This is a genomic window from Acinetobacter sp. 1124_18A (assembly GCF_052824995.1).
Genome location: NZ_VTDF01000008.1, coordinates 57,672 through 115,342, shown reverse-complemented (window position 1 = coordinate 115,342; position 57,671 = coordinate 57,672). Strand labels below are relative to the sequence as shown.

Here is a 57,671-nt window from a genome sequence, read left to right as displayed (position 1 = left end):
AGCCCGCTAACGCCAATAAAACCAACAACTGTACTAATCATAAGCGGTGTTAATGCTTTTTCATTTAAACCGTAAGCTTGCCCAAAAATTCCGAAAGCAATAGGCATTGGTAAAGCAGCAATTAATGTTCCTGCGTAAAGCATTTCACGACTTACATCAGGAGTTATCAAAAAGAGAGCAAAAATAACAGATGGCATGAGAATAACTTTAAATATCGCCAACAAAATACTTTCTGTATTTACTGTTGTGATTCCAATACCGACTAAACTCCCCCCAATGGCAAACAAAGCCAAAGGCGAAGCTGTGCGTCCAAGTAACTCTAGAGACTGATCAAGAGTCGTAGGAAGATTAACATCGAGAAGAATACATCCCATCCCAACCAAAATCGCAATAATGACAGGATTCTTGAGTAAGTTTAAAAAAGTCTGTTTTAAAAGCGGTAATAGTTTCTGCTGTTGATGTAACCCAGCTTCGGCCAGAATGAGCATCAGCGCCACAATCAATAAATTCTCAATGATGAGTGTCAAAGAAATATAAATCGCAGCATGATTACCTATCAGCATGGTTAAAATAGCTGTTCCCATAAATCCAGTATTGGACATAGATGCGCCCATCGAAATCACGGCGCTATGAGTTAAACTATTTTTAAAATATTTTCGATAAAGAATAAAAGCCAAGAAAAATAAAATTAAAGACCCACCACCATAAGCAAGAAAATAAGCGGGGTGCCAAATGTCTTGTAAGTTTTTATTTGCCAAAGAATGAATTAAAAAAGCTGGTAAGGAAATTTTAATTACGAATGCGCTAAGAGCCCTGATCTGTTCAGGTGTTACCAATTTGATGAGGACACAAACATAGCCCATCAATAGCAATATCAAGATAGGTAAAATAACCTGAAAAACCACTGACCTTCCTCACTTAGCGAAAGAAAAATGGGCAAAGATGACTTTGCCCAATACAATTAAAACGAGTTAAAAAGCTGTTTCAATCCATGGGGCTGACAACGCAAATACTGAGGCGCAATTTTAACTTCTGCACCTAAAGCCGCTGCTGCATGCCAAGGCCATCTTGGGTCATATAACATCGCACGAGCAAGACCAATAGCATCAGCTTGCTGGTTTTCCAAAATTTGTTCGGCGTGTTCTGGCTCAGTAATTAACCCTACAGCAATGACTGGAATGGACACATGCTTTTTGACTTGTTCAGCAAATGGAACTTGGTAACCTGCTCCAATCGTAATAGATTGATGCTCGTGTAAGCCACCACTAGACACATGCACATAGGCTGCGCCCAACTGCTCTAAAGCTTTTGATAAACCCACTGTAGATTCAACATCCCAATGCTCGATACTCTCTAACCAATCAGTCGCAGACAGTCTAACGCCAACTGGATAACCTTCAGGTACAGCCAATTTAATTGCCTGAAGAACCTCAAGAGTCATACGCATACGGTTTTCTAAAGAACCGCCATATTCATCAGTACGCTGATTGGCAATTGGTGATAAGAATTGATGTAGTAGGTAACCATGTGCAGCATGAACTTCAATCAACTCAAACCCAGCTTCTACAGCACGTTTTGCAGCTGCTGCAAAATCTTGTTGAACTTGTTTAATCTCAGCAATGGTCAAAGCATGTGGCGCTGCATCATGAACAGAAAAAGTACTTTCACTTGGTGCAACCGTTTGCCAACCATGAGGCTGATCTTTTGCAATTTGACCTTTGCCTAACCATGGCTTTTCAGTAGACGCTTTACGCCCTGCATGTGCTAACTGAATTCCAAATGGCATCGGTGAAAGTGTGTGAACCTTAGCTAACAACGCTTTGATTTGGTCACGTTGCTGATCATTCCAGAGCCCAAGGTCAGCATAACTAATACGCCCTTCGGCTTGTACAGTAGTTGCTTCTACAATACAAAGTCCTGCACCAGACAACGCATAATTTGCCCATTGCTGTTCATGCCAATAGGTAATTTCACCCTCATCTGTTGCCGAATATTGGCACATTGGAGCAATTACAATTCTATTGACCAGTTGTAGTGAACCAAAGTTAACCGTTTCAAATAATTTTGCCATTTTTAATTCCTAGAATTGCTTAATTACACGTAAACCTGCACTCCAGTTACGTCCATCCGCTGGTTCAAAGTAGCGTCCATTACCATCATTTACGATCACTGAACCTGCATAGTTCTTATCAAATAGGTTATCAACGCGGGCAAAGCTATTCACTTTCCAGTCGCCCATTACCCATGCATAACCCACATTAGCTGAGGTTACACTGTAGCTTGGCGCTGCGTCACTGTTGGTATCATTCACGTATACTTTATCCATATACTGTACATCTACACCGCCATATAGACCGTGCGATGGCTGCCAAGCTAAAGAGGCATAAGCTTGGTTTTTAGCAATTCCAGGAATGGCATTACCTTCTGGGATCTCAGAAATTTTCCCAGCAGCGGGTACGGTAGAATCAAAGGTTGCATCTAAATATGTATAGCTAGCAGTCGCAGTTAAATCTCGCCACAACTTTTTATTCCATGCAAACTCTACGCCTTCACGTAAAGTTTTATCTGCATTACGGAAGGTCGCTCTTCCCCCTACGGTTTCGGCTGCTACAATGTCATCTTTGGTTTTTGTTTGAAAAACTGCCAAAGTAAAATTACCTAAACGGTTTTGTGACTTTAAGCCTGTTTCATAGGTATCACTTGTAGATGGTTTTAAATCAAAGTTAAAACCTGACTTTAATATATCTGTTTGATAAGCCATTTCAGTAAAGGTTGGTGTTTCAAAACCTTTGGCATAACTCACATAGGCCATCAGTTCAGGTAAAATTTGCCAGCTTAAAGCAGCAGAAGGTAAAACTTTATTGTAGTCAGTCTTACCACTATCGTCGCCATTACTTAAATAGTTATCTTTAGATTTGTAATGGACATTGCTATAGCGTACGCCCGTATCTAAACGCCACGTTGGTAAGAACTGCCATGAAGCTTGTAAATAGGGGTCGATATTCCACAAAGTATTGTCTTCATCACGGCGTAAATTACCTTTAACACCATAAGATTCTTTACCATTTACCATTACAAAATTATTATAGCCTTGACGATCTTCATCCATATTGTCTAAAGCAATACCTACACTAAATGTAGTATTCGGTAATAATTCTTTACCTGTCCAACGGAAATCAGCACCATAATAGTTACGCTCGAAATCAATCACAGCACCGGCATGAGTAGGTAGCTTCTGAGAGGTAACTCCATTAGGAATTGCCTGATATTGAGTGACTTTGCGGTTGCCTAAATATGCCATGGCATAAAGCTCATGGTGATCATTGATTGGTTTAAACCAAGTCACACCTGTTTGAGTTTGTTCAATATCTTTGCGCGCGTTAAATCCCATATTTTTTACATAAGGAGCGATTTGTTTTGGGTTTGCTTGCCAATCCTCACGCTCTAACCCCATTGGATCATCTGCATGAATTTTGACATAGTTGGTTATCCAGTTGATTTTGCTACCATCGTCAAGGTTCCAACTGAGCTTTGCATTATTTAATACTTTTTCTGCACCGCTATGCTCTCGGTAACCATCAGTGTCGAAGTATGATGAGCTGATAACATAACTTGGTTCAGTCGCACCTTTTGCCCCACCTTGTAACACTAACCCGGCTCGGCTTTTATCGTGGCTGCCTCCCGAATAGCTCAGCTCGATTGAGTCTTTCCCTTGACCTTCTTTAGTAGACGTTAAAATTGTACCGCCCGATGAGTTTCCATATAGCGATGAAAAAGGTCCGGTTAGAACTTCAACATGGTCCAGACTACTTAAATCAATATTAGATGTTTGACCTTGTCCATCTGGCATTGTTGCAGGAATACCATCTACATATAGACGAATGCCTCGAACACCAAAAGTAGAGCGTGCACCAAAACCACGCATGGAAAGCTGTAAATCTTGAGCATAATTTTCACGATTACGAATCTGTAAACTCGGTATACCTTTCACAACCTCGGTTAAATTTACTTGTGAAGAAGTATCAACTTGAGGTGCATCTATTCGAAAAACAGAAGCTGGTGTTTGCAAGTAGGTTGTATCGGTACGGGTTGCTTCCACATGTAATGTTGGCAATACCGCAATGTTTTGAGCTGAGTCATCTGCCCAAACAAATGGACTAGAAATGCAGCCCATACTCATTAAAATACAGTAGTGAAGTCGGTCTAAGCGTAATAAGGACATGCTTATTTCCTTTATTTATATTGTAGTTATGATAACAAAAAGCGGTGTCTTGTCTGGATATTGAATTCGATCTGCATTGTTGTAAATCTAGAACACTATTCATCGATATCTAAAAATTGATTTCCAGATTAGAATTATCGACTCAAAGATGGATGGTCTTTCCAGCAATATCGTTCAGGCCAATCTTTTGCTTCTTCGGCATAATCAATTCCAATTCGTGGCGTCAACACTACTTCAGGCTGAGTTGATGCCGCTTCAATCCACAGTCCCGTTTCTTCCCCTAAAGTCTGGCCTTTTAAAGTTCGATCAATACCCAAATAGCGTGTTAATTTGCCTGGTCCAGCTAGAAGCTTATATTCTTTTTTGGTTGAAGCACCATTTAAAAATGCAGAACGAATCATTACCCCTTCAGGGATGCCTTCTGTCTGAGTAATGAGATTGAGCATTTCATACATGCCATAAATTAAGTAGACATAAATCGTACCGCCAGAGCCATACATTACATCTGTTCGAGCAGTACGTTTATCATTGTAGCTATGGCAAGCTTTATCTCGAATACCCAAATAAGCTTCAGTTTCGGTAATCGTACAACGAATGACTTGTCCATCAGGTTGTCGCTTACACAACACACATCCAATTAAATCATAAGCCACTTCTGAGGTTTCACGTTGAAACCAGCTTAATGGTAAAATATCTGACATAGTAATCTCTGAAATATTACATACCACACGTTATACTTGATTAATCCAGTATATCTGTTAATTCTGCGAGTTGGCGATGCCTGAGTTACCCGAAGTCGAAACAACCAAAACCAGTTTATTTCCTCTATTAAATCAAAAAGTTCTAAGTGTTGAAGTACGTAACCCAAGCTTACGCTGGGCAATACCCGATGATGTTCAAAAACTTGTTGGGCAACGTCTTATTGGGTTAAACCGTCGTTCTAAATATATCTTGGCAGAGTTTGAACAAGATCAAATGCTCTGGCATTTAGGCATGTCAGGAAGCTTCCGCTTGTGTCAACCAAATGATGAGCTGAGAAAACATGACCACTTCATCATTCGCTTTGAAGAACATGAGTTACGCTATCATGACCCGCGTCGCTTTGGCTGCATTCTCTGGTTAAATTCTGAAACACAAGGAAAATTAATTGATACTTTAGGGCCGGAGCCTTTAAGTAACGACTTTAATGCAGAATATTTAGCTTCAAAACTTAAAAATAAATCTGTCGGCACAAAAATTGCAATTATGGATAATCATGTTGTGGTGGGTGTTGGCAATATCTATGCAACTGAAAGTTTGTTTAATGTCGGAGTTCATCCTGCTCAGCCAGCTGGAGACTTAAGTTTTCAGCAGATCGAGAAACTGGTTATCGAGATTAAACGAATTTTAAAATCGGCGATTGATTTAGGTGGTTCGACTTTACGAGACTACAGCAATGCCATGGGAGAAAATGGTTATTTTCAGCAGACACTTCTCGCTTATGGTCGTGCTGGAGAAATGTGCGTTAACTGTGAAACCCCTTTAGAAAATTTAAAACTTGGTCAACGTGCTAGTGTATTTTGCCCAGAATGCCAACCCCTCAAAAAGCCCAATAAGCTCTAGTTTTCAGAGGAAGTTACAATGCAAACAGCTATCGTTCGACATATTCTAGTCAAAGATAAAGACTTGGCAGAACAGTTAAAAAAGAAGCTACAAAGTGGCGCAGACTTTGCCAAAATTGCCAAGCAATATTCAACTTGTAATTCAGCAAAACGCGGTGGAGAACTAGGCGAAGTCAAAAAAGGGCAACTGGTTCCAGTGATTGATAAAGTGGTATTTACCGCTGCTGAACGTGTGTTACAAGGTCCAATCAAAAGCCAGTTTGGCTATCATCTTTTAGAAGTTAAATTCAGAATGGACAGTTTACGTTGATTCTATTATTTTAATGATGGTTTTCAGAAGCTTGAGCCTGCACATTCAGTTGATATGTCCAAGCCTTAACCATTTCTCCTGACTCAAGCTTCACATCTGCGATGACACGCTGGTATTGAAAACCTTCAAAATCATCAAGCATCTGCCAGTTTTCAGCCAGCTTTTCTGTGCTAAACAGATAACCCTCTATCCAATCTGCTTGCAAATCTAGCTCTAGTGCTTTTAGGCCTTTGTCTGGCCCCCAATCTAAAATGTGAATCACGCCTCGCACACTGGCTTTTGTCCATTGACCGCCAATCTGCTCTAAAATATGAGCATTTGCTTTATTTGGACATAAAGTTCCATATACAAAAAGCTGATTCATTTATTTATACCCCTTTTACAATATGCATAGCTGAGCTTATCGATAGCTTTCTAATTTTATCAATATCTTTAGCCCAACATAAAAATGCTTAGTCATAAAAAACGGCACCTTGAGTACCGTTTTTTATTAATTCAGAATATTGTTAAGCTTGCTTTTTCAACTCATCACGAATTTCACGCAATAATTGAACATCTTCAGGAGTTGCAGCCGGAGCTTCTGGCTCATTCTTATCACGGCGAAGTCTATTTAATAATTTCACCATTAAGAAAACGACCCAAGCCAAAATCAGGAAGTTAATTAAAATGGTGAGGAAATTACCATAAGTTAAAACATTGATACCTGCTTTTTGCAAAGCATCTAAAGATTGCAGGTTGGCAGGATTTGATCCTAGAACAATGAATTTCTGTGAAAAATCAACACCACCACCAGTAATCACACTGATAATTGGCATGATAATATCTTTTACCAAAGAGTCTACGATTTTGCCAAAAGCACCACCAATAATCACACCAATGGCTAAATCCATCATATTGCCTTTAATGGCAAATTCTTTAAATTCTTGAATAATACTCATCTAAACATCTCCAGATGTCGGGGGTCGAAACACGTCATATTTTTCTTTTTCATTGGCGTCATATCGATTTAGATAGTACTCGCCATGATATTGATAATTTAATATTTTTATCAAAAAAAAGAAAACTATCTCACACTTTAACAACATATTCTCTGATAAGAAAAATATGATTTTAAGCTTAGTTTAATTTTAAATATAACGATTAAAAAAACCGCTAAATGAATTTAGCGGTTTTTTCTTTTTCAGTTAAGAAAAATTATTTATCACGGTTACGTTTACGTTCGTTTTCAGTCAAGTAACGCTTACGGATACGAATTGATTTAGGTGTTACTTCAACTAATTCGTCATCTTCAATGAACTCAAGTGCTTGTTCAAGCGTGTATTCAACAGCTGGTGTCAACGTTAACGCTTCATCTGTACCAGATGCACGTACGTTTGTTAACTGTTTCGCTTTAGTTGGGTTAACAACCATATCATCTGAACGAGAGTTAATACCAATGATCATACCTTCGTAAACTTCTAACTGAGGTTTAGCGAATAGACGACCACGGTCTTGCAATGTGAATAATGCATAGCCCAAACAAACGCCTTGAACCATAGAAATCAACACACCGTTTTGACGTTTCGCAACAGTACCTTGTTTCATTGGACCGTAATGCGAGAAGCTTGATGTCATGATCCCTGTACCAGAAGTCATGGTCAAGAATTCAGAACGGAAACCAATTAAGCCACGTGAAGGAACAGTTGCTTCAATACGGATACGGCCTTTACCGTCAACTTCCATATTGGTCATTTCACCTTTACGGTAACCCATTTGTTCCATTACCGAACCTTGGTGCTGTTCTTCAACATCAAATGTTACGTTTTCGTATGGTTCTTGCTTTTCGCCGTCAACTTCTTTCAAAATTACTTGTGGACGTGATACGCCCATTTCGAAGCCTTCACGACGCATGTTTTCAATAAGAACTGAAAGGTGAAGTTCACCACGACCAGACACTTTGAAACGGTCTGGACTGTCAGTATCTTCAACACGTAATGCTACGTTGTGAATCAATTCACGATCAAGACGTTCACGAATGTTACGTGAAGTAACAAATTTACCTTCTTTACCCGCAAACGGTGAGTTGTTTACTTGGAAAGTCATCGTAACAGTAGGTTCATCTACAGATAACGGCGGTAAAGCTTCAACATTTTTCGGATCACAAATCGTGTCAGAAATATGAAGTGCATCGATACCTGTTACACAAACGATATCACCAGCATTTGCCTCTTCAACGTCAACGCGATCTAGACCATGGTAACCCATGATTTTTAAGATACGACCGTTACGTGTTTTACCTTCTTTGTCGATAACAGTTACAGGTGTGTTCAATTTAACTGAACCACGCTGAATACGACCAACACCGATAACACCTACGAAGCTGTTATAGTCAAGTGAAGAGATTTGCATTTGGAATGGACCATCAACATCAACTGCTGGTGGTTCAACGATATCTACAATTGTTTGGAACAATGGAGTCATGTCGTCAGCAAGTTCTTCTGGAGAAGGACCAGCAACACCACGAAGACCTGAAGCATAAACAACTGGGAAGTCTAACTGTTCGTCAGTACCACCTAAGTTATCAAACAAATCAAATACTTGGTCAATTACCCAATCAGGACGCGCACTTGGCTTATCTACTTTGTTGATAATCACGATTGGCTTCAAACCGCTCGCAAAGGCTTTCGATGTCACAAAACGAGTTTGTGGCATTGGACCTTCTTGAGAATCGACAAGAAGAAGTACGCAGTCAACCATCGACATTACACGTTCAACTTCACCACCGAAGTCAGCATGTCCTGGGGTGTCCACGATGTTAATGCGGTATTCTGTATTTGTACGCGCATCAGTCCATTTAATTGCAGTGTTTTTTGCAAGAATGGTAATACCACGTTCACTTTCAATTGCACCTGAATCCATCACACGCTCGATTTCACCCGCGCGATCACCTAATGCACCTGATTGTTGTAAAAGTTTGTCGACTAAAGTCGTTTTACCATGATCGACGTGCGCAATGATGGCAATGTTACGGAGTGTTTTAATATCTGACATGTAAATTCGATACGCCTAAAGTTTGAGGGCAAATTATACAGAAAAACACTACTCTTGAGTAGTGACAGTTTATTGACATTGACAAAAAAATTTCTAATAGCCTGTATTTCGTTTTGTAAAGATAGTTATCTCGATTAGAATAGCGCCAATTTGCAAAATTGCGGCGGACCTACACCCATGTCCAATCAACACTCTCAAGACCATTTAGACCTTGTTTATGGTTTAAATGATCGACCAAAACCTTTGATCGCTTTTTTAGCAGCTTTCCAGCATTTGCTTGCGATTATTGTACCAATTGTTACACCTGGCCTTTTAATTTGCTTAGCTTTAGGCGTTTCACGCACCGAAACTAACATGATTTTATCGATGTCTTTGGTGATTTCGGGTATTGCTACATTTCTACAATGTAAAAAAGTTGGTCCGTTTGGTGCAGGTCTTCTTATTGTTCAAGGCACAAGCTTTAACTTTATTGGCCCGATTATTGGTATTGGTAGTGCAATGGTTGCCGCAGGAACACCAGTAAACCAAGTTATGGCTGCAATATTTGGTGTAGTCATTGCTGGCTCCTTCATTGAAATGGGTGTTTCACAAATTCTTCCATGGGTGAAAAGACTCATTACTCCTTTGGTGACAGGTATTGTTGTTCTATTAATTGGCTTAACGCTTATTAAAGAAGGCTTGATTAGTATGGGTGGTGGCTATCAAGCCATGCAAGATCACACGTTTGCAAGTGCAGACAACCTTATTATGTCATGTACGGTACTTGCTATTATTATTGTGCTCAATCGTATTCGAGTGGTTTGGATTAAAAGCTCAGCTATTTTAATCGCCTTAGTGAGTGGTTACATTCTTGCTGGATTTATGGGTCATCTAGATTTCTCTGGTATTAAAGACGCGCCACTCGTACAAATTCCAACACCCATGCACTTTGGTTTGAGTTTCTCTTGGGGATTATTCATTCCAATGGCATTCATTTATTTGGTGACTTCTTTAGAAGCAATTGGTGATGTGACAGCAACCAGTAAGCTTTCCAACCAACCTGTTAATGGTCCTGAATGGATGAAACGCATTAAAGGTGGTGTATTAGTGAATGGTGCAAACTCTTTGCTAGCTGGTCTTTTTAACACTTTCCCTAGTTCTGTTTTCGCTCAAAACAATGGTGTAATTCAACTCACTGGGGTTGCTAGCCGCTATGTAGGGATCTGGATTGCTGGATTACTCATTTTATTAGGTCTATTCCCTGCAGTAGCTGGTGTTATACAAGCAGTTCCTCAAGCCGTATTAGGTGGCGCTGTTATGGTCATGTTCGGCGCAGTAGCTGCATCAGGCATTAATATTCTTTCTTCAGTTCACCTTGACCGCCGAGCATTATTAATTATTGCCATCTCACTTGCATTAGGTTTAGGTGTTGCTCAAGTGCCTCAAATTTTAGAGCACCTTCCAGAATTATTTAAAAATATTTTTAGTTCTGGTGTGGCAACAGGTGGTATCGCAGCATTAATTTTAAATGTTGTGCTTCCTGAAACGCATAAATAACTAACTTTTAATTTTGATTACTGCCCAGCTCCCACTGGGCATTCTTCTTCATGAGAGATGTACATGGATCCTAGAAGTGAAGTGGTATTAAGACAGCAAGACTATTTGAAAGGTAGAATCTTGTTAATTAATGCACCGAATGATGCCTTAGTTAGTCAATTACCCGCTGGGACTGATGCGTCAGTCTGGACATGGAACCATGCTGACTATAAGGGTTTTATCAATAGCGGAACAAAAGTGCACTTTTCAGTTGAGTTTCCATCACAAGAATTCGACCAAGCAATCATTTTTGTTCCAAAATCTAAAGAGCTCTTAAATTACATTTTGCATGTACTGATGAGTCATCTTAAAACCAATCAATCTGTTTTTTTAGTCGGTGAAAAAAAAGGTGGTGTAGAAAGAGCCGCTAAACAATTACAAAGCTTCGGCAAAGTACTAAAACTTGATAGTGCTCGCCACTGTCAGTTATGGCACTTAAAGATTGAGAAAACAGAACAAATTAAACCTCTAGAAAAATGGCTTAAAACTTATACTGTTCAGGTTAATGAACAAGAGCTTACGATTTGTGCCCTTCCCGGTGTTTTTAGTCAAAATCATCTAGATGTCGGAACTGCTGTTTTACTCCCTTATCTTAATCAGGTGAAATCAGGTAGAATTGCCGACTTCGGGTGTGGTGCTGGAATTATCAGTTGCTATTTGGCAAAAATAAATTCAAGTAATATTATTCATGCCCTAGATATTGATGCTTTCGCTTTACGGTCAACGGAAATGACTTTTAGTCGAAATGGAATAAGTTCAGACCAGTTGAGATTGCAGCCTGTAATAGGTATTGCAGACGCTCCAACAGAACTCGATGCCATTGTCAGTAATCCCCCTTTTCATCAAGGTATTCATACCGACTATGATGCAAGTGAAGGACTCTGCCAGAACGCTAAAAAACATTTAAAGGCATCAGGCGAGCTATGGATTGTAGCAAACCGTTTTTTAAACTATCCGATCTTAATTGAGAAGCACTTTGGTCAGTGCCAGATTAAAACTGATCTTCAAGGCTTTAAGGTGTTATATGCCTGTGCATAACAAACTATGTAAGGAATCTCCATGAGCGAAACACATGCTCCTGAAAAACTCCAGCGTAAGCTTGGGGCTCGTCATCTGAATATGATCGCCATTGGTGGTTCCATTGGTACAGGCCTCTTCCTTGCTTCTGGCTCAACCATTGCAAATGCTGGCCCAGGTGGAGCACTACTCGCCTACTCTCTCATTGGCATTATGATTTACTTCTTAATGACCAGTTTAGGTGAGCTTGCAACCCACAATCCGACTTCTGGGGCTTTTTTTACATATGGCAGTCGTTATGTCGAAGAAGGCTTTGGCTTCGCTTTAGGCTGGAACTATTGGTATAACTGGGCAATTACGGTTGCCTTCGAACTTGTTGCAGTTCAGTTTATTATGAAGTTCTGGTTCCCTGATATTCCAGGCTTCTACTGGAGTGCCCTGTTCCTTATCGTAATTTTTGCAATCAATGCCATGACAGTAAAAGGATTCGGCGAAAGCGAATTCTGGTTCTCAATGGTAAAAGTCATCGCCATCGTTGCTTTTATTATTATTGGCTTAGCCATGATCATTAAGATTATGCTAACTCCAGGTGTGGCAGCTTTTGGAAACTGGACCTATAAAGAAGCACCTTTTGTGGGTGGTTTACAGGCCATGATCGGTGTAGCAATGATTGCTGGATTCTCTTTCCAAGGAACAGAAATGGTTGGAGTTGCTGCTGGTGAATCGAAAGATCCAAAGAAAACGATTCCACTAGCAATCAAACAGATTTTCTGGCGAATCTTATTATTTTATATCTTATGTATTTTCATTATCGGCACTCTCATTGCCTATGATGACCCAAATTTACTGCAAGCGGCTACCACTGAAAATATTGCGCTTTCTCCATTTACATTGCTCTATGAAAGAGTTGGCTTTGCTTTCGCTGCTGGTTTAATGAATGCTGTGATTCTAACTGCTATTTTGTCAGCAGGTAACTCTGGCATGTACTCTTCAACTCGTATGTTGTTTAAAATGGCTCAGGAAGACCGTGCGCCAAAGTGGTTTGGAAAGCTTGATAGTCGTGGCGTTCCAATGAATGCATTATATGCCACAACATTTATCGCTGCTTTTTGTTTCTTAACAACTTTTATTGGTGAAAAACAAGTATTTAACTGGCTACTTAATATGTCAGGTATGTGCGGTTTTATTGTTTGGCTGGGCATTGCGATTTCGCACTATCGTTTCCGCAAAGGTTATATTGCTCAAGGATATAAATTAGAAGATTTAGCTTATCGCGCCAAATTTTTCCCATTTGCCCCTTGGTTTGCATTTATCCTCTGTTCAATCATTATTTTAGGACAAAATTATCAAGCCATTTTAGGCGGGAAAATTGACTGGTTAGGTCTACTTTCAACCTATATTAGCTTGCCATTATTCTTAATTATTTGGTTAGGCTACAAGTGGAAATACAAAACTAAACTGATCCCTTACGACCAAATGAATGTGAAGCCAGAGCAAGACTAAAAATTGGTAATTCAAATAAATCAAAGATCAAAAACTTGATCTTTGATTTAAAAGGCGTAAAATGCCGTTCAGATTTTCAACGGCGCTTTTAAATAAGGAGGACATCATGCCAACACTACAAGGTAAAACAGATTAAATAATTTGGCACGATGTCAGCTCACGGACAAGTGTACAAATTCACTTCACTTGTCCGAATGCTCAAATTTAAGACCTAGCATTCGCTAGGTTTTTTTATGCCTGCTCGGACAAAAATAAGAGAAAAATTATGGGCATACAAAAAATATTAAACGAGGAAGCACTTTACGGTGTTCCCGTTAAAATTTTCACTCAAGATATAGATAGTGAAAGTATCGAACAACTCAAAAAAATGGCTCAACTCCAATTTATCTATTCACATATTGCAGTAATGCCAGATGTTCACGTAGGAAAAGGCGCAACTGTAGGTAGTGTTATTCCAACTAAACACGCCATTATTCCTGCTGCAGTCGGTGTAGATATTGGCTGTGGAATGAATGCAATTCGCTTAAGCCTAAAGGCCTCACAACTGCCTGATAACTTGAGTCGTTTACGCGATGCAATCGAACGTAAAGTACCGGTCGGATTTGCTTTGCATAAACAAGTTAAAGCAAAAGCTTCTAGCATTATTCCACTTGAAAAACGCTTAGAGCCCATTATCAAAAAGCATCCTAGCCTTGTTCGAATGCTTCGACAGTTTGATGCCACATGGCAAAAACAACTTGGTACTTTAGGTGGTGGCAACCACTTTATCGAACTATGTATTGATGAAAATCAAGACTTATGGGTAATGCTACATTCAGGTAGCAGAGGACTGGGTAACGTTATTGGTACTTATTTTATTGAGTTAGCCAAAAAAGAAGCTCAGCATCGCTTTGGTCATGTACCTGATAAAGACTTAAGTTATTTTGCCGAAGGCTCAAAAAGTTTTGATGATTATGTAGAAGCTGTAGAGTGGGCTCAAGAATATGCTTTTGAAAATCGCAAAGAAATGATGCGTTTAATTTTAGAGGCGATTCGTCCAATTCTTCCCTCTTTTCAAATGACAAAAGAGGCTATTAATTGTCATCATAATTACGTAAGCCGTGAAACACATTTCGGTGAAAGTTTATTGATTACCCGAAAAGGTGCAATTCGAGTAGGCTTAGATGAATTAGGGATTATCCCTGGTTCAATGGGAGCACGCTCTTATATCGTCAGAGGTAAAGCAAATCCTGAGTCATTTTGTTCTTGTTCTCATGGAGCAGGTCGCAAGATGAGTAGAAGCAAGGCAAAGACTCTTTTTAACCAACAAGATCTTATTGAACAAACCCAAGGGATTGAATGTCGTAAAGACAGTGGTGTTATCGATGAAATCCCAAGTGCTTATAAAGATATTGATGAAGTCATGGCAAATCAGGCTGACCTCATTGAAGTTGTTCACACTCTTAAACAAGTTTTATGTATTAAAGGTTAAAACATGAAAATTAAAGAAATGTCAAAAATCAAAGTCCGTAATCAGGTTGCTCTTTCCCCTTTACTTCACAAAGGTGGGATTCATGAAACGGAAAAACCTCGGGCGCAACATCGTAGAGATAGACAAGATACTAAACAGCAATTGAGAAAAGGTGATTGGTAAATAATTTAGAACAAGATCGAAAGTAATTATTAAGGAGACATAGAAATGATTAAATATTTTAAAAATCGCAATAAAAAAAGCGACTCTAACGAGTCGCTTTTTTACTGTTCAAGAACTCAAATTATTGAGCTGCTGCAGGAGCTGCCGCTTCTTGACCAGGTTGAACAACTACAGTACGGCTACCAGTGATTGTCGCGAATACACGACGGTTCATAGCACGGCCTTCTTTAGTTTTGTTGTCAGCAATCGGTTGATCCCAAGCGAAACCTTGAGTAGACAAACGAGATGCATCAACGTTATATTCGTTTACAAGAGCTGATTTAACAGAGTTAGCACGAGCTAAAGATAAACGTTCGTTTAACTTACGTGGACCAGTGTTATCTGTGTGACCTTCGATACGTGCAGTAGCGTTAGGGTATTCAGTTAACTTCTCAGCAACTTTAGCGATTTCTGGCTTGTATTGGTCTTTGATGTTTGATTTGTTAGTATCAAAGAACACACGAAGTTCCATGTTAAGGTCTTCAGTTAACTCTTGTGGTTGTGGAGCAACTGGAGTTGGTTCAACTGGAGCAACTTCTACTACAGGAGCAGCAGGCTTCAAGTGACCACCAAGAACTACGTTTAAACCAGCAAGAGCTGTATAGTTCCAGAATTTTTCGTCAAAGTTATAAGTACCACGAGCTTCTGTACGAAGAGATAAAGCATCGTTTAAGCGCCAGAAAGCACCAAAACCAGCATTACCTAAAGTACCTTCTTCATCGTTATGGTACGCAAGATCAGGAATCTCGTATTTGTAGTGACCAGCACCTAACAATACGTATGGCTTGATTTTGCTGTCATAGTTTTTAGTGATTAAATCAGAAGTAACATAGAAGTTACCGTTGATTTGTTTTTGTTTGTATTCAGCGCCAGCTGCAAGGCCGTTTACATCACCTTTAACTTGGTTATATTCAGCTTCGAAACCTAACCATGGTGTTAACTCAATACCAAGAGCAGCACCAACGAATAAATCGTCTTGTAGTTCAGGTCCGTTAGTTAACTCGCCATCTTTACCGCCATTGTTGTGTTGAGTGTCTTGGAAAGTGTAACCAAGCAATAATGGTGTAACAGTTACGCCAGCATTAGCAGCAGCTAAAGGTGCAGCGACAAGCATAGCAAGTGCAATACGACTCAATTTCATGGATATCCTCCAGAGATAACAATTGTTGTTCAAGCTCAGCCTAAATTTATTGGCCCCTGAGATATTTTCACCCCAGTATTATTTTTAAGCTATTCACATTTGAATCATACAAACACTTGATAGACTTTCCAAGTGCTTGATAATTTTAATCAAGTAAATTATTGACAAAATTACTTACAATTTCCGTTGTAATTCGGTAATTTTTTACTCAACTAGTAAATATGAACAACTTCTGTGTTTCGCTCAGGGTGATTTTACCAGTATTCTAGCGTCCTGATAACCTTTATTTAATTTTGTGTTTCCTCATTATAAAAATCCATATAAATCATTGATAGAACGCATAAAATCAAAACACTTCTTTATATATTAAGGAATTTTAATGTTTAAATCTCTCGGTTTCACATTGATGGAACTCACTGTAACGCTCGCAATTCTTATGATTATGTTCACCCTAGCCGTTCCTTTATATCATCAATTGATGGCTTCGTTAGAATTAAAAAACACGCCTCGACTACTGACAATTCATATACAAAAAGCCAAATACGACGCAATTCTGCGACATAAGAGTGTCGTACTTTGCCCAAGTGTTGATTTAACGCTATGTAATAGTAATTGGGATACAAGCCTTATAAGCTTTGTAGACAAAAATCATAATCTACAAAGAGAAAGCGATGAAGAAATATTGACCAATATTGAGCTTAATCATCGTTATGGTTCTTTAAAATTTCAAAAATTCGGCAAAAAAATAAATAGTATTGTATTTCAGGGAGACACCGGACTGCCACGTGAGTCTAATGGCAGTTTTACGTATTGTTCTTACGATCAGCTTAAAAACTTTAAATTAGTTCTCAGCAAAATGGGGCATATTCGTTTAGAAGACCTTAAAAATTGTTAGAACTCTACAGTCTAATGCAGAAAATATTTCTCTGTGTTTTTTGCAATATACTGCCTAGGTTTTAAAAATTTCTTATTTTGAGATTAAGAATAACCGGAGATTACAACAATGACTGACATCGTAATTATTAATGGTGCTCGTACTGCTATGGGTGGTTTTCAAGGAGCACTATCAGGACTTACAGCGCCTGAATTAGGTGCTGTAACCATTAAAGAAGCAATCGAAAGAGCAGGTTTACAACCTACTGATGTCGAAGAAGTCATTATGGGCTGTGTTCTTCCTGCTGGCTTAAAACAAGGCCCTGCTCGTCAAGCAATGCGTAAAGCAGGCTTACCTGATTCTACAGGCGCTGTAACTATTAATAAGCTTTGTGGTTCTGGCATGAAAGCAGTAATGCAAGCAACCGATATGATTAAAGCAGGCAGTGCTGAAATTGTTGTTGCTGGCGGTATGGAGTCTATGACGAATGCACCTTATGTTTTACCAAAAGCACGCGCTGGCTATCGTATGGGCCATGGTGAAATTAAGGATCATATGTTTCTTGATGGACTTGAAGATGCAGAAACTGGTCGTTTAATGGGTTCTTTTGCCCAAGATATGGCAAATACACGTGGCTATACACGTGAGCAAATGGATGACTTTGCAATTCGTTCTTTGAAACGTGCTCAAACAGCAATTACCGAAGGTTATTTCAAAGATGAAATTGTTTCGGTTACCGTACCTAGTCGCAAAGGTGATGTTATTGTTGATCAGGATGAACAACCCTTAAATGCAAAGATCGACAAAATTCCTTCACTTAAACCAGCTTTTGCAAAAGACGGTACAATTACCGCAGCAAACGCTAGTTCTATTTCGGATGGTGCATCTGCATTAGTATTAACTTCAAGTGAAGTTGCAGCTCAACGTGGTTTACAGCCACTTGCGAAAATTATTGCGACAGCTTCAAACTCTCAGCATCCTTCAGAATTTACAATTGCCCCTGTTGGTGCCATAGAGAAAGTTCTAAAAAAAGCGGGTTGGAATGCTCAAGATGTTGATCTATGGGAAATTAACGAAGCTTTTGCTATGGTTACCATGTGCCCAATTGATGATTTCAAACTTGATGCTGAAAAAGTCAATATCAATGGCGGTGCTTGTGCATTAGGTCATCCAGTAGGTTCTACAGGTTCTCGTATTATTCTTACGCTTATTCATGCGCTGAAACGTACTGGCGGTAAAAAAGGTATTGCAGCACTTTGTATTGGCGGTGGTGAAGCAACAGCCGTTGCGATTGAACTTATTTAATTAAAATTAACTATTTTAAAATCCCACTTCGGTGGGATTTTTTTATGAAAAAACTACAAAAAATGACCCACAAAATCACTTTTAAGTTTTAACTTATTCTTTTAAACGAAAACAACAATGGACAATAACAATGCAACTCAATCACTACCTCAATTTCCAAGGTCAGGCAGAGCAAGCCTTTAATTTTTATAAATCAGTATTTGGTGGTGAATTCGCCATGCTGAGCCGCTATGGTGATATGCCACCTACAGAAGGTGTGACATTATCTGAAGCGAATAAAAATCTGGTTCTTCACGTATCTCTACCCATTAATGAATACACTGTACTTATGGCATCAGATACAAATGATCAGTTCTGTGCGCCTAACAGTATTTTTACCCAAGGCAATAATCACTACATCGCAATTAATCTTGAAAAGGACGAGCAAGAAAAGGCTAAACAACTTTTTGATGCGTTGTCTGTTAATGGTCAAATTGAAATGCCTCTAGAAAAAACATTCTGGGGAGCATTATACGGAGCGTTTACCGACCAATTTGGTATAAAGTGGATGGTCAATTGCCAATTAGACACATAAATCCTGATATAAAAAATCCCGCAAATTGCGGGATTTTTTATATCAGGATTTATTAAGCACCTGTTTGATAACTTGCTTGCGGTACAGCCGTTGAAGCTTGATATGGGTTGGTAAAGTCTTGCAAACCTGCCGCCGCTTCTTGTACGTCTTTGCCTTCTTTTACGACAAAACTATCAAAACCAGAACGTTTTAAGTAGTTTAAAACATCCTTAAACACATCACCTGTTGCACGTAACTCACCTTGGAAACCTTGGCGACGTAACAATGCTGCAAATGAGTAACCTCGGCCATCACCAAAACCAGCAAACTCAATGAAAATTGCATCAAGTTCATTTAATGGGAAAGTATGATTTTCAGGTGAATCATTCACAGTCACATACAAAGCTTTTTTGCCTTGAACGTTAGCTAATTGGTCAAGTTGAGCCGTTGTTACTACAACGTCACCTTGAGGAATAACACCATCTTCAGCAATGATTTGATAAGTATTATCTGCAATCGTGCCATCTTTATAAAGCACAGGTAGAGCTGTATTAAGCATATGCACGCTCCTTAAATGGTTGAATTCCTACGCGGCGATATGTATCAACAAAACGCTCACCTTCCGTACGTAAATCAAGATAAGTATTTAATACTTCCTCAATTACATCAGGCACAACATCTGCTGCAAATGATGGCCCTAAGATGTCACCGATTGATGCATCATGGTCAGAATTACCACCTAATGTAATTTGGTAAAATTCAGCGCCTTTTTTATCTACACCTAAAATACCGATGTTACCTACGTGGTGATGACCACAAGCATTCATACAACCAGAAATATTTAGATCTAAATGACCAAGATCATAAACTTTGTCTAAGTCATCGAAACGGCGTGTAATTGCTTCAGCAATTGGAATTGATTTCGCATTTGCAAGTGAACAGAAATCACCACCTGGGCAACTAATAATATCGGTAATAAAACCAATATGTGCACGTGCCATATTTTGCTGTTCAAGTGCTTGCCATACATCAAACAAATCTTTTTGAGGCACATCTGCTAAAGCAATATTTTGTTCGTGCGTCGTGCGAAGTTCACCGAATGTATATTTATCAGCAAGGTCTGCAATAAAGTTCATTTCTTCGGTGGTCATATCACCCGGTGCGATACCTGCACGTTTTAGAGAAATCGTAACGATACGATAGCCCTTCACTTTATGCGCATGTGTGTTGATGTTGAACCATTGCTTGAATTTTGGATGCTCAGCAAATAAAGCGGTAAAGTCTTCATCGGCTAAATCTTGATAGTCAAATGGAATGAACTCCTCATCCAGTTTTTTCAAGATTTCTGGCTGAATTCTTAATGATTCACGTGTATGTTCAAATTCAGCTTCAACTTTCTGTGCAAATACTTCAGGAGTTAATGCTTTAACTAGAATTTTGATACGTGCTTTATATTTGTTATCACGACGACCATGTAAGTTATAAACACGTAAAACCGCTTCTAAGTAAGCAATTAAATCTTCACGTGGTAAAAACTCGCGAATAACGCTACCAATGATTGGAGTACGGCCTAAACCACCACCAGCCATAATTTTATAGCCGATTTCACCCGCTTCATTACGCACAATATAAACACCAATATCGTGGAATGCAGTTGCCGCACGGTCTTTTTCTTCAAGTGCAGAAACGGCGATTTTGAACTTACGTGGCAAGAATGCAAATTCAGGGTGGAATGTACTCCACTGACGAATCAATTCACATGTTGGACGCGGGTCTGCAATTTCACCAGCAACCACACCTGCATATTGGTCAGTCGTTGTGTTACGAATACAGTTACCACTGGTTTGAATGGCATGCATTTGTACAGTTGCAAGTTCAGCCAAAATATCTGGTACATCTTCAAGTGCAGGCCAGTTCAACTGGATGTTTTGACGTGTAGATACGTGTGCATAACCACGGTCATAAGCAGTTGAAACTTCAGCAACTTTACGTAATTGCTTAGAATTCATTAAGCCATACGGCACAGCAATACGCAGCATAGGCGCATAGCGTTGCACATATAAACCATTTTGCAAACGTAACGGACGATATTCATCTTCAGAAAGTTTGCCAGCTAAATAGCGTTCAGTCTGATCACGGAACTGAGCAACTCGTTCATTAACCAGCTGCTGGTCGAAATCGGTATATAAATACATGGCGTATGGCTAGTAGATTCATTATTAAGGCAGATAGCATAGCGAGCTTTCATTCATCAATAAAATGCTTTTTTTGCATATTTAATAACGGTTTTATTGATAAGCTTTAATATAAATAGATATAAAAAAAGCCCGGATAAATCCAGGCCCTTTCTATAGAAGCTTTTTATTTGTTATCTGGTAAGGCATAAGCCACTAAATAGTCGCCCATTTTGGTACCAAATGAACCATGACCACCGGCCATAATCACAACATATTGCTTACCATTAATTTCATAAGTCATTGGTGTTGCTTGTCCACCTGCTGGTAAACGTGCTTCCCAAAGTTTCTTACCATTAGTAACGTTAAACGCACGTAAGTAGTTATCTTGAGTTGCACCAACAAACATAACATTACCAGCAGTAGAAATTGAACCACCTAAACCAGGCACACCAATTTTCACAGCTGGTAACTGGAACAAGTTCGGTAAGCTGTCACGAATTGTACCAATACGTTTTTTCCATACTACTTCATGGGTTTTCAAATCTACGCCAGCTACATATCCCCAAGCCGGTTGTTTACAAGGTAAACCAAGCGGAGATAAGAATGCGCTAATTTCAACACCATAAGGTACGCCGTACATCGGTTGTACGCCCTGCTCAGTTCCCGCACCTTTTGCAGTTTGTGCACGGTTTGGATCAGCAGGAATTAAACGACTGACGAATGGCAAACCAATCGGGTTCATTACAGCAACCTGACGGTCAGGGTTAACTGACATACCACCCCATTCAAATACACCTAAGTTACCAGGGAAAACTAAAGTACCGTTTTCAGATGGTGGAGTATAAATACCATCGTAATTTAGACGTTTGAAAGATACACGACACATGAGCTGATCAAGCATAGTGGCACCCCACATATCTTTATCAGTCAATTTATCTTGTGGAGCTAAGTTCAAGTCAGAGAATGGCTGAGTTTTTGAATAATGCTCGCCTTTAGTTTGTGGTCCACGTTTAACTGTTTGTGGAACTGGTTTTTCAGTTACAGGAACAATTGGTTGACCATTACGGCGATCAAGAACAAAGGCATTACCTGTTTTAGTCAATACATAGATTGCAGGAACAGTTTGGCCAGCTTTGTTTTTGATATCAGCTAAAGATGGTTGTGATGGTACGTCCATATCCCATAAATCATGATGGGTTGTTTGGAAGTTCCACACTAATTTACCAGTTGAAGCATTAATCGCTAACATCGAGTTCGCATAACGCTCTTTCAACTCGGTACGGTCACCACCCCAGATATCTGGAGTACCTACACCTGTTGGAACATAAACGATATCAAGTTTGGCATCGTATGCTAAAGGTGCCCACGCATTTGGTGAGTTATGAACGAAATTCGTACCTTCGCCCGGCATCGCGTTTGGATCTGCTGCGCCAGTATCAAATACCCAAAGGAGTTTACCAGTGTTAACGTCGTATCCACGAATTACACCTGATGGCTCTTTATTTGAGTAGTTATCTGTTACCGAACCGGCAATAACAACAGTTGAACCAGTCACGATACCAGGAGATGTTGGGTTGTAACCACCTGGGTAAGCATATGGCATAAACTCTTGCAAGTTCACTTCACCATTTTTACCAAAGTCAGTACATGCTTTACCAGTGTCAGCATTCACCGCAACTAAACGGCCATCATTCACAGGAACAAAGACTTTACGCGGACATTGTGTAGAGTCAGATTTCTTGCTTTGAAGACTCGTTGCAAACTCAGTTGTGTTGTTTGCATCGTAATACATCACACCACGACAAGTTAAATGCTGGAACGATTTATCCGTTTTAAGCTTCGGATCAAAACGCCATTTTTCTTTACCTGTAGCAGGATCAATTGAAATTAACTGCTGGTGAGCTGTACAGATAAACATGTTATTACCGATTTTAATCGGTGTAACCTGATTGGTCGTTTCGCCAGAATCATTACCCGTTTTAAGATCGCCAGTACGTAAAGTCCAAGCAACTTTCAAATCTTTTACGTTTTGATCATTAATCTGTTTTAACGGAGAATAACGTACACCGGCTTGAGTACGACCATAAGCTGGCCAGTCACTCTCTGCTACACCTGGAACTGCTTGAGCAGTTTCTGGTTGAGGTGTCTTGATCTCACCATTAATTTCTTGCGGGTCGTTGAAAATCGAATAGACCATCAACAAGATTGCAATTGCTAGAGTTGAAGATAAGGCAACTTTACTTGATCCAAGGTTGCTGATTCCACGAGTTACGGCTGGAACCAATAACCATAAACCAAGAATACCTAAAATATCTAAACGAGGTGCAAGCGCCCAGAAGTCTGTTCCAACTTCCCAGACACCCCAAATAATGGTACCCAGCATTAAAGCAGCGTACACCCACAATGCTGTAGATGCTCGCTTATAGAGTTGCCATGCAACAATCAGGAGTAATACACCAGCAATAATATAGTAAATTGAACCGCCTAATGTAGCGAGCCAAATACCTCCAATTAACAGGAATAACACTAATAACCCAATAATAATTACGGTAAAAGTCGTTAAACCTGATCTTGAAGTAGGTTGAGTCATAAACCACCTCTTATCAATCATCATTTTTATCGGAAAGATAAGCCAAGCTTTGAATCAAAAATCGGCCTATCGATACATCTAAAACAAAACTCAGGCATAAAGAAAAAACGGAAGGTCAGGATCATTCAATCAATGATTTGGCCCTCGACAATCCGTTTTCAGAGTAATTACGCTTAGAATGCAGTTGAGAATTTAATACCGCCTACCCAAGTGTTATCACCATTTTTTAATGCACCAACATGACGAACATATTGCACATTTGGACGGATAGTCAGCCAGTTTGTCGCATGAATACCGTAGTAAAGCTCGGTATTGTATTCAGTGTCGTATTCTTTATTTTGGACATCGTTCCAATCATCGTTGATATGGATACGCGCAACACCTAATGCCAACTCATCTTGAGGACGTTGATTGAGCAAACCTTTATAGACTAAGCCTACATTTTGCATGTTATCAATTTTGTTGGTATCAGAGTCGTGGAACGTCAGGTTCACAAATCCCGTCAAACCACGGTCTGTTTGATCAGCAGGCTGGAATAATTTTTGTTTTGCAGTTACCCATACACCTTGCTTATGAGATGTTTGAGCCGTATTTGTAATTTCTTCGGCATCAGCAGTGCTGTAGTAATACCCTAAACGGTATTCACCAGCCATACTTTGAGCGCCTAATTTAGGTGACCAAACCACTTCAGCAGGAATAATTGCCCCATGTGAACCATCAGTACTTAGGTTAAAACCTTTGCCTCGGTCCAAATTTTCTGGGTTATATTCATATACACCCACTTGTGTATATAAATCGGGTTGCAAGTTATATTTAACACGCATAGCCCATTGGCTGACTGGCCAGTTATACCACTGATCACCAACCCAGTTGCCCACTTGCGAGCCACAAAGCGCCAAGTTCTGGAAATCACAGTCAAAACTATTAAAGTCTTCACCTTCCCCAAAACGACCAACTTTAACGTCTAACTTCTGATCCATGAATTTTTTCTTGATCCACAAATCTGTTAAACGCCAAGTTTGCTCACGCCCCCACACTTCTTGTGCAGAACTCAAATGTCCCGCTAAAGCTGGTGAATGTTCAGAAAGTGATTGCCCATCACGATAAGTTAATGTGATTTGAGCTTCAGTATCTTGCCACCCTAAAATTTTGTTTAAATCAAAATGAGTTCCTAATGCAAGTTGCCCCGTATAAGCACTACCATGCGTCGATGTATTTTTTGAATCTAAAATACCGGCGTATTCACCGGTATATCCAAAAGAAAAATCATAACCTTGTGCTTGTAACGCGGTGCGTTGACCGTTCCAATCACCCAACATCCACGGACTATTTGGGTCGAATGCAGCAGCAGCTTGTGCGTGCTGTATGAAAAGAGTAATTGATAAAACGGATAAACAGGAAGCCATCAAGGATTTATGTGTTTTCATGTTTACATACCTTTTATGTCTTTGTTTATAAAGGGTACGCTAATTTTATGTAAAGAAATTATTCAAAATGTTAATCAATTGATTAATCTAATAATAATCTTAATACACATTGTCTATGAAATAGCCTCAGCTCTTTACCACTGCCCATCACCAAGTTTCTGACCTATAAAGGAATATCTCATTTTTGATCTTGAAAACTTAATTGGACAAGCCAATTGTGGTTCTGTATCTGCTGTATTATTTTGCAAAGGTACATCCACAATCCATCCACGTTGTTGTGCTAGGGGTGAATTTAACGCCTCATTTAGACTTAAGACAGGTTCTACACACACGTCAAGATTTGCGAATATTTCATGCCATTCTTTAAATGTTTTGCTTTTAATTTTTTCTTGAATGGCTTGTTTAACTTCTTGTCGATCTTCGGCATCTAAAGAAGCGCCTTTTTGTAATAAAAGTGGCAGATCAAGAGCGATTGATAAACCTGACATAAATTGTGGTTCAAGACTGCCAATTGAAAGATAACGGCCATCTTGCGTCATATAATAATCATAGAAAATGCCACCATTAAGCATGCCATGCTCTGGAGCCTGCTCAACCTGTGCAGCAAGCGTAGCCGAAGCAGCCATACTATTTAAGCTAGCAACACAATCGGTCATGGAAATATCAATATATTGCCCCATTCCGCTACGCTCACGTTCAACCACTGCGGCTAACATAGCAATGACCGCATGAAGTGAACCACCTGCAATATCTGCAACTTGAATACCGAGCGGTGGCGGACCACTGTCTTGTCGGCCGCTATACCCAGCAATACCAGCTAAGGCTAAATAATTAATGTCATGCCCTGCTCGGTCTTTATAGCTTCCAGTTTGTCCATAACCTGTAATTGAACAATAAATTAAACGTGGATTAATTTCTGCAAGCGTTGAGTAGTCTAATCCTAGACGGCGCATGACATCAGGTCGAAACTGCTCTATGACAATATCAAACTCAGAGATTTTGGCTTTAATGAGATCAATACTCGCTGGATCTTTTAAATCGAGAACAATCGATTGTTTATTTCGGTTCAAATAACTATGTGCCGTTGCTTGCCCATTTGCATAGGGCGGCATGATCCGAATTAAATCTGGACGCGATGGAGATTCGATATGGATGACTTCTGCACCCATATCCGCTAAGTACATTGTGGCAAAAGGTCCGGGTAAGAGTGTCGAGAAATCGAGAACTTTAAGTCCATTTAATGCTGTCGTCATCGTTTTTTTAACCACTATTATTCATATTTTCTTTTATATTAGTTAAGCAAATATTCTAAAACAATGTCATGTTCAGCCATTTACCTTGATCATTTCGGCAATTTAACATGTAAAAAGTGCTTTTACTCTGTTGTAAATCGCCAATTTATTTTTTTAGACGGTCATTTAGGTCAATTTAAAGTGAACATCAAAGAGACTGAAGGATTCAATATGAGTCGCGATACGATTAGCATCCACTTCGTGAATGCGGCTTTGACAGGCGTAAAGCGCCTTGGCATGGATGTTGAAATGCTCCTTTCACATGTGGGCATTGAAGCGGAATTATTACGTCAACCTAAAGCTCGAATCTCACCAGAACAATACACTCGTTTTATAAAAATGTTGTGGATGGTCACACAGGATGAACACGTTGGATTTGACGTACAACCACGTCGTCTGGGCACTTTTGCCATTATGTGTCAGTTGATTATTCACGCAAAAACATTGGGCCAAGCCCTTGAACTCTCATCTCAATTTTACAAATTATTTGGCGATGAATGGTCTGTCAGCCTAGAGCGTGACAAGCATGAAGCACGTCTAGTTCCGCTCATTCCAAAAACTTTAGATCCAGATCATTTCATTACCGAAAGTATGCTTATGATTTGGCACGGTCTAGCATCATGGTTAATTGAACGCCGTTTGCCATTAGAGCGTGTTCATTTTAGCTACCCACGTCCTGCACATGCAGATGAATATGATGCATTGTTTTTTGCACCAGTCATGCAGTTTGATGCACCGCGTACTGAAATAACTTTTGCGGCTGATTATCTTGATTTGCCAATCCGTCAAGATGAAAAAACGCTTGAAGAATTCTTAAAAGCAGCGCCTGCTCAGCTTTTAGTAAAATTCAAAAATACCAACTCGCTAACTTCTCGTATTCGTGAAGTACTCAAAAGCCAGATTGGTGAAGAAATGCCAACGCTTAACGACGTTGCATCAATGTTGTATTTATCTCCTCAAACCTTACGCCGCCGCTTGGCTGCTGAAGGTAAAAGCTATCAAGGCGTAAAAGATGCCTTACGTAGAGATGCTGCAATTCACTTATTACTCAATCCTGAATTAACACTTGAAGACGTTGCTCAACAAGTTGGATTTAGTGAAACGAGTACGTTCCACCGCGCATTTAAAAAGTGGACTGGTGTAACCCCTGGCCTATATCGCCAGCTACACGGTTATCACTAATTCTTAAATCTCTTTAGTTTCACATTTAGCCCAAGTTCAACTTGGGCTTTTTTGTATTTCTATTGGCAAAAATCATCACCTGACTGGTGCGCTTATCGTCATTGCACTCGCTATTAAAACCAGTACACTCAAAACACAAATAAATTTTAAGCAATAAAAAAGGAACTGTTATGAGCGAGGCTTATATTATTGATGCCATTCGCACACCACGCGGAAAAGGAAAAAAAGACGGCTCTCTTTATGAAGTAAAACCAATTACCTTACTCACCACTTTATTAAATGAATTACAGCAGCGCCATCAACTCGATACGTCTAAAGTGGACGACATTGTTTTGGGCTGTGTAACACCAATTGGTGATCAAGGCGGTGATATTGCCAAAACAGCAGCCATTGCAGCGGGTTGGAATGATGATGTTGCTGGGGTGCAAATCAATCGTTTTTGTGCTTCAGGTTTAGAAGCAGTCAACATGGCAGCAATGAAAGTCCGCTCAGGTTGGGAAGATTTAGTGGTTGCAGGTGGCGTTGAATCAATGTCACGCATTCCAATGGGGTCCGATGGCGGACCATGGGCGTTAGACCCTGAAACAAACCTTAAGTCATCCTTTGTTCCACAAGGTATTGGGGCAGACCTCATTGCAACCTTAGATGGCTATAGTCGTGAAGATGTTGATAATTTCGCTGTGAAGTCACAACAAAAAGCGGCAGCGGCTCAATCAAATGGTTATTTCAATCACTCAGTTGTGCCAGTAAAAGATCACGCAGGTGTGGTGATTTTAGATAAAGATGAGTTTATTAAAGGTAACACCACACTCGAAGGTCTAACAAAGCTCAACCCAAGTTTTGAAATGATGGGGCAAATGGGCTTTGATGCAATCGCTTTGCAAAAATATCCAGAAGCACAGAAAATTAATCATGTTCATCACGCAGGTAACTCATCAGGCATTGTCGATGGAGCAGCTGTAGTTTTATTGGCCTCTGAAAAGGCTGTTAAAGAACAAAATTTAAAACCACGCGCTAAAGTTTTGGCGACTGCATTAGTCGGTACTGACCCAACCATCATGCTGACTGGCCCTGCGCCTGCTGCACGTAAAGCTTTAGAAAAAGCTGGTCTCACGATTGATGATATTGACCTATTTGAAGTCAATGAAGCATTCGCGGCAGTTGTAATGCGTTTTATTAATGAGCTCAACGTCCCTGCTGAAAAAGTCAACGTAAATGGCGGTGCGATTGCTTTAGGCCATCCATTAGGAGCAACAGGTGCCATGATTTTAGGCACACTACTTGATGAGCTTGAACGACAAGATAAAAAGCGCGGTTTAGCGACGCTCTGTGTTGGCGGTGGAATGGGTATTGCCACCATTATTGAACGCGTATAAAAATTTAGGGATATAAAAAATGAGTGCAATTCAATACGAAAAAAATGCCGACAATATTGTCATTTTAACGCTTGATTCAACTGGTCAATCTGCGAACACCATGAATGCCGAGTTTCGTGACTCGCTTGATGAGGCGACTCAGAAACTTAAATCAGAAACAGAACTTTCAGGTGTTATTTTCCGCTCAGCTAAGAAAACTTTCTTTGCAGGCGGTGATTTAGATGAGCTGATTCAAGTTCAGCCGGAACATGCGACTGACTTTTTCAATATGGTGGAAAAACTAAAAGGTCATTTACGTACAATTGAAACCCTAGGAATTCCAGTTGTTGCGGCATTAAATGGCACTGCGCTTGGCGGTGGTTGGGAAATCGCATTAAGTTGCCATCACCGTATTGCAATTAGTGACCCGAAAAGCAAATTTGGCCTACCAGAAGTCACTTTAGGTCTATTACCGGGTGGCGGCGGTATTGTACGTATGGTACGTCTGCTTGGGCTTCAAAATGCATTTCCATTTTTAATGGAAGGCAAACAGTTCGGTGTCGATAAAGCAAAGTCTTTAGGTTTAATTCACGATACTGCTGAAAATGAACAAGAGCTTTTAAATAAAGCAATTGCATGGGTAAAAGCGAATCCAAAATCTCAGCAGCCTTTTGATGTGAAGGGTTATAAAATTCCGGGTGGTGATCCCAAAACTCCAGCAGTTGCACAAGTTCTTGCCATTGCACCAGCCATGTTAAGAGACAAAACCAAAGGTTGTTACCCTGCTCCTGAAGCGATTATGGCTGCCGCAGTTGAAGGTGCTCAAGTCGATGTAGATACTGCACTGCGTATTGAGTCTCGCTACTTTACTCAGCTTACAACAGGCCAAATTTCTAAAAATATGATTGGTACTTTCTGGCATGGTCTAAATGCAATTAAGTCTGGTGCGAGCCGCCCTGCCGACGTTGCAAAATGGCAAGCCACTAAAGTTGGTGTGTTGGGTGCGGGCATGATGGGTGCTGGCATTGCTTATTCAACTGCAATTAAAGGCATTCCTGTTGTACTTAAAGATGTATCTGTTGAAAATGCTGAGAAAGGCAAAGCTTACTCACAAAAACTCTTAGATAAACGTGTTTCACAAGGCCGTATGACCGCAGAAAAACGTGATCAGGTTTTATCACTGATTACGGCTACAGCTTCAGCTCAAGATCTTCAAGGCTGTGATTTAATTATTGAAGCAGTATTTGAAAACCAAGAGCTCAAAGCTAAAGTCACTCAAGAAGCTGAACAATATTTAGCGCCTAATGGCGTAATGGCATCAAATACATCAACCCTACCAATTACGGGTTTAGCTCAAGCAAGTAAGGATGATAAAGCTTTTATCGGTCTGCACTTCTTTAGCCCTGTCGACAAAATGCAGTTGGTCGAAATTATTAAAGGTAAAAATACATCAAGCGACACACTTGCTAAAGCTTACGATTTTGTACAACAAATTGGAAAAACACCGATTGTTGTCAATGATAGCCGTGGTTTCTTTACCAGTCGCGTGTTTGGTACATTCATTCAAGAAGGTATGCGCTTGCTTGCAGAAGGCGTCCACCCAGCACGTATTGAAATGGCTGCCCTTAAAGCAGGCATGCCTGTTGGGCCACTCGCCATTCAAGATGAAGTGTCTTTAACCTTAACCGAACATGTTGCTAGTGAGGCCCGTAAAGCTCTGCAAGCTGAAGGAAAAGATTTACCCAAAACGTCTGTAGATGAAGTGGTTCACACCATGATTCATGAATTAAACCGTAAAGGTAAAGCTGCTGGTGCAGGTTTCTATGACTATCCGGAAAATGGCAAAAAGCATCTTTGGGAAGGCTTGAACCGTTGGCAAAAAGATCATGATATTTCTGAACAAGATATGATTGATCGCATTCTGTTTGTACAGGCGCTAGATACCTTACGTTGTTATGAAGAAGGCGTATTGGAGTCTGTAATTGATGCCAATGTCGGTTCTATTTTTGGAATTGGTTATGCGCCTTGGACGGGTGGAGCAATTCAATTCCTAAATCAATACGGCACTGATAAAGCACAAAAACGAGCTGAAGAATTAGCTGCCAAATATGGTGAACGCTTTACACCTCCAACTTTGCTAAAAACCAAAGCTGAGCAGAAACAAAATATTCAATAATTTAGTCGTATTGAATATTTAAAAACTGCATAAACCTTGCCCATATAAATATATTTTATTTATATGGGTTTTTCTTTATGACCTTTAAGATTTCAGCCTCACGCCTAAATATGCTATAAATAGACTTCATTTTTGTGCTTCTACAGCACATTCGAGAAATCCTTATGTCCGATAAAAATTCTTCCGAGTCAGCAGTTTTAGGCTGGAAATTTGTTCTGATCGTTGGTGTTTTAAGTGCGATTTTCCTTGGCTTTTTCTATTTAGCGATGAGTAATGAACCTGACTATATGCCAGGTGCACAGCGCAAAGCACAACAAGAGCAAATGCAGCAAAAAGCTGAACACTCTACAGAGCAACACGCTCAACATAGTGACGACATGCCTGAAATGGATATGCAAGAACATAAGCAATCAACTCAGTAATCAGATATTTTTCAAATGACAGATTTTTCCCGCAACGCACTGGTTGTAGAGGGTGGAGGCATGCGTGGTGCCTTTACCAGTGGTGTACTTGACGCATTTTTACAACAACAGTTCAATCCTTTCAATTTATACGTTGGCGTATCGTCTGGCTCGACCAATGTGGCCAACTACTTAGCTGGTCAACAAGGTCGTACGTTAACTTTTTATATTGATCACTCACTTCGTCCTGAATTTATCGATTACAAACGCTTCTTTAAAGGCGGTGATTTACTCGATTTAGAATGGATGTGGGAAGTTGGTGAAAAAGAACATCCTCTTGATCAGCAAAGCCTTTTTGCCAAAAATCCAGATTTTTATATGGTGTTGACGCATGCCAAAACAGGTCATGCAGAATATCTTCGTGCGGGTAAAGACAATTTGCTAAATGCGCTTCGTGCTTCTAGCTCAATTCCAGTTTTAACGCGTCATCCTGTCGACATTATGGGTGAACCTTATTTTGATGGTGGCGTTGCAGATGCCCTACCCGTTCGCTGGACGGCTCAGCAAAGTGACGTAAAAAAACTATTGGTTTTACGCACACGCCCGAAAAATTACTTTAAGGCGAGTAGTCGAGGTGATCAATTCCTCGCGAAATATGCGTTTAAACATCATTATGGTTTTGCAAACAGCTTACGTAGCCGTTGTGCTCGTTATAACGCTTCAGTCGATTTTGTTCGTGGTGAAAATCCAGAACAGCAAATTTTAGAAGTTTGCCCACCGCCACTTAAAAATATGGCTGGTCGTTTAAGCACTAATGCTAAAAAGCTTCGTTACAGCTATGAAGTCGGTTTAGAAACAGGGCTACAAGCAATTGAAAGCTGGAATGCAATGAAATAAATCCAAATTGAGATTTCTAAAAAGAAGTCTCAATTTAACTCTAAAATCATATCAATATGTGGAATACCACAATCTTCGTAAACTTGACCTTGCGCATGAAAACCTAGAGCTTCGTAAAAAGCAGTCACATACGTTTGTGCTGAAAGCTTTAAAAAAGGCAGTTTCTGATGGCGCGCATATTCAATAATATGCCGCATTAAAATTTTACCAATACCCTGCTTTCGATAAGGCACTAAAACAGCAACACGCCCTACGCTATGCTGTGGCAATAGACGTGCTGTAGCGATAGGCTGTTCTTTGTCATAAACAATAAAATGCAAAACTGTGGCATCTAAATCATCCCATTCATCTTCAGACGCAATTCCCTGCTCTTGAATAAAGACTTGCTCACGGATGTATTTCGCATCTTGCTCGAGCTGTTCCCAACCACCCGCTATAATTCTCAACATCCGTTCACCGCCCTAGCACTTGCAGCCAATATTTTCGATTGGTAGCTGGTCTTGTAATAACAATTCAAGACTTTGTTTTTCAATTCCATACATCGCTTTGAGTGCTTGAATTTGTGCCATAATTTTGGCATCAGGCTGTGAAACGTTTTTGCGTTTGGTAGCCAAAATCATTTTGTTTTTGCTGGTATGTTCAAGCGATACAAACTCAAAAACTTTAGTTTCATAGCCATACGCTTTTAAAAGTAACGCACGTAAAGTGTCAGTCAGCATCTCGGCTTGTTGCCCCGCATGAATACCAAACTGTAGCATTGGCTGTAACACTTCTGGACTTTGTAATTGTGGGCGTAACTCTTTGTGACAACACGGCGCGCACATAATCATCGAAGCATTTAAACGAATTCCAGTATGAATGGCAAAGTCAGTTGCAATATCACACGCGTGTAAGGCAATCATAACGTCTAGTTTTTCTGGCTGATAACTACGTACGTCACCTTCAAAAAAGTCTAGATGGTTAAAATGCACTTTGTCTGCAACATTCTGGCAAAACTCAACCAGATTCGGGCGCAATTCAACACCAGTAATCAATGGGGTTTTCTGCTGCTCTTGTAAATAATCATACAAAGCAAAAGTTAAATAACCTTTCCCCGAACCAAAATCGACAATGCGTAGTTCTTGCTGAGATGCATCAATTTGCTCATAAGCACTCGCAAAAATTTCAATAAATTTATTAATCTGTTTCCATTTACGCGCCATACTTGGAATGATTTGGCCTTTTTCATCAGTAATACCAAGCTCTTTTAAAAATGCATTGCCCTGCTGTACATAGCGTTGCTTTTCACGATCATGTGCCTGAACCGTTTGCGTCGCATTTACCGCCTGCTTTTTACCCATATTTAATAGCGCTTTTTTCTTATTTTTCTTGAGTTGAATTTCTTGATTAGTCGAAAATAAGTTCGCTTGCTTACATTGTATGATTAACTGCTCAATCTGCTGCAAACCATCTTCAAATGAATAGTTTTTGGTCACATCTTGGGTAGTATAATGATATAAAGCTGAAAGCTGTTTTTGCCCATGTAACTCTACAACACGGAAAGTGATTTTTTCCAGTTGTTCCAACTCTCCCTTATATTGGCTCAAGATCAAACGCTCAAAAGTTTGTTGATCAAGCATTTGCTTAATTTCATGGAAGAATTGCTGTTCTTGCTCAAAGGAAAAAACCGACACGGATATACCTAAAAATGAAGACTCATATAAGATATGAAGTTTAAAGGGTCTAGGATTAAAAATAAAATAACTTTACGACTGTTTTGTATTTCTATACATTCATATTTTTAATCAAAAAAATTAAACTTATGAGTAAATCTGTACTGGAAACTTACGATCCTAAAGAAGAACTATTTAATGCCTACAGCCATGGGGCTGGTGTCGTTATGGCAGTTGTTGCTTCTATCTTTTTAATTATGAAGGGATCTTATCTTTCAACTGCTCAGTGGATTGGTTTATGGGTATATTCATTTAGTCTCATTCTGGTTTTCACCAGCTCTACACTTTACCACTTTGCTCAAACACAGAATCTACGTTACTGGTATAAAAAGCTTGACCATACAGCCATTTATTATTTAATTGCCGGAACTTACACCCCATTCTTAAGTATCGCAATTCCTACTACAAAAGCTCATTATCTGCTGATTGCACTATGGGGCATCGCGGCAATTGGTACACTTTTCAAGTTAGTTTTTATTCATCGTTTTCAAAAAATTTCTTTGCTGGCTTATATTTTAATGGGATGGCTCGCCGTGTTTGTTATGGATGACATGCGCACTTATTTAAGTAAAGACGCATTGATTTTCTTGATTATTGGCGGATTAGCTTATACGGTTGGAGCATTGTTTTACGCGTTAAAAAAGGTAAGATATACCCATGCGATCTGGCACATTTTTGTGCTTTTAGGTGCAGGAGCACATTTTCTTGCGATCTATTGGTACATAGTTTAGTTCATTTTTCACTCTTATTCAGTGATCCTGAAAGAGTCATGGATGATGTTCTTTCACGCTATTCTTTTAGAAAAATACGTCTTTAAAAGGAATAGTAAATTAAAAAAAATTTTAACTGATATAAGGTTTTATATGGATTCAACCTCTGCGGCGGCTGCTCCGGCAGTAGCCACTAATTCAAAAACGCGAGTTTTGTTTGCAAGCTTAGTCGGTACAACCATTGAGTTCTTCGACTTTTATATCTATGCAACTGCTGCCGTTCTTATTTTTCCTCACCTATTTTTCCCTGCTAGTAGTGGCAGTGCCGCAGTTTTACAATCTTTAGCCACCTTCGCAATTGCCTTTATTGCCCGCCCCATCGGTGCAGCAATATTCGGCCATTTAGGAGACCGTATTGGCCGAAAAGCTACATTGGTTGCAGCGTTACTGACCATGGGTGTTTCAACCGTATGTATTGGTTTACTTCCTACCTATGCACAAATCGGGATTTTCGCACCCTTACTATTAGCTTTATGCCGTTTAGGACAAGGTTTAGGATTAGGGGGCGAATGGAGTGGTGCCGTTTTACTCGCGACTGAAAATGCCCCTGAAGGAAAAAGAGCTTGGTATGGCATGTTCCCGCAACTCGGCGCTCCAATTGGCTTTATTTTGGCAACTGGTTCATTTTTATTATTGAGTGCGACTATTCCTGAACAGGCATTCATGCAATGGGGCTGGCGTATTCCATTTATTGCAAGTGCTGTATTAGTGATTGTGGGCTTATATATCCGTTTAAAGCTCCATGAGACTCCAGCATTCCAAAAAGTTTTAGATAAGCAAAAAGAAGTTAATATTCCATTTAAAGAAGTCTTAACCAAACACACAGGTAAACTTATTCTTGGCACAATTGCAGCAATCTGCACGTTTGTCGTGTTTTATCTTACCACCGTATTTGCCTTAAACTGGGGAACCACAAAGCTTGGCTATGCACGCGGTGAGTTCTTAGAACTTCAACTCTTTGCCACACTTTGCTTTGCTGCATTCATTCCTTTATCAGCTATTTTTGCAGAAAAATTTGGTCGTAAAACCACGTCTATTGGCGTCTGTATTGCTGCTGCGATTTTCGGCTTGTTTTTCTCTAGCATGTTAGAGTCTGGAAATACCTTAATCGTTTTCCTTTTCTTATGTACTGGCTTGGCGATTATGGGCTTGACCTATGGTCCGATTGGTACAGTTCTTTCTGAACTTTTCCCAACTTCAGTTCGTTACACAGGTTCAGCATTAACGTTTAACTTAGCAGGCATTTTTGGTGCATCATTTGCACCACTTATAGCAACCAAGCTTGCTGAAACTTATGGTTTATATGCAGTTGGTTATTATCTTACTGCGGCATCACTTTTATCACTGGTCGCTTTCTTACTCATTCGTGAAACAAAAAATGATGATGTGAATAATCAGATCTAAAAATTAGAAATTCTTATAAAAAAAGCCGGTTCATGATTGACCGGCTTTTTTATACATATATGAATTAATTCATTGATGCTGGATTCGAAGGCGCAATACTATTTGATACAGCAGGAGCTGTTAGATTACTTGCTGCAACAGCAGCTGGTCCAGCAACAGCAGCTTCACCAATGAGTGCAACTTTAGCTTTCTCTTGGCTCTTCGCAGATAAAGCAGGGTTAGTTGCCACAATACGATTAATATTTGCTGAGTTTGCTGGAGCAATCGCTGTCGTTTGTAAAATAATTGGGCGATTACCCGTGTTACCCAACGTATAGCGAATGCCTGTACGCGGACTAATCACTGTTGTATTTTCTTGCTTCACTACAGCTTGAGCCGAAGTTGGCCCTTTTGCTGCAAGTACTTTATCAACCGTTGTCGTTTGAGGGGCTGAAGCTGCTTCTGCTGCGAAAACAAAACTAGGCACAGCAAGAACAGTTAAAAATAAAGGTTGTAATACTTTTTTCATTGTCTTTCCAACATACACTCTGGATGAGAAGTAAATAGCATTTAATGCTTAAAACTGCAAACATTATTCACAGGCTTACTACAAACATAAAAAAAGCAGAACAATTGTTCTGCTTTTTTTCGTTAAGGCAGATTAAATCTTACCGTGACATTGTTTATATTTTAGTCCAGACCCACATGGGCATGGTGCATTGCGGCTTTCTGGAACAGGGAAAGCTTGCTGATCGTCAGACTCGTTCATGGTTTCTTGAGAAAGTGTAACTTCGCCAGTTAAACCATCTACATCATCATGTTCAAAAGAAAGCTTCATTGACTCAGCTTGCTGCTGCTGTTGAGCTTCCATTTCTGCAAGTTCTTCTGGTGTTGGGATATGTACACGAGACAAATCAGTCACAACATCAGTTTTAATAATGCTCAACATATTTACAAACAGGTTGAAAGCTTCTTTCTTGTATTCCTGTTCAGGGTTCTTTTGCGCATAGCCACGTAAGTGAATACCTTGACGCAAATAATCCATTGCAGCTAAGTGATCTTTCCAATGACGATCAAGAGAGTTTAAAACGAAGTGACGTTCAAGCATTGCTGCTGATTCATCACCCATTTGAGCGCGGCGCTGACGATAACGCTCAATCACTTCATCACTGATTCGCTCAACTAAACCTTCTTCATCTAGACGACGATCTTGGTCTAACCATTCTTGAATTGGAAGTTCAATACCCAAATCAATACGTAAAGCGTTTTCTAAACCTTCAACATCCCACTGGTCATGAATTGACTCAGGTGGAATAAAGTTAGTAATCACGCCTTTCATCACTTCATGATGCATTTCTTCAACGTATTCTTTTAAAGTATTTTCAGCTAATACTTCATCACGTTGTGAATAAATGATCTTACGTTGTTCATTATTCACATCATCGTATTTCAATAAGTTTTTACGAATATCAAAGTTACGCGCTTCAACTTTACGCTGAGCGTTCTCAATTGAACGACTCACCATTTTGTGTTCAATCGCTTCATTTTCTTGGAGACCCATCGCACGCATCATTCCGACTACGCGGTCACCTGCGAAAATACGCATAAGGTCATCTTCAAGAGACAAATAGAAACGAGAAACACCAGGGTCACCTTGACGGCCCGCACGACCACGTAACTGGTTATCAATACGACGTGATTCATGGCGTTCAGAACCAATGATGTGCAAACCACCTGATTTCAACACATCTTCGTGGTCTTGTTCCCATTGTGCTTTCAGATGTGCTTCATCTTCAGCCGTATGATTTTCAATTTTGGCAAGCTTCGCTTTCCAGTTACCACCCAAGATAATGTCAGTACCACGACCAGCCATGTTGGTTGCAATCGTGACTGCATTCGGGCTACCCGCTTGAGCAATAATGTCAGCTTCACGCTCATGTTGCTTTGCATTCAACACTTCGTGATGAATACCAGCTTGCATTAACTTAGAAGATAAAATTTCACTGGCTTCAATGGTCGCTGTACCAATCAGAATCGGTGCTACACCTTGCTCACGAATATTCGTAATTTCCTGAATAATCGCGTCGTATTTACCATTACGGTTTAAATAAATTAAATCGTTTTGGTCATTACGTACCATTGGTCGATGAGTTGGAATAATCACAACATCAAGGCCATAAATTTCTTTCATTTCCGCAGCTTCAGTATCAGCAGTACCTGTCATACCTGAAAGCTTTTTATATAGACGGAAATAGTTCTGGAATGTTGTGGTCGCTAGCGTCTGGTTTTCAGGCTGAATTTCTAAACCTTCTTTCGCTTCAACTGCTTGATGCAAACCTTCTGACCAACGACGACCTGGCATTGTACGGCCAGTGTGTTCGTCAACAATCACGACTTCGCCATCGTGAATAATATAGTGAACATCGCGTTGGAATAAGAAATGTGCACGAATAGCAGCAGACACATGATGAACAAGGCTTAGATTCGTTGCTGAATATAAGCTTTCACCTTCAGCCAATAAGCCCATCTGAATAAGTTCTTGCTCAACAGTTTCATAACCAACTTCGGTCATTTCAACTGAACGCTGCTTTTCATCAATCCAGAAATGCCCACCATCTGCCACTTTTTCTTCTTTTTGCGGCTTTAATTTAGGGGGAATCGAATTAATTGCAGAATATAGATGCGAAGAGTCTTCACTTTGACCAGAAATAATTAATGGTGTACGTGCTTCATCAATCAAGATTGAGTCAACTTCATCGATAATGGCATAGTGCAAACCACGTTGTTTCTTTTCTGCTAAAGAAAACACCATGTTGTCACGTAAGTAGTCAAAACCGAATTCGTTATTGGTACCATAGGTAATATCAGCAAGATAAGCTTCCGCTTTTTCAGACGGACCTTGCATTGAATAGATCGTACCAATAGATAAACCCAAAAATTCAAATAATGGGCGGTTCAACTCAGCATCACGCTGTGCCAAATAATCGTTCACCGTAATAACGTGTACACCTTGACCACTCAAAGCATTTAAATAACACGCCAAAGTACCCATCAGGGTTTTACCTTCACCTGTACGCATTTCGGCAATTTTACCTTCATGTAAGGTAATACCACCAATAAGCTGAACGTCATAGTGACGCATGCCCATTACACGTTTGGCTGCTTCACGACAAACTGCAAACGCTTCTTGAAGTAATTTATCTAAACTTTCGCCATTATTATAACGTTGTTTGAATTCTGGAGTTTTTGCAGATAAGTCTGCATCGCTTAAAGCTGATATCGTCGGCTCGAGCGCATTGATTTGCTCAACAATTTTGCGCATGCGTTTGAGTTCGCGCTCATTTTTTGTACCGAAGATACCTCCGATCAGACTTGCCAACATGGATAAACTCTCTAAATCTTGCTTGGTCAAATGAATAAACTTTTTCTCAGTCGTTTATTATGGTGCCAGAAATTTGAAGTACAAGGGGTTTGCACAAAACCCCTAAAAAAAATCTGATAGTTAGACGAATGGTTTTATCATTCATCTAGTCCCCCGTAATGCGCCTTGCACCTAAAAACGTAGCATTAACGCTCATCTATTAAGCATAACTTCCGAGAAATCTAATTTAGCAAATTTACCTTAAAGTTACATTGATTAAGCACATAAAATAATGAGTTTTAGTCATATATATTTACACTTATATCAAAAGTTCATAATAAAATACAAAAACAATAATTTTAATCATAAAGTAAATGCTGCATATTCATTCAATCGAATAACAAATTATGAGCAATTGAGGAAATATCATGACACTACGATTAGGAGACACTGCCCCCGATTTTCAACAAGAATCGAGCGAAGGTACTATTCATTTTTATTATTTTTTAGGTGATAGTTGGGGAATCTTATTTTCACATCCAGCCGACTATACGCCAGTATGTACAACAGAATTAGGCTACACAGCAAAATTAAAAGATGAATTTACGAAGCGTAATGTTAAAGCGATTGCTTTGTCCGTAGACGATGTAGAGTCTCATAAGGGCTGGATCAACGATATTAATGAAACACAAAACACAACGGTAAATTTTCCAATCATTGCAGATAAAGATCGTAAAGTATCTGAGCTCTATGGTTTTATCCATCCTAATGCCAGTGAAACACTCACAGTGCGCTCTTTAGTGATTATTGATCCTAATAAAAAAGTTCGCTTAATTATTACTTACCCTGCTTCAACAGGCCGAAATTTTAATGAAGTCTTACGTGTTGTTGACTCATTACAATTAACGGATAAGCATAAAGTCGCTACACCAGCGAACTGGCAGCAAGGCGAAGACGTCGTTATTGTGCCATCACTTAAAGATGAAGAAGAAATTAAACAGCGCTTCCCTAAAGGCTATACAGCCGTTAAACCTTATTTACGCCTCACACCACAGCCTGAAAGCAATAAAACCGACTAAAGGTTTATTGCTTGCAAGACAAGCAAAGCGCGTAGGCAGGCATCAGAAGATTTCAAATAAGCAAACCGCATAGTAAATCTTAAGCAAAATAAGTAAATTTTCCAGCCTTAAAAAGCCATCCAACGCGATGGCTTTTTTATTTATGTATTGAATACACATGGTTTTTACTGCTCAGATCAGTTATAACTCGAAGCGATTCGGTATAAAAAATAAAAATCATGATCTATAAAATTCATCATTTAAAGTGTGGCAGCATGTGCCCAGTTTGCGCCCCACTCTTTGGACAAAAAGGCTTTCGAGCTGAAGTCGTCTGTCATTGCCTTCTGGTTGAAACTGATCGAGGCTTAGTGCTTATTGATACAGGCTTTGGCTTGCAAGATTATTTACATATGAAACAACGCCTAGGCTCATTAGTTAAGCGTTTAGGTAAAATTGAACCTAACCTTGAGTTTAGTGCCATTCAGCAAATCCAAAAGCTCGGGTTTAATCCTAAAGATGTAAAGCACATCTTTGTGACTCATCTTGATTTTGATCATGCAGGTGGAATTTCAGATTTCCCGCATGCCACTGTGCATGTTTTAGCAGCAGAATATAACGCAGCGCAACTTCCAAATTTTAAGGGCAAACTTCGTTATAGAACCAATCAATATAAAGATCATCGCTACTGGAACTTTGTTGAATATCAGCAAGGTGAAGCATGGTTTAACCTCGAAAAAGTAAAAGGCTTTCCTCTGTTCCAAGATGAAATTTTAATGGTACCTCTATTGGGGCATTCAGCTGGTCATTGTGGTATTGTCATAAAGCAACAAAATCAATGGTTATTATTTTGTGGGGATGCTTACTACTCACATCTAGAGTTAAACCCTAAAAATAAATTAAGATCGCTCAGTGTGCTGGAAAAAACATTTGCAGAAGATAATGAAAAGCGTCTTTTAAATCTCAAACGCTTACAGCATTTAGCTCAACATGAACCAACGATTGAAATAATTTGTGCTCATGATCCTTATGAGCTTAACCGGTATCTAACATGAAAAAATTATCGCTCATCACACTTCTCATCTGTATAAACTTACAGGGATGCATGCAGCATGAAAGTATTGCCCATGAGCAACGACCAAAAGACTGGGGCACTTTAGTTTCTCAGAGCCATAACTTTTATCAAATTAGTAATGATGTTTTTCGCAGTGAACAACCTAGTGCTGCAATGATTTCAGAATTAAAGAATCATCAAATTGGAACGATTATTAATTTAAGGGCCAAAGACGCAGATACTTTAGTTTTTAAAAATGAAAATTTTAATCTTGTGCATATTCCTATCAACACATGGGCAATTAATCGACAAGATCTATTAGAAGTCATGCAACAAATCAAAATTGCCAAACAGAATAATCAACGTGTTTTATTGCACTGCTATCATGGTTCAGACCGTACAGGCGCCAGCGTTGCGATGTATCGAATTATTTTTGAGAATTGGGCAATTGATGATGCAGTTAAAGAAATGAAAGAAGGTGGTTATGGCTACCATATTATATGGAAGAACATTGACGGTTTATTTACACCTGAAAATGTAAAATGGATTCAACAGCAACTGTCGAATTCCAGCAGCTAAAGACTAGATTGCTTTTGTATGCAAACACGATTATTAGGCAAATAAGTTGGCTCAATCACCAACTTATTTATTGTTTTTATTCTTATCAATTACATCGAAAAACATACATTTAAAGATAGATGATCATCAAAAATATGATTTAACTTTATGATTTTCCCAAAGCGGCGTTGCTAAGTAATACCTTCAAAATTTCAGAATCACCACCATCGCTGTCTGTCACTAATAAAAAGACTTCGCCATCTAATCTCGACTCGAACCAAGTAATCCCTTCAACCTTTATTGGCAGTGTTCGTCCTTTCGCATCTTGAATCAAATGAGCCGCTAAAGCTTTACCATCAGGCGAAAACACCAAGATAAAACTTCCCAAAACCGCACCGTCATCATAGGTATTGAGTGTTTGCTCGACCGCAGCTGTAGCAACAATCAAATTTTTATCCACTAAAAAACAAGCATCTGAAATGCCACTTGCTGAACCATCAAGCTCAGCTAAGCTCAGTTTGAGCGAATGTATAAGTGCATTTGCTAAGGATTTTCCTGCTTGAATTTTGATTAAATCAAAGACTAAAACCCCATGATGGAAATTTATGTTGCCACGCTGAAAGATATAGAGATAACGATGGTCTGAACATATGGCTTCTATATTAAGATCAGCCCCGCCTGTTAATTCAACCTGATGCTGCAAAAAATCATAATCAACCGCATCCAAGAAAGTTCTGACCTGATCATTGGCAGGGTTATAGAGTAATGCTCGTTTTCGATTTTCTGTTGAACCCGAGCCCATCACCAAAAGCTCTGATTGTCCGTTCCAACTTATAGCGGTTAAAGCTTCAAAATCAGGCTTTTGTTCTTTGCTTAATTCTCTTAGCGGTATTTGCTCTGAAGGATCAAATAACGCAATTTTTTCAAAGACCGTTGCATCGGCCATGTTCTGGTTTCGATTAATTCTTAATAAATAAGGGAGATTATCACCAACAAAATAAATATCATCCCCCACACAAGCAACTCCAGACAGTGCGCTAATCCCTGAATCTTGTGCAAAAACAAATTGTTCTAATATTTTAATCGTTGTATTCATCTTCAAGATCCCCTATTGAATGGAACACTTCTTCACAAGAATAAAGCCGTTGAAGTAAGTGTTCCTGATTTGATTTAGGGGATGATCAGCCGTTATCGCTGATCAAGTGGTACCCAATCAATGACCCAAGCCGATTTCATGTTTAAACTTGAATCAGAAGTAATTTTCTTACGGGCGGCATCTGCAGTATCACGGTCTTTCGCAGGTCCAACCATAATACGGATTCCCTTGCTGGTTTGACTCGTAGTTACCTTGTAGCCTTTAGCTCGTAATTTAGAAACAACTGAATCTGCATTTGCTTGGTTAGCAGCCAATGCAACTTGCACCATCCACTTTTTATCACCATTTTCCAGCAGTTCACGCGCTTTCTCAGCATCAGCTTTTTTATCAGCTTCTGCTTTACGTTTAGCCTCTGATGTTTTCTTATCAGCTTCTGCTTTGTGTTTTGCTTCAGTCGCTTTCTTATCAGCTTCTGCCTGACGTTTTGCTTCAGCAGCTTTCTTATCTGCTTCTGCTTGACGTTTTGATTCAGCAGCTTTCTTATCAGCTTCTGCCTGACGTTTTGCCTCAGTTGCTTTCTTATCAGCTTCCGCTTGGCGTTTTGCCTCAGCTGCTTTCTTATCAGATTCTGCTTGGCGTTTTGCTTCAGCTGCTTTTTTGTCTGCATCTATTTTTGAAGTATCAGTTGTTTTATTCGCCACATTAGTTTGCTGGTTTTTAGCTTTCGCCTCACCCACTAACTCTGGTGGAATATTATCTGAACTTTCTTGAGCAGCTGTACGACGTGCATTAATCGCAGCATACTCTGCTGCTGCTTTACGAGCAGCATCAGCTTCAGCTTGCTGTTGCATTGCTAAAAACTCAGCTGCACGTGCTTCTTGCTCAGCAACCGCTTTTTCACGCGAACGGCGCTGCTCTTCTAGCAAACGTTTTTCTGTTTCAACATCAACCGCTAGAGGTTGTAGTTGTACCATTTGGCCTTCAGTTGCTTGCTTTGGCTTAGTTTGAGTTTTTGGCGATGTGGATGCGGGTGGTTGAACTTCAACCTGTTTTATTTCCTCATTTCCTTTTAGAAGTAATGCTGCCAATAAAACACCACCTCCCAGTAAAACAACACCACCCATCCAGCGTTGTTTGTTATTCATTGACATTCTTCCAAATACTCCCAAATCGCTTCTAAAGTATGAAACGAACCACAGGCCAAAATCAGCTGATTGTTATTTGTTTGCTCAAGCGCTGATTTAAATGCCTCTTTGATATTGCCATATTGTTGTACTGTCTGACCTTGTAAGGCATCATTGAGTTGCTGAATCGGTGCAGCACGCGGCACATTCAACTCAGCAATTTTCCAATGTAAAACAGTAGGTTTCAATAAATCGACTACTGATTTTATATCTTTATCTGCCAGCATTGAAAATACTGCGACAACTTCTGTGTACTGTTTATTGTATTCTAAGAAATTTCGCAATTGCTTTAACAAAAATTCAACACCATGTGGATTATGTCCGGCATCAAAAATTACTGTTTTTCCTTCAACTTGACGCTGTTCAAAACGCCCTGCTAAGCGTGCAGATTGAATACCTTTTTCTAATGCCGACTGGGAAACTTCAAGTCCGCTAATTAAAATGGCAGCAACCGCCCCTGCAATATTTTCAATGGCTAAATGACCTAAAGGAAGCTTTAAAGTGGTTCCCTCAGAGGCAAAGTACCAGTTTTGTCCATCATCGGCGAGTTTATAAAAATAATCACGATTAACGGTATATAAGTCTGCTTGTGTACTTTCTGCTTTATCTTGAATTGCTTGAGGTAAAAGTTGTTCGCCAGCAAAGACAACCGGAATTTGTGGACGAATAATTCCTGCTTTTTCAAAAGCAATTTTTTCGATGGTATCGCCTAACCAATCGGTATGATCTAGGCCAATATTAGTAATAATTGCAACGTTGGGATCAATTACATTGACGACATCTAAGCGCCCACCCAAACCGACTTCGAGTACCCATACATCGCATTGCTGTTGTTTAAAAATGACAAAAGCAGCCAAAGTGGTTGCTTCAAAAAAAGATAAGCTCAAATCACAATCGCGACGAGCCTGATCGACTTCAACAAAAGCATCAATCAGACTTTGATCATCGACTTCGACTCCACCTAATTTAACTCGCTCATTAAAGCGATAGATATGGGGCGACTGATATAACCCAACTTTATAACCCTGCTCATTTAAGATAGCAGCTAGTGTGGTTGTAGTTGAGCCTTTACCATTCGTTCCGGCTACTGTAAAAACTTTAGCAGTAGGCTGAGTGACACCCAGCTTTTCTGCAACAGGAATTACACGTTCCAGACCAAGATCTATCCCTGTAACGTGAACATGGCTCCAATAATTGAGCCATGTATCTAAAGAGTCTATTGAAAGTGGAGCTTGTTGATTCAAGGTAAGTTCATCAATTTCGATACAAGTCGAGATACAGTATCACGTAAAGCATGACGATGAACAATCTGATCGATTACACCATGATCAAGCAAATATTCTGCACGTTGGAACGGTTCTTCTAGAGTTTCACGTACAGTTTGCTCAATTACACGTTTACCAGCAAAGCCGATCATCGCTTTAGGTTCAGCAATATGAATATCACCCAACATTGCTAAAGAAGCTGTTACACCACCATACACTGGATGTGTTAACACCACGATATAAGGCAAGCCTGCATCTTTTAATCTTTGGATCGCCGCTGAAGTACGTGCCATTTGCATAAGTGACAACATGCCTTCTTGCATACGTGCGCCACCAGAAGCTGCGAAACAGATCAATGGTTGACGTTTTGCAATAGCAAGTTCAGCAGCCTGAACAAAACGGTCGCCCACTACAGTACCCATAGAGCCGCCCATAAAGTCGAACTCAAAAGCACATGCAATCAAATCAACGCCATTTAAATTACCTTGCATGGCAATTAAAGCTTCTGTTTCACCAGTTTTGCTTTGCGCTTCACGCATACGATCTGGATATGGCTTAGTGTCGACAAACTTTAACGGATCTTTCGCGCTAAACTCTTGTCCTAATTCTGCTACTACATTGTCGAAGAACCAGTTCAAACGATCACGAGCTTTCATACGTAAGTGTTCGTCACACTGTGGACAAACATACGCATTGAAAGAGATTGCTGTACGTGTCACTAGAGCATGACATTCAGGGCATTCAATCGTTGGCTCAGTAAATGTTGCTTTGAGAATTTGTTGCTCATTTGCGACTTCAATACCTGGAACCGGACGTTTTGTCCATGGGGTCGCAGGGCTAAGAACTTTCACTGATTTCACTTCTTGATTCATACTAACTCATCGAGCGCTGCTCGAAGCTCCTTGACTTTATTCACCGTCTGTTCAACAGCGTCATCCGCTGCCAACGTTGCAAAATTTTTAACGAAAGCACTACCTACAATCACAGCATCAGCAACACTACCCATTGCTTTTGCTGAAGCGGCATCACTAATACCAAAACCAACGCCTACTGGAATATCAGTGGCATTTTTGATTTTCTGAATACGTGCAGCAGCTTCTGCCGTATCTAGTGTTGCGGCTCCCGTTACACCCTTGAGTGAAACATAGTAGATAAATCCACTTGCCTGATTTGCCACATGTTGAATGCGTTGGTCTGTAGAAGTTGGCGCGAGTAAGAAGATTTGATCCATGTCATGTTGCTTCAACACAGCAGCAAACTCTTTTGACTCTTCTGGCGGTAAATCCACCAGCAATAAGCCATCTACACCACACTGTTTCGCATGAGAAATAAACTTCTCATAACCAATCACTTCAACTGGATTTAGATAACCCATTAAAACAACAGGTGTATCCTGATCCTGTTCACGAAACTCCTTTACCATATTAAGAGCATCTAATGTGTTAGTCCCTGCTGCAAGCGCACGTTCAGCTGCAAGCGCAATTACTGGACCATCAGCCATTGGATCTGAAAATGGTAAACCAAGCTCAATGACATCTACTCCTGCCTCAACCATTTTATGCAGTAACGGAACTGTTACTTGCGGTTGTGGATCACCCGCCATAACATAAGATACAAGCGCTTTACGTTGTTGGGACTTAAGCTTTTCAAAACGGGTGGCAAGACGTGACATAGGGTTGTGCTTTCCTTGAATTATTTAAAATTGAGGAGTTGTTTGTAGAAATACAAGAACATCGCATTTTAACGCTATTTTTTGTCCATTGAACAGGTCTAACGTTATGGCGATATTCGATTGTATGATTCATACAACCCATGGTGTACATTTATCAATATTTTGAAACTTTTCTCAATGATCAAAGCTTCCTATTTTCGAGCCATTATTAGATCGTCATCTGAATAGAAAATCCCCACAAAAGGGCTATTTCGCTGCATTTTTATTTGTTAGCTGTAATTGCCTTTTTCTGGTTAGCAAAGTTTGCCCTGTCAAATTTTTATGGGCCCGTGCAAGTGCAGACTGGTCCGAATATCCTAATTGTTCAGCAATTAAAGTGAGGCTGGCATTTTGGTTGAGTAATATCTCACAACGTCTCATGCGCTCCGCATCTAAAATTAATTTAAATGAAGTGTTTAATGACTGTAGCTGGCGCTGCAAGCTTCGTACTGAAATATTCAACTCGATGGCAATATCTTCTATTTTAGGGGCCTGCTGCCTTTGCTTAAAATATTCATGGACGATCCAATGAATTTGCTGAGCTAAATCTGTATGTATTTTACGCTGAGCTAACGCTTCTTCTGCCTGTTTCACCAAAAGTTGCATTAAGGTTGGGTCTGCATGCTGAGGACGAATACTTAGTCCCTCACTTGCAAAAGTTAATGCATAGTAAGGTTTTTCAAATGATAATTTGCATTGAAAGAAACGCTGATAGTGCACTAACGGACCACGTGCACGGTGCACAAACTCAACTTGTTGCAAGAGAAAATCATGTAGTGGGGCTATTTGTTTAGCAAGTTGTACCATCGCTGCCAAAGTCAATTCACAAAGTATGATGTTGCTGTCATCAACCAATGGCCAATACAAACGAATTTTAGAAGCATCTTGCTCAATTTGCATAGGCACCACTTGCTCACCGTCAATTACCAGACGATGAAACTTCATAATATATTCAAGAACCTCTGCAAAACTGCCACTTCGGGATGCCATATAGCCCAATACTCCAAAATTGGCAGGTGTAATGCAGGTGGCCATTTCCAAAGCTAAATTGGAAACTTGTAGCTGAGACTCGGTTAACTCTAAAAGCTCAAGAAAAAAATTTAAAGATGATTGAGCATCAATAGACGAAGCTAAAATATTTTGAACTTGTCGCGCCTGAACATCCGTCAGATTTAATGCCTGCCAGTCCATTTCCCTTTCTTTTAAGTAAGTATTCCAAAGGTAAAAATAACCATTTGAAATTGTAAAATCCTGCATGGCTCATCCTTTTTTACTGCCATCTTGTCGCAAACTGTATAAAAATTGGCAATAACTGTCAAAACAAAGCCGACCAGTCGCGAGATACTAGTGAACAAGTTAGATGCGAGAAATAAAAATATGAACGCACATGTTTCTTATCAGGTCGAGCCAGTGGTTCGTAAAGATCTAGATTTTCACTTAAACGAAGCACCTCGCTTTTGGTTCAATAATGATCCTTTTTTGACTCGTATGTTTGATGCACTCAGCTTAACCTTTCCTGATGGAGAGCGTTATTTTATCGAATGTGTTCGTATGTTCCGTGACAAAATTGATGATCCAGAACTACAAAAACGAGTTGTGGACTTTATTAAACAAGAAGCTCAACACGGTATTGCTCATGACAAAATGAATCAGCTTATGAAAGAGCAAGGTATGCCTGTTGATCAATTCACAGCTACGCTAAAAAGAATTTTTCGTTTTGAACTCACCAAACGCTCACCGCAATACAATATTGCAATGACGGCAGCAGCTGAACATTTAACAGCATTAATGGCAGAAACGTTTTATAGCAATAAAAAAACTTTGGAAAATGCTCACCCATATGTTCGAGCACTGTTTGCTTGGCATGCCATTGAAGAAATGGAGCACCGTGATGTTGCTTTTGATGTGATGAAACAAGTAGGTGAAGTTCCTGAGTCAACTCGTCGATTTGTATTAGTTCTTACGACAGTATTGATGTTTGGCTTTACACTTTATCGCACCAACATCATGTTGAAATGTGATGGCTTTAGTTCTAGAGAAAGACTATTGATGAGCCTTAAAGGTTTACCTTGGTTTTTCGGCAAAAATGGCACATTAACCGCTATGAAAAGCCAATACTTAGATTGGTTTAAAAAAGATTTTCATCCAAGTCAGCATCCGGTCATTCGTCAATATCCAGTCTGGATTGAAACACTCGAAAAGACGAATGATCCTATTGCAGCTGGTGAAGCATTTTGGCAAGCAGGTTTATAACCTGCTTGTTACCATTTTGCATAATGTTGTTCTAGTAAACCGTATTGCTCATTGCAAGTGATGATATCAGTTGCCTCATGTTCAATCGTACCGCTAATTTTAGCTTGCCACTGGTTGAACTGGCTTCCAATCATTCTTAAATTAATATTTTCGTATCGGCACCAACCAATATGGACCTGTAGATTAAGTTTTTGATCTAGAGAGCTAATTTGCCAAAGCTCATCATTTACTTTTTCAAATAAAACATCAGTCAGTGGAAATAAAACTCCGTTAATCCATAAGCAATTTTCATTACCAAAGCTTTCATTAACCCCTGAAGCTAAATTTAAACCAATACGCCGCCCTTGCTCATCCCAGAAATTACATGAAAGCCAGAACCAAGCCGTTTCAGGTCGCAAAAAACCACACGTATCATCTAGAGATACAAATGTCTTTTCATCAAATTGGACGACTTGGTTTTGTTTATTAATAAACATTCCCTCTAGACCCAGCGTGGTCTGCTTTTGAGTATAGGTCCAACCATTAATTCCTGTCGGTGTACATAAACTTAATATATCGGTCCCAGCACAAAAAATACGAGCACTGAGTTGAATCTCACCATATTTAGTAACTCGAATATACCGCACGCCATTGGCATGCTGGATATCAAACTGATAAGGCGATTTAGAAAAATAGCTTTGATTAAACAACGGCTGTTCATCAAGATAGGTTTTATGACCTAAAGGCTGAATCGCATTCCACTCAATGACTTGCTGGGTTTCATGGTCATAAATATAGAAAAAACCGTGCCCGACCCAACCGATATCTGCAATTGCCAGGCCAATACTATAGTGTTTATGTTGAATGCCGCAGAATTTAAATTTTTTATATTTTAATTGCTTACGCCAACCCTTTAAGACCTTACCATAAGGGGTTTTATAAATATAATGTTGTACGTGAATGGTTGACGGTACAGATTCAAAACGCCCGTAGCGAGGCTGTCCATTTTCTTGAATTAAATCCATTATTTATTATCCGGTGATTTCCTATCCATCTATTCGATAATAATAGACTGTTCAGTGACCAATTGGCTACCACATCTGCTTGATCTTCAAATGACTTTTATATTAACAATAAAAAAAGAGCATAATGAATATGCTCTTTTCTCTAATATCTACCTAAATCTATATAAGACCACTTACTTTAAATAGCTGTGACCTGACTCATCAATAAAATCAAATTCAACTCATGATGTAAGATTTCTAAAAGTTAAGCGTCATCATCACTCGCTTGCTCAGACTCTGATTCTTGCTCATTACTATCCTGATTTTCCAATTTTTTTTCAGCGATCTTTGCGGCTTCATAGCCTGCAAAAGCACCTGCTGCTTTTTCTAGAAAACCTGCATCTGGATCTAATTTATCGACGCCTTGTTCCGCGATAATTGCACCAGCAATTTTACCTACTTCGTCTAAAAGACCCATTTTTATTACTCCAAAGAGCTTATGTTGAGCCACTAGTTTAAGCAGATGAATTGTAAATAGTGCTACAAAAAAGTTGTGATTTGAGAGAGCTATACATAGGATCAGCAACTTTTTATATTTTCTTTTTATCTTTAAGCTTTTTTTAAGAAAAATTAGACAATTAAATACATATTTTCCCAAATCGTTGCAGCAAAATCGCCTTTTATTAAATGAATATAGCGCCCTGCTACACAATCTATCGCTAAGCAGTCATCAATATCAATCACTCGATCTGTGTGTGCTTTTTGCCACTCTTGATCTATAAATTGTTTACCCAATTGTTTTGCAATAACAGCATTGGGTGCAACGATAAACTCATAACGATGAAGTTCACCGAATTCACTAGCATTATATCCACCCAGATTAATTAAATATAATTTTAAATTCTCTGGTTTGGGTGCTGCATCTGTAAAATGAATTTGATAATTTTGCCCTTGAGAGCTAACACCAGAGAGCTTGGCCCAAGCATCAATATGTAATCCTTGAGCCTCACCAAACCAAGCCTGTTTAAGTTGAGGATAAACTTCTTCCAAAGTATCTCCTACAGCCATGACTACATCATGAACTTCTGTATTAGCGCGAGCATGACGCCCACCTAACATCACCATAAACAAGCTTGGCATTATAGTTCTCTTACATCTCGACCATTTCTACGCCATCAATGCGTGCAACTGTCATTAAATCTTTATCACCACGACCTGAAACAGTCGCAATAATAATCTGATCTTTAGACATGGTTGGTGCAAGCTTAGAGACATATGCCATCGCATGCGAGCTTTCAAGTGCAGGAATAATCCCTTCGATTTTGGTTAAATCACGGAAACCTTGCAAAGCTTCTGTATCATTAATCGGCACGTATTCTACGCGCTTCATATCTTTCAAGAAGCTATGTTCAGGACCAACACCCGGATAATCAAGACCTGCTGAGATACTATGTGTCTCAATAATCTGACCTTGTTCATCACTCATCAAGTAAGTACGGTTACCGTGCAACACACCCACATGACCTGCATTTAATGGCGCAGAGTGTTTACCAGTTTCAATACCAAAACCAGCTGCTTCAACACCATACATTTTCACATTGGCATCGTTTAAGAATGGATAGAACAAGCCCATTGCATTTGAACCGCCACCCACACATGCAACTAATGCATCTGGTAAGCGACCTGCTTGCTCCAAGATCTGTTTGCGTGCTTCACGGCCAATAATCGACTGGAAGTCACGAACGAGTTGAGGATATGGATGTGGGCCTGCAACTGTACCAATTACATAATACGTCGTATCAACGTTGGTTACCCAGTCACGCATCGCTTCATTCATGGCATCTTTCAGCGTTTTAGAACCACTTTGTACAGGTACAACAGTCGCGCCCAATAAACGCATACGATAAACGTTCATGGCTTGACGCTTAACGTCTTCAGCACCCATATAAACAACACATTCAAGACCTAAACGTGCTGCGATTGTTGCAGTTGCCACACCATGTTGCCCAGCACCAGTCTCGGCAATAATACGTTTTTTACCAGAAAGCTTTGCCAATAACGCCTGACCAATCGTGTTATTTACCTTGTGTGAGCCTGTATGATTCAAGTCTTCACGCTTCAAGTAAATTTGCGCACCACCTAACTCTCTTGACCATCGCTCAGCATAATAAAGTGGACTAGGACGACCTACATAGTAGGCGAGATCGCGGTCGAATTCTGCCAGAAACTGTTCATCATTTTTCATGCGGGAATAGAGATTTTCTAAATCTTCTAATGCCGCCATTAAAGTTTCTGACACAAAACGTCCGCCATGGATACCAAAATGCCCTGCAGCATCTGGGTACTGTGTATAGTCAATCACATTGTTTTGCTGATCCACGTTGGACTCCTTGCATAAATCGTTCAATGAGTTGTTGGTCTTTTATACCTTTTGCGGATTCTACGCCTCCGCTCACATCTACTGCAAAAGCACCGGTAGTATGAATAGCGTCAATGACATTGTCAGGGGTTAAACCACCTGCCAAGATTAAAGGAATATCAAGTTTTGGGAATTTAGACCAGTCAAACTGATGTCCTGTGCCCCCTTTAAGCTCAGGATGCCACGCATCGAGCAATACAGCACTGGCACCAGCCGCCTGATATTTTTGAATTTCAGCAATTACATCTAAATCAGGTTTAACCTGAATCGCTTTATACCAGCGACGTTTACAATGGCGAGCTATTTCCTGACATTGTTCTGGAGTTTCGTCGCCATGTAGTTGTAATACATCTAGGGGAACACAATCAAGTACATCCTGAATTTCAGTGGCACTTGCATTAACAAACAAACCAACCATTTGTACATAAGGTGGAATTACTTTTGCTAATTCTTGAACCTGCGCAACTGTCACATGTCTTGGACTTGGCGGGAAAAAAACAAAACCTATCGCATCTGCTCCAGCAGCAACAACTGCCTGAACATCTTCAATGCGAGTAATTCCACAGATTTTTGCGCGTGTACGTTTTTGGTTTGATGGGCTCATGATCTGCCTAAACTACAACCATTTCTTAAAATAAGCGCCATTGTAATGCAATTTTTGTCCCTTGCGTAAAAGTTCTCTGGGAATTGGGTTAAATGACATTGTATGAAATAAATCGCCACTTTATACTGCATAAAATTGGAAGCAAGTGTAAGCAATTAATGCTTTAGGGAAGCTGGTGAAAGTCCGGCACTGCCCCCGCAACGGTAACAATGTAAAGCATATTTTTTAAGTCGAGATCGACTTACATCACTGCAGTAATGTGGGAAGGTGAATATGTCCATAACATAAATATGGCGCTGAAGTCCGGAGACCTACTTGTTTCATCTATCTACCCGATCATTCACGTGGGGTGAATGTATGGAGCATGTTATGTCTAAGTCTTTTCAACCTACTCGTCTGGTAGGGGCTATCGCTATTGCGATGGGGTTTTCACCTGTTATTTTTGCTGAAGATACAACGAACACAACTCAGCTTGATCCAATTGTAATCACTGCATCAAAAAGTGCGGAAAAAGCGAGTGAAGTTCCGGCGCGTATTTCAGTGATTGATGAAAAAACAATTGGGCAGAATCCATTATTAAACGTTTCGGATATTATCCAACGCGATCCTTCTGTTTATATAAAACAAAGCGGTGGTCTAGGTCAGGTTTCTGAAATTTCACTTCGTGGCACTAAATCAGTTCATACATTAGTTCTTAAAGATGGTGCTCGTTTAAATAGTCAAAATGAGCTTGGCCCATTATATCCGGCGTTTTTAGATACAACAGATGTTCAACAAATTGAAATTCTAAAAGGCCCTGCATCAGTTCAATATGGTAGTGATGCTATTGGTGGTGTCGTCCAATTAATTTCTAAAAAACCAGAGAAAACAGGTGCTGAGTTAACGGGTATTTATGGTGAAAATAATACCTATAAGGCTATTGTTAATGCCAATCTCGTGACTGACCAAGGGTTCTATGCACAAGCAGGTGGGCAACGCTTAGAAAGTGATGGAACACGTATTTTTGAAAGTCAGCCAGAAAATGAAAAAGCTGGTTATGATCAAAAAGGCTATCACGCTAAAATAGGTTTCTTCCAAGAAAACTTAATAGATGCTTCTGCTTCAATTAGTGAAAATAAAGGTACGAATGTTTTTAGTAATGACTACATAACCAATACAGCACAACGTCAATTTGAAAATCGAGTTATCAACACAAAAGTTGCTTATAATATTTTGCCTGATTTAATCATTAATGCACACTATGCAAATGTTCAGGACAAACAAAATGTTCCTGCTTATGGCTCATATTACAATACTGAAAATAATGAAAGTGATTTAAATCTGAAATGGAAATTCACTCCGAACCAAAATATTTTAGTTGGTGCCACCTATAACGATGCAAATTATAAAAGTAATACCATCCTAAACTCAGATAAAAGTGTAAATAGCACAGGTTATTATCTACAGCATCAACTCAAGAATGATCTTTTTGATACGCAAGTTGGCGTTCGTTTAGAAGACAATCAACGCTTTGGTACCCATACTGTTGGCCAAGGTGCTATTCGCTATCATTTCCTACCGAATGCTAGCGTATATGCAAATATCGGTAGTGCTTTCAGAGCTCCGACTTTAAATGAACTTTATTCACAATGGGGAGGAAATGAGAACTTAGCGCCAGAAGAAAGTACCTCTTATGAAATGGGTATGAACTATGATCTTACGTCAAATGTGAGTACTAATTTTTCTGTTTATCATACAAAAATTAAAGATCTTATCGCCTACAATGCGGGTACTAATACAAATATAGCCAAAGCAAACTTTACAGGTGGTGAAGCTGGAATAAAGTGGCAACAGGATGATCTATTCTTGTCCACTGAATATGCTTACGTAAAAACAGAAAATGAAAAAGATAATACAGAAATTGCTTACCGTCCTCGCCAGACTATCACTGTAAGTACAGGTTTAGAAAATGCAATTTACGGAATCAGTGCCTCTTTAATTGCAAGATCTAAATCTTATGCAGACTCAGCAAATTCTATGCGAGTACCGGGTTACGCAACTGTAGATTTAAATGCTTATTGGAATATCATTCCTAACGTAAAAGTATTTACTAATATTCAGAACGTAGGTGATGTTCAATATCGTGAAGTATTAAATACGTATCCTTCAAATGACTGGTATGTTAATACAGGCCGTCAAGCTTCTGTTGGCGTAACTTTCCGTTATTAATATCTCACTTTAATTATAAAAATATTTTCTTAACTCCAGTTTCGGGGTAATGTTCTGACCGACATTATCCCCTTTTTTATGTTCAGGATATCCATCATGGGACACCGTTTAAGCAAAATCTATACACGCACAGGCGACGCAGGCACAACAGGTTTAGGCGATGGCTCTCGTGTTGCCAAAGATGACTTAAGAATTGCAGCACTTGGTGATGTCGATGAACTCAATGCCATTATTGGGGTACTTCGTGCTCAAATCACAGCTAGTCAAGTGACCAACAAAGCAGATTGGGATAAAAGTCTGAGCCTTGTTCAACATTGGCTTTTCGACTTGGGTGGAGAAGTTTGTATTCCAAACTACAATTTACTTGAGCCTGTTTGTATTGAGTTTCTTGAAAAAGAAATTGACCGTATGAATGAAGACTTACCAATGCTTAAAGAGTTTATTTTACCGTCAGGCTCTTTAACTTGCAGTTATGCCCATCAAGCCCGTGCCGTTTGTCGCCGCGCAGAACGATCTCTACTGTCGGTACAAATGCGTGATCAAAATATTCAAACCACGGCGCTCCAACTTTTAAACCGTCTATCTGACTGGTTGTTTGTTGCATCTCGTGCTCTACAACGTGCTGAAGATGGACAAGAAGTACTTTGGCAAAAAAATATTAATGAGATTATTTAAAAATAGATTAGATTAAACATGGTCTCTGCTCTTTTGAAGAGACCATCATTAAAAATAGTTGATAGAAGAAAATTATGCGCATTATTGGTCACCGTGGTGCACGCCGAGAAGCTCCTGAAAACACGTTAGGCGGTTTTCAGCACTTAAAAAACTTAGGTATTCGTGGTGTCGAATTTGATATTCGTCAACTTCAAGATCAAGAATTAGTCGTTATTCATGATGACAACTTTTTACGTACAGCTGGGGTAGACCAAATTGTTGAGCAATCTAGTTTGGCTCAAGCGTTGTCATTTGATCATCGTCAAAACTGGCCTGACTGGCCAAGTTCAGAGCCAACACCAACTCTCACAGGCGTTTTAAATTTACTTGATAACTTCGATCATATTGAAGTTGAAGTGAAAGCTGTAAGAGACATGGCTTTAGCAGAAAGGCTCGTTCAAAAGCTTGAGACTGAATTACAGGGTTTTGAAAAAGTTGTCACCATCACAAGTTTTGATCTTCAAATTTTAACTGCTTTACGTGAGATGAATTCTCAATTTAAACGAGGCTTATTGGTCGAGCTTCCAGTGGGTGCAATCGCAATTGAACTCGCTCATCAATATGGTTGCTGTCATATTGGCTGGCACGATCAACTCGCAACAGATGAGATGATTCAGCTTTCACAACAGGCCGACTTAAATATTAGTGTCTGGACAGTCAACGATGTAGAAAGAGCAAAAAAGCTTAGGGATTTAGATGTACAAGGGCTAATTACAGATATTCCAACCACAATGTTACAAGCTCTATAAATATAAAAAAGGTGGTAAAACCACCTTTTATTTCTTTTGTGCCTGAATAAGGCGTTGTCCACTCTGATCGAGCAGATATAACGTATTGCCCACTAACTGAAAGCGTTGAATACGTTGTAATGCATCCACCAGCTCTGCTTCTTGAGCTAAAGCACCATCGCAACTTAAATGTCCTGCATTTACCTGCATATCAAGTTTTTGCTGGCTAAAATCAAATGTATAACGACCAAAAACTCCGTTACAGCCTGTATGGCCTGATACTGTTTTGATCGCAGAATTTAGAGAAAGAGTC

53 protein-coding genes and 1 riboswitch (2 of these 54 cut by a window edge) are annotated in these 57,671 nt (G+C 39.6%); of the genes, 24 read left to right on the top strand and 29 right to left on the bottom strand.

Translation table 11 applies throughout. From position 1 onward, the window contains the following. The 4 genes from FY048_RS15540 to FY048_RS15525 form a co-directional block, all read right to left on the bottom strand. On the bottom strand, positions 1–905 hold the 5' portion of the coding sequence (locus tag FY048_RS15540) for an AEC family transporter (protein ID WP_446091734.1). The gene continues 19 nt to the left of window position 1, outside the view; 905 of the gene's 924 nt are visible here — the first part of the coding sequence; the start codon lies at positions 903–905; its stop codon lies off the left edge, out of view. A 56-nt stretch (positions 906–961) separates the two neighbouring features. Beyond that, entirely contained in the window at positions 962–2,071 is a 1,110-nt protein-coding gene (locus FY048_RS15535) for an NADH:flavin oxidoreductase/NADH oxidase (protein WP_446091733.1), read from the bottom strand. 9 nt (positions 2,072–2,080) lie between these two features. After that, positions 2,081–4,222: a TonB-dependent receptor family protein gene (locus FY048_RS15530; protein WP_446091732.1), complete on the bottom strand. Its 2,142-nt coding sequence runs from the start codon at positions 4,220–4,222 to the stop codon at positions 2,081–2,083. A gap of 134 nt (positions 4,223–4,356) precedes the next feature. Next, a complete protein-coding gene (locus FY048_RS15525) occupies positions 4,357–4,923 on the bottom strand; it encodes a DNA-3-methyladenine glycosylase (RefSeq protein WP_446091731.1) in 567 nt (188 codons plus the stop codon). Positions 4,924–4,999: 76 nt separating this feature from the next. On the opposite strand from FY048_RS15525, the gene mutM reads away from it, so the two are divergent. Beyond that, positions 5,000–5,824: a bifunctional DNA-formamidopyrimidine glycosylase/DNA-(apurinic or apyrimidinic site) lyase gene (mutM, locus tag FY048_RS15520; protein WP_446091730.1), complete on the top strand. Its 825-nt coding sequence runs from the start codon at positions 5,000–5,002 to the stop codon at positions 5,822–5,824. 18 nt (positions 5,825–5,842) lie between these two features. Continuing rightward, positions 5,843–6,133, top strand: coding sequence for a peptidylprolyl isomerase (locus FY048_RS15515; protein ID WP_446091729.1), 291 nt, complete (start codon positions 5,843–5,845; stop codon positions 6,131–6,133). 10 nt (positions 6,134–6,143) lie between these two features. Here the strand turns inward: FY048_RS15515 and FY048_RS15510 are convergent, their stop codons facing one another. The 3 genes from FY048_RS15510 to typA form a co-directional block, all read right to left on the bottom strand. Then, positions 6,144–6,497, bottom strand: a complete 354-nt coding sequence (locus tag FY048_RS15510; RefSeq protein WP_446091728.1) for a gamma-glutamylcyclotransferase family protein — start codon at positions 6,495–6,497, stop codon at positions 6,144–6,146. 142 nt (positions 6,498–6,639) lie between these two features. Further along, a complete protein-coding gene (gene mscL, locus FY048_RS15505; protein ID WP_446091727.1) occupies positions 6,640–7,071 on the bottom strand; it encodes a large conductance mechanosensitive channel protein MscL in 432 nt (143 codons plus the stop codon). A 256-nt stretch (positions 7,072–7,327) separates the two neighbouring features. Continuing rightward, on the bottom strand, positions 7,328–9,163 hold the full coding sequence (typA, locus tag FY048_RS15500) for a translational GTPase TypA (RefSeq protein WP_003655262.1): 1,836 nt from the start codon (positions 9,161–9,163) through the stop codon (positions 7,328–7,330). Between the two features lie 177 nt (positions 9,164–9,340). Between typA and FY048_RS15495 the strand changes: the two genes are divergently transcribed. From FY048_RS15495 to FY048_RS15475, 5 genes are all read left to right on the top strand, one after another. Continuing rightward, positions 9,341–10,699, top strand: a complete 1,359-nt coding sequence (locus tag FY048_RS15495; RefSeq protein ID WP_016137158.1) for a uracil-xanthine permease family protein — start codon at positions 9,341–9,343, stop codon at positions 10,697–10,699. A 63-nt stretch (positions 10,700–10,762) separates the two neighbouring features. Next, positions 10,763–11,776, top strand: coding sequence for a methyltransferase (locus tag FY048_RS15490; protein ID WP_446091726.1), 1,014 nt, complete (start codon positions 10,763–10,765; stop codon positions 11,774–11,776). A gap of 21 nt (positions 11,777–11,797) precedes the next feature. After that, complete coding sequence (locus FY048_RS15485; RefSeq protein ID WP_446091725.1) at positions 11,798–13,258, top strand: amino acid permease; 1,461 nt, start codon at positions 11,798–11,800, stop codon at positions 13,256–13,258. A gap of 265 nt (positions 13,259–13,523) precedes the next feature. After that, complete coding sequence (locus FY048_RS15480; RefSeq protein ID WP_446091724.1) at positions 13,524–14,729, top strand: RtcB family protein; 1,206 nt, start codon at positions 13,524–13,526, stop codon at positions 14,727–14,729. Between the two features lie 3 nt (positions 14,730–14,732). Then, entirely contained in the window at positions 14,733–14,891 is a 159-nt protein-coding gene (locus FY048_RS15475; RefSeq protein WP_446091723.1) for a hypothetical protein, read from the top strand. A 121-nt stretch (positions 14,892–15,012) separates the two neighbouring features. Here the strand turns inward: FY048_RS15475 and omp38 are convergent, their stop codons facing one another. Further along, positions 15,013–16,071, bottom strand: coding sequence for an outer membrane protein Omp38 (gene omp38 / locus FY048_RS15470; RefSeq protein ID WP_016137162.1), 1,059 nt, complete (start codon positions 16,069–16,071; stop codon positions 15,013–15,015). Between the two features lie 379 nt (positions 16,072–16,450). Between omp38 and FY048_RS15465 the strand changes: the two genes are divergently transcribed. The 3 genes from FY048_RS15465 (at position 16,451) to FY048_RS15455 (ending at position 18,824) form a co-directional block, all read left to right on the top strand. Beyond that, the gene (locus FY048_RS15465; RefSeq protein WP_446091722.1) at positions 16,451–16,966 is read left to right on the top strand and encodes a GspH/FimT family pseudopilin; all 516 of its coding nucleotides are present in this window, start codon (positions 16,451–16,453) and stop codon (positions 16,964–16,966) included. A 108-nt stretch (positions 16,967–17,074) separates the two neighbouring features. Beyond that, a complete protein-coding gene (locus FY048_RS15460) occupies positions 17,075–18,250 on the top strand; it encodes a thiolase family protein (RefSeq protein WP_446091721.1) in 1,176 nt (391 codons plus the stop codon). A 130-nt stretch (positions 18,251–18,380) separates the two neighbouring features. Next, positions 18,381–18,824: a VOC family protein gene (locus FY048_RS15455; protein ID WP_446091720.1), complete on the top strand. Its 444-nt coding sequence runs from the start codon at positions 18,381–18,383 to the stop codon at positions 18,822–18,824. Positions 18,825–18,876: 52 nt separating this feature from the next. Here the strand turns inward: FY048_RS15455 and FY048_RS15450 are convergent, their stop codons facing one another. From FY048_RS15450 to FY048_RS15430, 5 genes are all read right to left on the bottom strand, one after another. Beyond that, the gene (locus FY048_RS15450) at positions 18,877–19,362 is read right to left on the bottom strand and encodes a DUF934 domain-containing protein (RefSeq protein ID WP_446091719.1); all 486 of its coding nucleotides are present in this window, start codon (positions 19,360–19,362) and stop codon (positions 18,877–18,879) included. Further along, positions 19,355–20,998, bottom strand: a complete 1,644-nt coding sequence (locus tag FY048_RS15445) for a nitrite/sulfite reductase (protein ID WP_016137167.1) — start codon at positions 20,996–20,998, stop codon at positions 19,355–19,357. The genes FY048_RS15450 and FY048_RS15445 overlap by 8 nt, the downstream gene beginning before the upstream one ends. Positions 20,999–21,164: 166 nt before the next feature. Then, the gene (locus FY048_RS15440; protein WP_446091718.1) at positions 21,165–23,570 is read right to left on the bottom strand and encodes a glucose/quinate/shikimate family membrane-bound PQQ-dependent dehydrogenase; all 2,406 of its coding nucleotides are present in this window, start codon (positions 23,568–23,570) and stop codon (positions 21,165–21,167) included. A 173-nt stretch (positions 23,571–23,743) separates the two neighbouring features. After that, positions 23,744–24,976, bottom strand: a complete 1,233-nt coding sequence (locus FY048_RS15435) for a carbohydrate porin (protein WP_446091751.1) — start codon at positions 24,974–24,976, stop codon at positions 23,744–23,746. 155 nt (positions 24,977–25,131) lie between these two features. Then, positions 25,132–26,250 carry a CaiB/BaiF CoA transferase family protein gene (locus FY048_RS15430; RefSeq protein ID WP_446091717.1) on the bottom strand — a complete coding sequence of 373 codons (1,119 nt, stop codon included), beginning with the start codon at positions 26,248–26,250 and terminating at the stop codon, positions 25,132–25,134. Positions 26,251–26,460: 210 nt separating this feature from the next. Between FY048_RS15430 and FY048_RS15425 the strand changes: the two genes are divergently transcribed. The 5 genes from FY048_RS15425 (at position 26,461) to FY048_RS15405 (ending at position 32,300) form a co-directional block, all read left to right on the top strand. Then, positions 26,461–27,471 carry an AraC family transcriptional regulator gene (locus FY048_RS15425; protein ID WP_004789200.1) on the top strand — a complete coding sequence of 337 codons (1,011 nt, stop codon included), beginning with the start codon at positions 26,461–26,463 and terminating at the stop codon, positions 27,469–27,471. A gap of 170 nt (positions 27,472–27,641) precedes the next feature. After that, on the top strand, positions 27,642–28,847 hold the full coding sequence (locus FY048_RS15420; RefSeq protein ID WP_238612553.1) for an acetyl-CoA C-acetyltransferase: 1,206 nt from the start codon (positions 27,642–27,644) through the stop codon (positions 28,845–28,847). A gap of 19 nt (positions 28,848–28,866) precedes the next feature. Beyond that, positions 28,867–31,002, top strand: coding sequence for a 3-hydroxyacyl-CoA dehydrogenase NAD-binding domain-containing protein (locus tag FY048_RS15415; RefSeq protein ID WP_446091716.1), 2,136 nt, complete (start codon positions 28,867–28,869; stop codon positions 31,000–31,002). A 164-nt stretch (positions 31,003–31,166) separates the two neighbouring features. Continuing rightward, positions 31,167–31,424 (top strand): hypothetical protein, encoded by a 258-nt coding sequence (locus tag FY048_RS15410; protein WP_016137173.1) that lies wholly within the window; start codon positions 31,167–31,169, stop codon positions 31,422–31,424. A 15-nt stretch (positions 31,425–31,439) separates the two neighbouring features. Next, positions 31,440–32,300: a patatin-like phospholipase family protein gene (locus FY048_RS15405; RefSeq protein WP_446091715.1), complete on the top strand. Its 861-nt coding sequence runs from the start codon at positions 31,440–31,442 to the stop codon at positions 32,298–32,300. 29 nt (positions 32,301–32,329) lie between these two features. On the opposite strand, the gene FY048_RS15400 is transcribed toward FY048_RS15405, so the two are convergent. Next, complete coding sequence (locus FY048_RS15400) at positions 32,330–32,749, bottom strand: GNAT family N-acetyltransferase (protein WP_446091714.1); 420 nt, start codon at positions 32,747–32,749, stop codon at positions 32,330–32,332. A 12-nt stretch (positions 32,750–32,761) separates the two neighbouring features. Then, the gene (locus tag FY048_RS15395; RefSeq protein ID WP_446091713.1) at positions 32,762–33,973 is read right to left on the bottom strand and encodes a class I SAM-dependent methyltransferase; all 1,212 of its coding nucleotides are present in this window, start codon (positions 33,971–33,973) and stop codon (positions 32,762–32,764) included. A 128-nt stretch (positions 33,974–34,101) separates the two neighbouring features. Between FY048_RS15395 and trhA the strand changes: the two genes are divergently transcribed. Further along, positions 34,102–34,743, top strand: a complete 642-nt coding sequence (gene trhA, locus FY048_RS15390) for a PAQR family membrane homeostasis protein TrhA (RefSeq protein WP_446091712.1) — start codon at positions 34,102–34,104, stop codon at positions 34,741–34,743. A 132-nt stretch (positions 34,744–34,875) separates the two neighbouring features. Beyond that, positions 34,876–36,186 (top strand): MFS transporter, encoded by a 1,311-nt coding sequence (locus FY048_RS15385; RefSeq protein ID WP_446091711.1) that lies wholly within the window; start codon positions 34,876–34,878, stop codon positions 36,184–36,186. Positions 36,187–36,250: 64 nt separating this feature from the next. Here the strand turns inward: FY048_RS15385 and FY048_RS15380 are convergent, their stop codons facing one another. Together FY048_RS15380 and secA are read right to left on the bottom strand one after the other, a co-directional pair. Beyond that, positions 36,251–36,694, bottom strand: a complete 444-nt coding sequence (locus FY048_RS15380; protein WP_446091710.1) for a hypothetical protein — start codon at positions 36,692–36,694, stop codon at positions 36,251–36,253. Between the two features lie 132 nt (positions 36,695–36,826). Continuing rightward, positions 36,827–39,547 carry a preprotein translocase subunit SecA gene (gene secA / locus FY048_RS15375; protein ID WP_446091750.1) on the bottom strand — a complete coding sequence of 907 codons (2,721 nt, stop codon included), beginning with the start codon at positions 39,545–39,547 and terminating at the stop codon, positions 36,827–36,829. A gap of 407 nt (positions 39,548–39,954) precedes the next feature. On the opposite strand from secA, the gene FY048_RS15370 reads away from it, so the two are divergent. From FY048_RS15370 to FY048_RS15360, 3 genes are all read left to right on the top strand, one after another. Then, on the top strand, positions 39,955–40,605 hold the full coding sequence (locus FY048_RS15370) for a peroxiredoxin (protein ID WP_446091709.1): 651 nt from the start codon (positions 39,955–39,957) through the stop codon (positions 40,603–40,605). A 218-nt stretch (positions 40,606–40,823) separates the two neighbouring features. Then, the gene (locus tag FY048_RS15365; RefSeq protein WP_446091708.1) at positions 40,824–41,636 is read left to right on the top strand and encodes an MBL fold metallo-hydrolase; all 813 of its coding nucleotides are present in this window, start codon (positions 40,824–40,826) and stop codon (positions 41,634–41,636) included. Beyond that, a complete protein-coding gene (locus FY048_RS15360) occupies positions 41,633–42,214 on the top strand; it encodes a dual specificity protein phosphatase family protein (protein WP_446091707.1) in 582 nt (193 codons plus the stop codon). The genes FY048_RS15365 and FY048_RS15360 overlap by 4 nt, the downstream gene beginning before the upstream one ends. Before the next feature lie 145 nt (positions 42,215–42,359). Here FY048_RS15360 and FY048_RS15355 read toward each other — a convergent pair whose 3' ends face one another. The 6 genes from FY048_RS15355 to FY048_RS15330 form a co-directional block, all read right to left on the bottom strand. Continuing rightward, positions 42,360–43,289 (bottom strand): DUF6929 family protein, encoded by a 930-nt coding sequence (locus FY048_RS15355; protein ID WP_446091706.1) that lies wholly within the window; start codon positions 43,287–43,289, stop codon positions 42,360–42,362. A gap of 92 nt (positions 43,290–43,381) precedes the next feature. After that, positions 43,382–44,440, bottom strand: a complete 1,059-nt coding sequence (locus FY048_RS15350; RefSeq protein WP_446091705.1) for an SPOR domain-containing protein — start codon at positions 44,438–44,440, stop codon at positions 43,382–43,384. Beyond that, the gene (gene folC / locus FY048_RS15345) at positions 44,431–45,717 is read right to left on the bottom strand and encodes a bifunctional tetrahydrofolate synthase/dihydrofolate synthase (RefSeq protein WP_446091704.1); all 1,287 of its coding nucleotides are present in this window, start codon (positions 45,715–45,717) and stop codon (positions 44,431–44,433) included. Before folC ends, FY048_RS15350 begins: the two co-directional genes overlap by 10 nt. Beyond that, entirely contained in the window at positions 45,714–46,610 is an 897-nt protein-coding gene (gene accD / locus FY048_RS15340; protein WP_446091703.1) for an acetyl-CoA carboxylase, carboxyltransferase subunit beta, read from the bottom strand. Before accD ends, folC begins: the two co-directional genes overlap by 4 nt. After that, a complete protein-coding gene (gene trpA, locus FY048_RS15335) occupies positions 46,607–47,410 on the bottom strand; it encodes a tryptophan synthase subunit alpha (protein ID WP_016137188.1) in 804 nt (267 codons plus the stop codon). The genes accD and trpA overlap by 4 nt, the downstream gene beginning before the upstream one ends. A gap of 246 nt (positions 47,411–47,656) precedes the next feature. After that, on the bottom strand, positions 47,657–48,706 hold the full coding sequence (locus tag FY048_RS15330; protein ID WP_446091702.1) for an AraC family transcriptional regulator ligand-binding domain-containing protein: 1,050 nt from the start codon (positions 48,704–48,706) through the stop codon (positions 47,657–47,659). Between the two features lie 120 nt (positions 48,707–48,826). Between FY048_RS15330 and FY048_RS15325 the strand changes: the two genes are divergently transcribed. Continuing rightward, a complete protein-coding gene (locus FY048_RS15325) occupies positions 48,827–49,702 on the top strand; it encodes a metal-dependent hydrolase (protein ID WP_111856176.1) in 876 nt (291 codons plus the stop codon). A gap of 8 nt (positions 49,703–49,710) precedes the next feature. Here the strand turns inward: FY048_RS15325 and FY048_RS15320 are convergent, their stop codons facing one another. The 5 genes from FY048_RS15320 to FY048_RS15300 form a co-directional block, all read right to left on the bottom strand. Next, positions 49,711–50,706, bottom strand: a complete 996-nt coding sequence (locus FY048_RS15320; RefSeq protein WP_446091701.1) for a DUF2804 domain-containing protein — start codon at positions 50,704–50,706, stop codon at positions 49,711–49,713. Between the two features lie 244 nt (positions 50,707–50,950). Next, a complete protein-coding gene (locus tag FY048_RS15315) occupies positions 50,951–51,163 on the bottom strand; it encodes a hypothetical protein (RefSeq protein ID WP_252611917.1) in 213 nt (70 codons plus the stop codon). A 152-nt stretch (positions 51,164–51,315) separates the two neighbouring features. Then, complete coding sequence (locus FY048_RS15310) at positions 51,316–51,825, bottom strand: DUF1543 domain-containing protein (protein ID WP_446091700.1); 510 nt, start codon at positions 51,823–51,825, stop codon at positions 51,316–51,318. A 10-nt stretch (positions 51,826–51,835) separates the two neighbouring features. Beyond that, positions 51,836–53,065: a tryptophan synthase subunit beta gene (trpB, locus tag FY048_RS15305; protein WP_446091699.1), complete on the bottom strand. Its 1,230-nt coding sequence runs from the start codon at positions 53,063–53,065 to the stop codon at positions 51,836–51,838. Continuing rightward, complete coding sequence (locus tag FY048_RS15300) at positions 53,040–53,708, bottom strand: phosphoribosylanthranilate isomerase (protein WP_016137194.1); 669 nt, start codon at positions 53,706–53,708, stop codon at positions 53,040–53,042. Before FY048_RS15300 ends, trpB begins: the two co-directional genes overlap by 26 nt. A 126-nt stretch (positions 53,709–53,834) precedes the next feature. Next, positions 53,835–54,041, top strand: a riboswitch (cobalamin riboswitch). Between the two features lie 24 nt (positions 54,042–54,065). On the opposite strand from FY048_RS15300, the gene FY048_RS15295 reads away from it, so the two are divergent. The 3 genes from FY048_RS15295 to FY048_RS15285 all read left to right on the top strand — a co-directional run bounded on the left by FY048_RS15295 (position 54,066) and on the right by FY048_RS15285 (position 57,379). Next, the gene (locus tag FY048_RS15295) at positions 54,066–55,916 is read left to right on the top strand and encodes a TonB-dependent receptor plug domain-containing protein (RefSeq protein WP_446091698.1); all 1,851 of its coding nucleotides are present in this window, start codon (positions 54,066–54,068) and stop codon (positions 55,914–55,916) included. Positions 55,917–56,012: 96 nt separating this feature from the next. Next, positions 56,013–56,591, top strand: a complete 579-nt coding sequence (locus FY048_RS15290) for a cob(I)yrinic acid a,c-diamide adenosyltransferase (protein WP_446091697.1) — start codon at positions 56,013–56,015, stop codon at positions 56,589–56,591. A 74-nt stretch (positions 56,592–56,665) separates the two neighbouring features. Next, positions 56,666–57,379, top strand: coding sequence for a glycerophosphodiester phosphodiesterase (locus FY048_RS15285; RefSeq protein ID WP_446091696.1), 714 nt, complete (start codon positions 56,666–56,668; stop codon positions 57,377–57,379). 27 nt (positions 57,380–57,406) lie between these two features. On the opposite strand, the gene FY048_RS15280 is transcribed toward FY048_RS15285, so the two are convergent. Beyond that, positions 57,407–57,671, bottom strand: the end of a protein-coding gene (locus tag FY048_RS15280) for an META domain-containing protein (RefSeq protein ID WP_446091695.1). It continues 269 nt past the right edge of the window; the window shows 265 of its 534 coding nt (coding positions 270–534); its start codon lies beyond the right edge, outside the window; its stop codon occupies positions 57,407–57,409.

Coding starts and splice junctions, on each gene's coding strand:
- FY048_RS15535 (WP_446091733.1), bottom strand. CDS start 2,071: ATGGCAAAATTATTTGAAACGGTTAACTTTGGTTCACTACAACTGGTC.
- FY048_RS15530 (WP_446091732.1), bottom strand. CDS start 4,222: ATGTCCTTATTACGCTTAGACCGACTTCACTACTGTATTTTAATGAGT.
- FY048_RS15525 (WP_446091731.1), bottom strand. CDS start 4,923: ATGTCAGATATTTTACCATTAAGCTGGTTTCAACGTGAAACCTCAGAA.
- mutM (WP_446091730.1), top strand. CDS start 5,000: ATGCCTGAGTTACCCGAAGTCGAAACAACCAAAACCAGTTTATTTCCT.
- FY048_RS15515 (WP_446091729.1), top strand. CDS start 5,843: ATGCAAACAGCTATCGTTCGACATATTCTAGTCAAAGATAAAGACTTG.
- FY048_RS15510 (WP_446091728.1), bottom strand. CDS start 6,497: ATGAATCAGCTTTTTGTATATGGAACTTTATGTCCAAATAAAGCAAAT.
- mscL (WP_446091727.1), bottom strand. CDS start 7,071: ATGAGTATTATTCAAGAATTTAAAGAATTTGCCATTAAAGGCAATATG.
- typA (WP_003655262.1), bottom strand. CDS start 9,163: ATGTCAGATATTAAAACACTCCGTAACATTGCCATCATTGCGCACGTC.
- FY048_RS15495 (WP_016137158.1), top strand. CDS start 9,341: ATGTCCAATCAACACTCTCAAGACCATTTAGACCTTGTTTATGGTTTA.
- FY048_RS15490 (WP_446091726.1), top strand. CDS start 10,763: ATGGATCCTAGAAGTGAAGTGGTATTAAGACAGCAAGACTATTTGAAA.
- FY048_RS15485 (WP_446091725.1), top strand. CDS start 11,798: ATGAGCGAAACACATGCTCCTGAAAAACTCCAGCGTAAGCTTGGGGCT.
- FY048_RS15480 (WP_446091724.1), top strand. CDS start 13,524: ATGGGCATACAAAAAATATTAAACGAGGAAGCACTTTACGGTGTTCCC.
- FY048_RS15475 (WP_446091723.1), top strand. CDS start 14,733: ATGAAAATTAAAGAAATGTCAAAAATCAAAGTCCGTAATCAGGTTGCT.
- omp38 (WP_016137162.1), bottom strand. CDS start 16,071: ATGAAATTGAGTCGTATTGCACTTGCTATGCTTGTCGCTGCACCTTTA.
- FY048_RS15465 (WP_446091722.1), top strand. CDS start 16,451: ATGTTTAAATCTCTCGGTTTCACATTGATGGAACTCACTGTAACGCTC.
- FY048_RS15460 (WP_446091721.1), top strand. CDS start 17,075: ATGACTGACATCGTAATTATTAATGGTGCTCGTACTGCTATGGGTGGT.
- FY048_RS15455 (WP_446091720.1), top strand. CDS start 18,381: ATGCAACTCAATCACTACCTCAATTTCCAAGGTCAGGCAGAGCAAGCC.
- FY048_RS15450 (WP_446091719.1), bottom strand. CDS start 19,362: ATGCTTAATACAGCTCTACCTGTGCTTTATAAAGATGGCACGATTGCA.
- FY048_RS15445 (WP_016137167.1), bottom strand. CDS start 20,998: ATGTATTTATATACCGATTTCGACCAGCAGCTGGTTAATGAACGAGTT.
- FY048_RS15440 (WP_446091718.1), bottom strand. CDS start 23,570: ATGACTCAACCTACTTCAAGATCAGGTTTAACGACTTTTACCGTAATT.
- FY048_RS15435 (WP_446091751.1), bottom strand. CDS start 24,976: ATGGCTTCCTGTTTATCCGTTTTATCAATTACTCTTTTCATACAGCAC.
- FY048_RS15430 (WP_446091717.1), bottom strand. CDS start 26,250: ATGACGACAGCATTAAATGGACTTAAAGTTCTCGATTTCTCGACACTC.
- FY048_RS15425 (WP_004789200.1), top strand. CDS start 26,461: ATGAGTCGCGATACGATTAGCATCCACTTCGTGAATGCGGCTTTGACA.
- FY048_RS15420 (WP_238612553.1), top strand. CDS start 27,642: ATGAGCGAGGCTTATATTATTGATGCCATTCGCACACCACGCGGAAAA.
- FY048_RS15415 (WP_446091716.1), top strand. CDS start 28,867: ATGAGTGCAATTCAATACGAAAAAAATGCCGACAATATTGTCATTTTA.
- FY048_RS15410 (WP_016137173.1), top strand. CDS start 31,167: ATGTCCGATAAAAATTCTTCCGAGTCAGCAGTTTTAGGCTGGAAATTT.
- FY048_RS15405 (WP_446091715.1), top strand. CDS start 31,440: ATGACAGATTTTTCCCGCAACGCACTGGTTGTAGAGGGTGGAGGCATG.
- FY048_RS15400 (WP_446091714.1), bottom strand. CDS start 32,749: ATGTTGAGAATTATAGCGGGTGGTTGGGAACAGCTCGAGCAAGATGCG.
- trhA (WP_446091712.1), top strand. CDS start 34,102: ATGAGTAAATCTGTACTGGAAACTTACGATCCTAAAGAAGAACTATTT.
- FY048_RS15385 (WP_446091711.1), top strand. CDS start 34,876: ATGGATTCAACCTCTGCGGCGGCTGCTCCGGCAGTAGCCACTAATTCA.
- FY048_RS15380 (WP_446091710.1), bottom strand. CDS start 36,694: ATGAAAAAAGTATTACAACCTTTATTTTTAACTGTTCTTGCTGTGCCT.
- secA (WP_446091750.1), bottom strand. CDS start 39,547: ATGTTGGCAAGTCTGATCGGAGGTATCTTCGGTACAAAAAATGAGCGC.
- FY048_RS15370 (WP_446091709.1), top strand. CDS start 39,955: ATGACACTACGATTAGGAGACACTGCCCCCGATTTTCAACAAGAATCG.
- FY048_RS15365 (WP_446091708.1), top strand. CDS start 40,824: ATGATCTATAAAATTCATCATTTAAAGTGTGGCAGCATGTGCCCAGTT.
- FY048_RS15360 (WP_446091707.1), top strand. CDS start 41,633: ATGAAAAAATTATCGCTCATCACACTTCTCATCTGTATAAACTTACAG.
- FY048_RS15355 (WP_446091706.1), bottom strand. CDS start 43,289: ATGAATACAACGATTAAAATATTAGAACAATTTGTTTTTGCACAAGAT.
- FY048_RS15350 (WP_446091705.1), bottom strand. CDS start 44,440: ATGTCAATGAATAACAAACAACGCTGGATGGGTGGTGTTGTTTTACTG.
- accD (WP_446091703.1), bottom strand. CDS start 46,610: ATGAATCAAGAAGTGAAATCAGTGAAAGTTCTTAGCCCTGCGACCCCA.
- trpA (WP_016137188.1), bottom strand. CDS start 47,410: ATGTCACGTCTTGCCACCCGTTTTGAAAAGCTTAAGTCCCAACAACGT.
- FY048_RS15330 (WP_446091702.1), bottom strand. CDS start 48,706: ATGCAGGATTTTACAATTTCAAATGGTTATTTTTACCTTTGGAATACT.
- FY048_RS15325 (WP_111856176.1), top strand. CDS start 48,827: ATGAACGCACATGTTTCTTATCAGGTCGAGCCAGTGGTTCGTAAAGAT.
- FY048_RS15320 (WP_446091701.1), bottom strand. CDS start 50,706: ATGGATTTAATTCAAGAAAATGGACAGCCTCGCTACGGGCGTTTTGAA.
- FY048_RS15315 (WP_252611917.1), bottom strand. CDS start 51,163: ATGGGTCTTTTAGACGAAGTAGGTAAAATTGCTGGTGCAATTATCGCG.
- FY048_RS15310 (WP_446091700.1), bottom strand. CDS start 51,825: ATGCCAAGCTTGTTTATGGTGATGTTAGGTGGGCGTCATGCTCGCGCT.
- FY048_RS15300 (WP_016137194.1), bottom strand. CDS start 53,708: ATGAGCCCATCAAACCAAAAACGTACACGCGCAAAAATCTGTGGAATT.
- FY048_RS15295 (WP_446091698.1), top strand. CDS start 54,066: ATGGAGCATGTTATGTCTAAGTCTTTTCAACCTACTCGTCTGGTAGGG.
- FY048_RS15290 (WP_446091697.1), top strand. CDS start 56,013: ATGGGACACCGTTTAAGCAAAATCTATACACGCACAGGCGACGCAGGC.
- FY048_RS15285 (WP_446091696.1), top strand. CDS start 56,666: ATGCGCATTATTGGTCACCGTGGTGCACGCCGAGAAGCTCCTGAAAAC.